Origin of the sequence: Streptomyces sp. NBC_00536, assembly GCF_036346295.1 — a bacterium.
In the GTDB taxonomy this organism is placed as follows: Bacteria; Actinomycetota; Actinomycetes; order Streptomycetales; family Streptomycetaceae; genus Streptomyces.
In genome coordinates this window covers 6,917,784-6,974,851 of the sequence record NZ_CP107819.1, presented here as the reverse complement: position 1 = coordinate 6,974,851, position 57,068 = coordinate 6,917,784, and the positions used below count along the sequence as shown (strand labels likewise).

The window sequence follows — 57,068 nt, the reverse complement described above, 5'->3', positions numbered from 1 at the left end:
CAGGCGTGCACGACGCAGTCGGCGGTCAGCTCGGAGCAGTACGCCGACCCGCGCGTGGGCCCGTAGGAGAGCGCCACGGTCCGCTCCAGGGCCCCGGGGGCCGTGAAGGCGGCGTGGGCGGCGGCCGCGGCCAGGCCCCAGGCGGCGCCCGGGTCCGCGCCGAGCACGTCGCCGGAGAACGCGTCGCCGACCTCCTCCACGGTCCGCCCCTCGGTCACCAGCGGCGGGATCCAGAGCTGCTCACCGGTGACGTGGTTGACCAGTTCCCGCACGGTCCACTCGGTGCAGGGGGTCGGGTCGTCCCACTGGCCGTCGGCGACCCGGCGCACGTACGCGCCGAAGAGTTCCAGGGCCTTCGCGTGCTGGTCCAGCAGCGTGTCCGGCCGATGTTCTCCCACCGGTCCCACCGTCCTCTCGCAAGGCGCTCCGCCTCCTGCGGCCCACTGTCCTCGCGCTTCGTTTCCCCGGCTACCCGACCGCCCAACCCTCTTTCCCCACAAGGGGGATGTCCACATTCCGATACGCATATCTCATATCCCGACATGATCCTCTACCGTGATGACACCGCTTCGACACCCTTCGACGACGAGGAGTCACCGCCATGGAAAGCGCACCCGAGACCGCCCACGAGACCGCCGTCTACACCCACGGGCACCACGAGTCGGTCCTGCGCTCGCACCGCTGGCGCACCGCCGCGAACTCGGCCGCCTACCTGACCGGCGCGCTGCGCCCGGGCATGGACCTGCTGGACGTGGGCTGCGGACCGGGCACGATCACCGCCGACCTGGCCGAGCTGGTCGCCCCGGGGCGGGTCACCGCCGTGGACGCCGCCGCGGACGTCGTCGACCGGGCCCGGCAGTACGCGGAGGAACGCGGCCTGCACGGCATCGAGTTCGCCACCGCCGACGTGCACGCGCTGGACTTCCCGGACGACTCCTTCGACGTCGTCCACGCCCACCAGGTGCTGCAGCACGTGGGCGACCCGGTCCGGGCGCTGCGCGAGATGCGGCGCGTGTGCCGGCCCGGCGGGATCGTCGCCGTGCGCGACGCCGACTACGCGGCGATGACCTGGTTCCCGCAGGTGCCCGGCCTGGACGACTGGCAGGACCTGTACCGGCGGGTGGCCCGCGCCAACGGCGGCGAGCCGGACGCCGGGCGGCGCCTGCTGTCCTGGGCGAAGGCGGCCGGGTTCGGCGAGATCACGGCGACGGCCACCGCGTGGTGTTACGCGACGCCGGACGAGGTGGCCTGGTGGAGCGGGCTGTGGGCGGACCGTACGACGGCGTCCTCGTACGCCCGCGCCGCCACGGAGGGCGGCCACACCACGGCCGCCGGGCTGACGGCGGCCGCCGACGCGTGGCGCGCCTGGGGCCGGGAGCCGGACGCCTGGTTCTCGGTCCTGAACGGCGAGATCCTGTGCCGGGCGTGACCGGCCGCCGCGGTGGCCCCGGTGGCCCCGGTGGCCAATCCGGCCTGCCCCGGGGGCACCTCCCAGCGGTGGCCGGGGGAATGTGAGGGCCGGCCGGAGGCGATGGCTGCGCCGAGGTGTGCCTCCGGCGGCGCCTCAAACGCCGGCGGGGCTGAATGACCCCGCCGGACACGGTGGCCCCGGCCAGACGCGGTGGTCGCTCCGGTCATCCCGGGGGAAATCAGCCCCGTCGGCGTTTGAGGCACCCCCGGAGGGCAAGCCGGGCCGCGCGCGAGGACGGCTGCGTCCGGCGGCCCCGGGGGCGAGCGATCGTCCCCCCCGGGGCGGCCCCGGCGGGCGCGGCGGCGGCCGTCACCGCCGGGGCCGCCGCACCCCTCAGCCCCGCGGCGGCCGCATCCGGAAGTCGTAGCGCCGGGGCAGCGGGCGGTCGGTCAGGGACGACCACACCTCGCCCAGGGCCTCGTCCCCCTCCCGGAGGTCCGCCACCTCGAAGCCCTCCTCGAACACCCGCAGCGCGGCGCCCACATGGCCCTCCGCCGCGAGCATCCGGGCGGCCAGCAGCAGGAACCGGCCCTGTTCGCGCAGCGAGGGCCGCAGCCGCTCCCAGACCGCGCGGGCCGCGCCCGGGCGGCCCGCCGCCAGCAGCGCGGTCATCGCCTCCCGGCCCAGCGCGGACTCGGCGGCCGTCCAGGCCGCGCCGCCCCGGCTCTCCTCGGCCAGGTCAGCGAAGGCCTCCGCGTACCGGTCGGCCGCCCGTTCCGGGTCGCCCGCCAGCCGGTCCGCGACCGCCATGCAGCGCAGCAGCGGCCAGCGCGAGGGGGCCAGCGCCAGGCCGCGCTCCCAGCTGCGCACCGCCTGGGCCACATCGCCCGCGTGCCACTGGGCGACCCCGAGGTGGTATTCGGTGAGCGGGTCCGCCGGGGCCGTCTCCAGCATGTCCCGCCAGTGCGCGGCGACCAGGCTGGGCCCGGGCGGGGCCACCCGGCGCGGGCTCGGGAACACCCCCGTGCGCCACAGTTCCAGCCAGGGCGCCTGGGCCTCGCCCAGGTCCGCTTCGGCGAAGGGGGTGCCGGGCAGTTTGTGCCCGCCGCACAGCACCTCCAGGGCGCCCCAGCCGGACCCGGTGGCCAGCCGCTCCCCCGGTTCGTGGTCGGCGCAGGGCCGCCACGCCTCGTACGCCGCGTCCACCCGTTCCCGGGGCAGCGCCGCCTCCAGCGCCCGCCCGGCCTCGGCGCGGGCCGCCGTCCAGTCGTCGCCGTGCACCGCTCCCGGCTCGGCGGCCAGCGGCCCGTACGCCTCCAGCCAGCTGAACTCGGCCCCGGCCTCCAGGCGTACGTGCTCCAGCTGGGTCCGCGCGAGGCCGGCCTGGATCTCCGCGTACCCCGGGGTGCCGGGCTCGGTCAGCCACTCCTGCCAGCGCCGCCCGCCCCGCCCGGCGCCCCACACGAAGAGCTTGCGCCCGCGCAGCCGGGCGGTGGAGGTCTGCGCCAGCCCGTACCCCGCGTCGTCGAGCGAGGCGATCCAGGGCCGGTCCCCGTCCGCCACCTCGTAGAAGTAGTCGGCGGGGTACTCGCCGCGCAGCGGGTACGTCCGGTCCGCACCCTCCCACCGCGGTACGGGGATCCGGCGCAGCGCGCGCTCGTAGCCGAAGTGCCAGGCCTCGTCGGCGGGGGCGAGCACCCGGGTGCCGGGGCCCTCGGGGACGGCGGTGTTGGACCACCAGTACACGGGCGCGGCCCGCTCGTGCGGATTGCGCACCCGGACGCCGACGTAGAGGAACTCCGAGTCCTCCGGCAGCCACAGGTCCACCTGGAAGGGGAGGTCGCGCAGCCGCTCCCACTCCCACATGCGGAGCATGGTGGTGCCGTCGGGCGCCGGGACGAGCGCGGCGTGCAGCGGGGCGCAGGACAGGGTGGTGTGCCCGGTGGCGCCGATGTTCCATTCGATGCCGCCGGAGAACCAGGCGCCGTTGAGGGCGAAGGCGGCGGGCTGGAACACCGGGTTGCGGTGGAGCAGTTCGCGTCCGGTGGGCAGGTGGACGATCGAGTGCACGCGGCCGCCGAGCCCGGGCAGCACGGTCACCCGCACGTGTGCGTTCTCCAGGACGATGCTGTCGAACTCGGTCTCCGCGCGCTCCCGTTGGTAGCCGTCCAGCACCCGCACCGGAAGCAGCGATCTGAGCGGTTCATAGCCGATCTGCCGGACCATCTCGCGGGGCAGCCCGCCCTGGGAACGCTCGTCGAGGGCGTGCACCTCGGCGGGCCCGCCCAGGGTGGGCAGCGGGTTCTCGGGCCCCAACGGGGCTGCGGGCAGCGTCAGTACGGAACGTCGGACGATCGTGGCCATGAGGGAAATGGAACACGTCACGGCGGCCGAAGCACAGCCATGCGGCGGATCACACCCGGTCAGGATTACGCAAAGGCCCCGGCCACCAGGTCGGCGAGGAGTGCGCCCGCACTGGCGTCCGGGTCGAGGTCCGGGTCGTAGACGGTGACGTTCAGCCCGACGCAGCGCGGGGACTTCACGAGGACGGCGAGCAGCTCGCCCAGTTCGTCGGGGAGCAGTCCGCCCGCGTCGGGGCTGTCCACGGCGGGCATCACCCCCGGGTCCAGGACGTCGGCGTCCAGGTGCACCCAGAACCCGGCGGTGACCGGCGGGCGCAGTCCCTCCAGCGCCACCCGCGCCACCGGCCCGGCCCCCGCCTCCCGGATCTGCCCGACGGTGACGGCCATGATCCCGGCGGCGGCCAGTTCGGGGAGGTCCGCGTCGCCGTCCCGCAGCCCGAAGAGCCGTACGTCCTCGTCCCGCAGGTACGGCGAGCGGCCCTCGATGTCGGACAGGTCGGCCTGGCCGCGGCCGGTGGCGAGCGCCAGCTCCTCGCCCCCGGCCGCCCCGACGGGCCCGTTGACGGCCGTGTTCCCGGGGTGGCGGAAGTCGGCGGAGCCGTCGATGGCGGCCAGCCCGTACCGGCCGAGCCGGCGCATGGCCAGGGAGGCGCCGAGCTGGATCGAGCAGTCCCCGCCGAGGACGACCGGGAACTCCCCGGCCCGCAGGTGCTTTTCGATCCGGTCGGCGAGGGTGACGGTGTACGCGGCGAGGGCCGGGGCGTGGAAGACCCCGTCGCCCTCGCGCCAGTCACCGCGGTCGTAGCGCGGCGGGACGACGACCCCGCCGTCGCGCGCGCCGAGCCGGGCCAGCAGGCCCTGTTCGCGCAGCGCTCCGGCGAGTTTGTAGACCCCGGGCACGGCGCCGGGGGCGGGTGGGCGCAGACCCAGGTTGGACGGAGCGTCGAGGAGCACGATCGTTCGCATCCCCTCATCCTGCGTGATGCGGGACCGCCGGGTCGAGCATCTCCCGGGTGATGGCCCAGCGTTCATGGTCGCGCCAGGCGCCGTCGACGCGCAGGAAGGCGGGTGAGAGGCCCTCCAGGCGGAAGCCGAGGCGGCGGACGAGCGCGATCGAGGCGGCGTTGCCGGGCTGGACATTGACCTCCAGCCGGTGCAGATCGAGCCCGCGGGGGCCGGGTTCGTGCGGGGCGGAGCCGTGCGGGGCGGGTCCGTGCGGGCCGCCGGCCTCGTCCGTCGGCGGCCCGGTCAGCGCGTGCCGGAGCAGCAGGCCCACTCCCTCCGTCATCAGGCCCCGGTCGGCGGCGTGCGCGAAGGCCCCGTAGCCCAGGGCCCCGCACTGGAACGCTCCGCGCACGATGTTGTTCACGTTGACGAATCCGGCGATCGCGCCGCCGTCGCGCTCGCACACCAGGAACCCGGCGCGCGCTTCGTCCGCGCCGTCGGCGCCGGTCAGCCGGGCCGCGTAGGCCGCGTACTCCTCGGGCGTCCCCGGCGGGAACAGCCACGGCCGGTGCAGCTCGCGGCTCTCCCGGGTGCGCCGGATGAACTCGGGCCCGTCGGCGGACCGGATGCGCCGCAGCCCGACCCGGGGGCCTGCGGCGAGGTACAGCGGATCAAGATCAGGCATCCTTCGATGCTAACCGCGGGGCGCGGTCAGGGGCGCAGCTCCAGGCGCGGGATGTCCGGCCGCGCGAAGCCGAAGGTCTGGGCGTACAGCGACAGTTCGGCCTCCAGCGCGCGGACCATGGTGTCCGCGCGGCGGAATCCGTGGCCCTCGCCCTCGAAGGCGAGGTAGGCGTGGGGCACCGAGCGGCCGCGCATGGCGGCCAGGAAGCGTTCGGCCTGGGAGGGCGGGCACACCGCGTCGTCCAGGCCCTGGAGCAGGACGAACGGCGCCGTGATCCGGTCGGCGCGGGCCAGCGGCGAGCGGTCCCGGCAGCGGACGGCCAGGGTGTCGGGCGGTCCGGCGAGCCCGTCGATGTAGCGGGATTCCAGGTCGTGGGTCTCGGCGGCGAAGCCGGTGAGGTCGAGCACCGGATAGATGACCGTCCCGCAGGCGTACAGGTCGGTCGCGGCCAGCGAGGCCGCCGTGGTCCAGCCGCCCGCGCTGCCGCCCCGGATGGCGAGCCGGGCCGGGTCGGCGGTGCCCTCGGCGGCGAGCGCGCGGGCCACCGCGGCGCAGTCCTCCACGTCGACCACGCCCCACTGCTCGCGCAGCCGCTCGCGGTAGGCCCGCCCGTAGCCGGTGGAGCCGCCGTAGTTGACCTCGGCCACCCCGATGCCGCGGGAGGTGAAGTAGGCGATGTGCAGGTCGAGTACGGGCGGCACGTGGTCGGTGGGGCCGCCGTGGGCCCACACCACGTAGGGCGGGAGTTCGTCGGCGGGGGCGCGCAGGGTGGGGTGGTGCGGCGGGTAGACGTGCGCGTGGATCTGCTGGTCGTCGGGGCCGAGGAAGGTGCGGCTCTGCGGTTCGGGGTAGTAGGCGGGGTCCACGGGGCCGGGGCGGCGGGCGCTCCCGGTGTCCACGGGCCGCGCGTGGCCGCTCGCCGTGTCCAGTTCGACCACCTCGTACGGGCTGCGCGGGCTGGCCGCGACGCCGTAGACGCGGGTGCCGTGCGCGGCCAGGGTGGGCTGCCAGGCGGTCCAGGGGCCCGCCGCGTCCACCAGGTCGCCGGTCTCCGGATCGAGGACGGCCAGCACCGAGGAGCCCTGGCCGTGCAGGACGGCCACGGGGCCGTCGGCCAGCGGCGCCATCCAGCCGAGGCCCGGCTTCCAGAGCGGGCCGCCGAACTCCTCCTCGCGCGGGCACAGGCCGACGGGCTCCCCGCCGGTGCGGCTCACCCGGTACGGGTTCCACCAGCCGCCCCGGTCACTGAGCGCCAACAGGCTTCCGTCGGCGGCCCATTCGGCCTGGGCGACGGATTCCCCGGGGCCGCCGAGCACGGAGCGGATCCCGGTGAGCGCGCCGTCGGCGGTGACCTCGGCCAGCAGCAGTTCGGTACCGTCCCAGGGCATCCGCGGGTGGTCCCAGACCAGCCACGCGGCCTGCCGGCCGTCCGGCGAGAGCCGGGCTCCGGTGCTGAACCGGTGCCGGTCGTCGGTCAGTTCGCGCACCGCCGAGCGGTCACCGGCGGCGGATCCGTCCAGCGGTACGGCCGCCAGGACCCGGCGCACATCGGTCGGCGCGGGCCCGGTGAACTCCTCCATGACGCACCACACGGCGTCCTCGCGGAGCACCGGGTCCACCCAGCGCAGCCCGCCGCCGGTGGGGCCGAGGGGGGTCAGCGGGCGGGGGGCGACGCCGGGCGCGTCCGGCTCGTAGGCGTACAGCCGCTGGTCGGCGAAGTGCGTGAAGACCAGCAACGGGCCGCTCCCGTCGGCCCGTTCGGCGCCGGCCCAGGGCTTGCCGCCGTATTCGGTGAACCGGCTGCGCACGTTCCAGGGCGCGGGCAGCACCGGGGCCGCGGGGCCGCCGTCGGCGGGCCGCCGGACCAGGGTGCGGCGGCCGCCCTCGTCGGGGCGCGGCTCGGTCCACCACACCTCGGCGCCGACCGTGCCGAGGTACTCGGGCCGCCCGTCGTGGGAGGCGGCGAGCGCCGCGTCGATGGGCGAGGGCCAGGTGCCGTAGGGCGCGGTCGGCACGGCGGGGACGGCGGGCGCGGCGGGACCCGCGGGTGACGCGGGGACCATCACAGGGTCCGCAGCGCGCGGTCGAGGACCCTGACCCCGAAGTGCAGGGCGTCGACGGGGACCCGCTCGTCCACGCCGTGGAAGAGCGACCAGTAGTCGAAGCCGGGGGGCAGCTTGAGCGGGGAGTAGCCGTAGCCGGTGATGCCGAGGCGGGAGAACTGCTTGGCGTCGGTGCCGCCCGCCATGCAGAAGGGGAGCACGTGGCCTTCGGGGTCGAAGTGCTCGACGGCCTCGCGCAGGATCCCGAAGGTCCGGCCGTGGACCGGGGCTTCGAGGGCCTCCTCGCGGTGGTGGAACTCCCAGTCGACGTCGGGGCCGGTGAGCGCGTCGAGGGTGGCGCGGAACTCCGGCTCGCCGCCGGGCACCATCCGGCCGTCGATGTGGGCGGTGGCCCGGCCGGGCACCACGTTGACCTTGTAACCGGCGCTGAGCATGCTGGGGTTGGCGCTGTTGCGGACGGTTCCCTCGACCAGCATGCGGGCGGGCCCGAGCCGCTCCAGCACCGCGTCGAGGTCGAAACCGGGACTCCTCGGGTCCACGGACAGGCCCTGGTGCGCGGCGAGTTCGGTGAGGCAGGCGGCGACGGTGTCGGTGATCCGCACCGGCCATTCGTGCGCGCCGATCCGGGCGACGGCGGCGGCGAGCCGGGTGACGGCATTGGCCCGGTTGGGTTTCGAACCGTGCCCGGCGGTGCCACGGGCGGTCAACTTCAGCCAGGCGGTGCCGCGTTCACCGGCCGCGATGGGGTAGAGGGCGCGGCCGGGTCCGGTGTGCACGGTGAAGGCACCGGATTCGCTGAGGCCCTCCGTACAGCCCTCGAAGAGGTGCGCGTGCCGGTCGGCGAGGAAGCCCGAGCCGTCGACGGCGCTGTCCTCCTCGTCGGCGGTGAAGGCGATCACGATGTCGCGCCGCGGCCGGACCCCGGCCCGGGCCCAGGACCGTACGACGGCCAGGATCATCGCGTCCATGTTCTTCATGTCGACGGCCCCGCGGCCCCAGACCACCCCGTCGCGGACCTCGCCCGAGAAGGGGTCGACGCTCCAGTCGGCCGCCTCGGCGGGCACCACGTCCAGGTGGCCGTGGACGAGCAGCGCGTCGGCGGTGCGGTCGGTGCCCGCGATCCGGGCGACCACGTTGGTGCGGCCGGGGGTGCGCTCCAGCAGGACGGGCTCCAGCCCTGCGGCGGCGAGGCGTTCGGCGGCGTACTCGGCGGCCGGGCGCTCCCGGCAGTCGCCGCCGCCGCGGTTGGTGGTGTCGATGCGGATCAGACCGGAGGTGAACTCGACGACCTCGTCGAGCGCCCGCGGGTCGACGGCCGACTCCGGCCCGCCGCGCACGTCCATCGCGTCCGCCGCGTCCATGTCGTCCATCGCGTCCGCCGCGTCCAGAACCTGTTCCATGTCACCCATACTGCTCCTCCACCGCTGCCGAGACGATCGTCGTGACCGTCTTGAAGGTCCGGATCCCCTCGTACATCGCCCCGCTGGTGTAGGCGATCCGGCGCTCCCCGGTCCGTTCGACCCCGGGGACGACGGTCGCCGACATCGCCAGGTGCTCGGCGTCGAACTCCACCTCGACCGTGAACGGGCCGCGGGCCGCGGGCTCGTGGCGCACGGCGAGGGCGGTGGCCGCCGCGGCGGCCGCGCGGATGTCGGCGGCGGTCCGGGCGGGGGTGCGGCACACCGCGGCGTAGCGCGAGACGTGGTCCTTCACCGCGACGGTCCGGGCGTGCGGCGCGTACCGGGCCGCGTCCGCGCACGTCAGGTCGTCGCCGGTGACCAGGACCACGGGGACGCCGTATTCGGCGACCACGAGGGAGTTGAGCCGCCCCTCGCTCGCGCGGACGCCGTTCACCCAGACTCCGGTGATGGAATTGGCGAGATAGGTGTGGGCGAGGACGCCCGCCTCGCCCGCGCCCGTGTGGTAGCCGACGAAGGCGATCCCGTCGACGTCCCCGTGCTGGACCCCCTCGACCATGGAGAGGGCCTTGTGGCGGCCGGTGAGCATCTGCACGCGCTCGTCGAGGCGCTCCAGCAGCAGGTTGCGCATGGTCCAGTGGGCTTCGTTGACGAGCACCTCGTCGGCGCCGCCGTCGAAGAATCCGAGGGCCGCCGCGTTCACGTCGGAGGTGAACAGCGCGCGGCAGCGCTCCCACTGGGGGGTGCCGGGCAGGACGTCGGCGGGCCAGGTGACGCCCGTGGCGCCCTCCATGTCGGCGGAGACGAGGATCTTCATCAGGGCCCCCGGGCGGTCGGTCACGACGCAGGGGCCCCAGCCTATCCACGGCCCCCGCCCGCGCCCAGGGTCGGCGCGCCGGTCGCCGCCGGCCGGGAAATCCACTCGAACCGGTGAGCCGCGTGGGGCGCGCCCACCGGTCCGCGGGACGGCTGTCCGTAGACTCCGTAGAGGCGGGGCGGCTAGCCCTTCTCGACCTCGGTGGCCAGGTTCGCCAGCACGCTGTCGTAGATGCGGCCCAGGCCCTTGGGGGCGAAGGTGCGCTCGAAGAAGCCGCCGATGCCGCCCGCGCCGTTCCAGACGGTGGAGACCACGGCCCTGGACTTGCCCTCGCCGGACGGGGTCACGGTCCAGGTGGTGACCATGGAGGAGTTGCGGTCCTTCTCCACGAGCTGCCCGTCCGTGGGCTCGGTGACCTCCAGCAGGCAGTCGCGCACCCGCTTGCTGGTGGCCTGGAGCTTCCAGTGCACCAGGGTGCCCTCGCCGTCGCCGCCCTCGCGCACCTCGTACTCGCTGAAGTGCTCGGGGAGCAGCTTGCCCCGGGTGCCGCTGTAGTCCGCCAGCGCGTCGAACACGGTCTCCGCGTCAGCCGCGATGATCCGTTCCGTGGTGGCCTCGACCTGCGCCATAGCTGTTCCTCCAGCAGTTGTGTTCACTCGTCCCCCGCAAGCCAATCACCTCCGCGTCGACCGCCCAAATCCGCCTCCGGCCGGTGTCCGGTACCCGGCCGCCCCGGCGCCGGTACTCCATCTGCGGCCGGGGCCGCCGGTGAAGCGTCATCAGATCGGGCCAATACGCCGCACAATCCCGGTTTCCGTCCCCCGGTTCCGGGACGATTCCGCCCAGAACCCTCGGCTGGGAGGCCCCATTGATCCGCCCCTTGAAGAAGCGCGCCGCGGTGCTGCTGTCCGTCGCCACCGTCGCCACCGCCCTCGCGAGCCCGGTCACGGCCGCCGCCCCCGCCGCCGCGGCGCTGCGCTGGACCGACTGCAAGACGGCGCGCTACCCGACCCTCCAGTGCGCCTCGCTCTCGGTGCCGCTGGACCACGACCGGCCCGGCGGGCGGCGGATCTCGCTGGCCCTCACCCGCGTCCCGCACACCGGGAAGACCTCCCAGGGCCCCCTGCTGGTCAACCCCGGCGGCCCCGGCGGCAGCGGGCGCGCCCTGGCCGGGTACGTCGCCTCCGCGCTCCCCAAGGCGGTGGCCGCGCAGTACGACGTCATCGGCTTCGACCCGCGCGGCGTCGGCAGGAGCGAACCCGCCCTGGACTGCGGCGGGGACCACTTCAAGCCCGTACGCCCGGACTCCGTGCCCCTCGACCCGGGCGTCGAGCGGGCGAACCTGGACCGGGTGAAGTCCTTCGCCGAATCCTGCCGGGCCAGGCACGCGGACGTGCTCCCGTACATCGGCACCGTGTCGGCCGCCCGCGACATCGAGCTGCTGCGCGTGGCCCTCGGCGCGCCGCGGATCAGTTACTTCGGCTATTCGTACGGGACCTACCTGGGCGCGGTGTACGCGAAGCTGCACCCGGAGCGCGTACACCGGCTGGTGCTGGACTCCATCGTCGACCCGGGCGGCATCTGGTACGCCGACAACCTCGCCCAGGACCGGGCCTTCGACGCCCGCCACAAGGCGTTCCTGGCCTGGGTGGCCCGCCACGACGCCACCTACCGGCTGGGCACCGATCCGGCGGAGGTCGAGGCCCGCTGGTACGAGATGCGGGACGCGGTGCGCACCACCCCGGCGGGCGGCAAGGTCGGGGCGGCCGAGCTGGAGGACACCTTCATGCCGGGCGGCTACTACAACGGCTACTGGCCGAACCTCGCGGAGGCCTTCGCCGCCTATGCGGCGCGCGGCGAGACCAAACCCCTGGTGGCCGCCTACGAGCGGTTCGGCGCGGTGGAACCGTCCGCGGGCAACAGCTACAGCGTCTACACCGCGGTCCAGTGCCGGGACTCGGCCTGGCCGAAGGACTGGAACACCTGGCGCGCCGACATGTGGCGCACGCACGCCGAGGCGCCGTTCATGACCTGGAACAACGCCTGGTACAACGCTCCGTGCGCGTTCTGGCCGACGCAGCCGCTGGCGGCGCCGGACATCACGAACGCCGACCTGCCGCCCGCGCTGCTCTTCCAGGCCACCCTGGACGCGGCGACCCCGTTCGAGGGCGGGAAGGCGATGCACGAGAAGCTCAAGAACTCGGCGCTGGTCGTCGAGGAGGGCGGCGGCAACCACGGCATCGCACTCAGCGGCAACGCCTGCCTGGACGAGAAGCTGGCCGCGTACCTGACGACGGGCAAGGCGTCCGACGCCACCTGCGCGGCCCGCCCCGACCCCCAGCCGACCGCAGCCACCCGCGCGGTCCCCGCGACGGCGGGCGGAGCAGCTCTCCACGGCGTGCTGGGCTTCCGCGGCTAGGCCGTACGTACGGAAGGGCCCTACGCGGGGGCGGCCAGCTCCCGCAGGGCTTTCGTCGCCGCGAGGGCGAGGCGGGGGTGGGACTGGGCGCGGGTCAGGACGTCTCGGGCACGGGGGTCGGCCAGGGCGCCCAGGCCTTCCACGCAGGCGAGGGCCACTCGCCAGTACGGGTCGTTCGGGCCCAGGAGGCGGGCGAGGGTGGCGATCAGGGTGGGGGCGGATTCGGGGGCCCGCAGGGCCGTCAGGAGCCGGACCGGGTGCAGGGCGTAGGCCGTGCGCAGTTCGTTGGTGGCCAGGGCCGCCGCCGCGCGGGCGGTCCGGGGGTCGTTCAGCACCGCCAGGGCCTGCGCGGCGGCCTCGCAGCGCGGCGGGTCCCGGTGGTTGAGCAGCAGCACCAGGGACTCGAAGGCGCGCCGGTCCCCGGCCAGCCCGAGGCGGTACGCCGCCAGTTCGCGGGCCCACAGCGGGCGGCCCGCCGCGGTCAGCGCATCGGCCAGCGCGTCCGGCCGCGCCGTCAACAGCGCCTCGTACTCCGGCGCTTGGTCCGCCTCTGCCCGCAGCCGCTCCAGCACGTTCACGCGACCACCCTAGGGCGGGCGGGAGGCGGGCGAGCGGTGTACGTCACATCTCTTCCGGGCTCCCGTGCTCTGGCCAACCGGTTACCGGCGGGTTACTGTCCTTCTCAACACGTACGAGGGCGGCCTGGTGACGCAGCCGCCCCCGTGTCCGTCGGTCCGGTACTCCGATCTCTTCGGGTACCGATGTTCGTACGGCGTGGCCCCGGGACAGGGTCCGCCGCTCTCCGCCCCGCACGGCACCGCCCTGCTCGTGGCGGCTTTCCGCCCCGCACGGCATCCGGCGCGCCCCTCTTCGCGCGCCCTCCCTCAGTCGTCACTCTTCACTGGAGTCCCGCGATGGACCGTCAGTCCAGTCAGCCCACCCCGCCTTCTTCCGGCCCTTCCTCCCCGCAGACGATCGCCGTCGTCGGCCTCGGCACCATGGGCACCGGTATCGCCGAGGTCCTCGCCCGGGCCGGCCGCGAGGTCATCGGCATCGACATCGACGAGAGCGCCGCCCGGCGCGCCACGGCCTCGCTGGCCGCCGCCACCGCCCGCTCGGTCACCCGTGAGCAGCTCACCGAGCAGGAGCGGGACGCCGTACTCGCCCGCTTCCGCACCTTCGGCGAGCTGTCCGCGGCCGCCGACGCCGACCTCGTCATCGAGGTCGTCCCGGAGTCCTACGAGCTGAAGCAGCAGGTCTTCGCCGCGCTGGACCGGATCGTGCGCCCCGACACCGTCCTCGCCACCGGCACGAACGCGCTGTCGGTGACCCGGCTCGCCGCCGAGTCGCTGCGCCCCGAGCGGGTGCTGGGCCTGCACTTCTTCAACCCGGCCCCGGCCATGAAGCTCGTCGAGATCGTCTCCTGCGTGCTCACCGCGCCGACCGCCGTCGAGGCGGTCACGGCGCTCGCCCGGGAGCTGGGCAAGGAGCCCGTGGCGGTCGGCGACCGCCCCGGTTTCGTCGCGGACGGGCTGCTCTTCGGCTACCTGAACCAGGCCGCCGCCATGTACGAGGCCAAGTACGCCTCCCGCGAGGACATCGACGCGGCCATGAAGCTGGGCTGCGGCCTGCCGATGGGCCCGCTGGCCCTGCTCGACCTGATCGGCGTCGACACCGCCCGGACCGTCCTGGAGGCCATGTACGCCTCCTCCGGCGACCGGCTGCACGCTCCGGCGCCGATCCTCGGCCACCTCGCGGAGGCCGGGCTGACCGGCCGCAAGTCCGGGCGCGGGTTCTACACGTACGAGGCCCAGGGCAGCCCGGTCATCGTGCGCGACCTGCAGACCCCGCTGGACGGTTCGGTGATCGCCTCCAGCCGCCCGGTCTCCGTGGTCGGCGTGGCCGGTTCCGGGACGATGGCGAGCGGTATCGCGCAGGTCTTCGCGCAGGCCGGCTACTCGGTGGTGCTGGCGGGCCGCAGCCAGGACAAGGCGGACGCGGCGAAGGCCGCGATCGGCAAGTCCCTGGCCCGGGCGGTGGACAAGGGCCGCCTCACGGCGGAGGCCGCCGCGCGGACCCTGGAGCGGATCTCCCCGGCCGGTTCCCTGGACGCCTTCGCCGAGGTGGACCTGGCCGTCGAGGCCGTCGCCGAGGACCTGGCGGTCAAGCAGGAGCTGTTCGCGACCCTGGACAAGGTGTGCCGGCCGGGCGCGATCCTGGCGACGACCACCTCTTCCCTGCCGGTGATCGCGATCGCCCGCGCGACCTCGCGCCCGCAGGACGTGATCGGCATGCACTTCTTCAACCCGGCCCCGGCGATGAAGCTCGTCGAGGTGGTCCGTACGGTCCTGACGGCCGACGACGTGCACGCCACGGTCCGCGCGATCTGCGTGAAGGTGCGCAAGCACCCGGTGGACTGCGGGGACCGTGCGGGGTTCATCGTGAACGCGCTGCTGTTCCCGTACCTGAACAACGCGATCAAGATGGTCGAGCAGCACTACGCGAGCCTGGACGAGATCGACGCCGCGATGAAGCTGGGCGGCGGGTACCCGATGGGGCCCTTCGAGCTGCTCGACGTGGTCGGTCTCGACGTCTCCCTGGCCATCGAGAAGGTCCTCCACAAGGAGTTCCGCGACCCGGGGCTGGCCCCGTCGCCGCTGCTGGAGCACCTGGTCGCGGCGGGCTGCCTCGGCCGGAAGACCGGCCGCGGTTTCCGTGAGTACGCCCGCCGGTAAGCCCGTGCGCGCCCCCGCCGGCGAGCCACGGCCCGGCCGGCGGGCATCCGAGCCGGATGCGTGGGGAGGGCTGCTCGGGACTGCCGGACCCTCACGGCGGGACACACCCACCGAGCCCAGTGCGGGCCCTCCCCCGCATCCATCCCACTCCCTGGCCCCGCAGGAGCGCTCTCCTGCGGCAATGAAGTACTTTCGATCCATGTCCCAGCCCGCCAAGACCTCGTCCCGCGCCGCCTCGGCCTCCGACGCCCCGGAGAGCGCCGCGGGTACCCGGGCGGCCGCCCAGCGCCTCAAGATGCGCCGCGAGCTGGCCGCCGCGGCCATGGAGCTGTTCGCGACGAAGGGGTACGAGGCCACCACGGTCGACGAGATCGCCGCGACCGCGGGTGTCGCGCGGCGGACCTTCTTCCGCCATTTCCGGTCCAAGGAAGAGGCGATCTTCCCGGACCACGACGACACCCTGACCCGGGCCGAGGCGGTCCTGGACGTGGCCCCGGCGCACGAGCACCCGCTCGACACGGTGTGCCGCGGGATCAAGGAAGTCATGAAGATGTACGCCGCCTCCCCGGCGGTGTCGGTGGAGCGCTACCGGCTGACCCGCGAGGTGCCCGCGCTGCGGGAGCGGGAGATCGCCTCGGTGGCCCGCTACGAGCGGCTGTTCACGCGCTACCTGCTGGCCCATTTCGACGAGCAGGACCACCACGCCGGCAACGACGATCCGCTGCTCGCCGAGGTGGCGGCCTCCGCGGTGGTCACCGCCCACAACCACGTGCTGCGGCGCTGGCTGCGGGCGGGCGGCCAGGGGGACGTGGAGGGGCAGCTGGACCACGCGTTCTCGATCGTGCGCAAGACCTTCGGCTCCGGGATCGGGGCGGGGCGCTCGCAGGCGGGGGCGCCGGCTCCGGCCGCCGTCCGCACCGAGGGCGAGGTACTGGTCGCGGTGGCCCGTACGGACGCTCCGCTCGACGAGGTCATGAGGACGATCGAAGAGGCGCTGCGCAACAGATAGCGACGCTCGTCACAAGGGCCGCTCCCGTTCCGGGGGCGGCCCTTTCTTTGTGCCCGCCTTGTCCCTACTCGTGGGTAACTCTGATCGATCATCGCTCATACGCGCAGGTCAATCGGCAAATGAGAGAAATTCTTGGCACGCAGTGCCTTGCCGAGTGACACGGGGTGCCATACGTTGAATCTCGTCCGGATGTCCCCGCGATCCACGCCCACCACGGCACGGAGCGCGCCCCGGACGCCTGCGTCACAGGCACCCTCCGCGCCACCCGCGCGTCGCCACGCACCACCCCCGCCGGACCGACGGCACGCCCTCAGCACCGCACCCTCGCCTTGCTCCACCCTCACCGCACCACCCCCTCAGCGTTCCCTCAACGCTCAGCCGGAGGCACCACCGTGAAGGACATCCTGGACGCGATCCAGTCGCAGGCCGCGACGGCCGCCGACTTCGCGGCCCTGCCGCTGCCCGACTCCTACCGCGCGATCACCGTGCACAAGGACGAAGCCGAAATGTTCGCGGGGCTCACCACCCGCGAGAAGGACCCGCGCAAGTCCCTGCACCTCGACCAGGTCCCGGTCCCCGAACTCGGCCCGGGCGAAGCCCTGGTGGCCGTCATGGCCTCCTCGGTCAACTACAACTCGGTGTGGACCTCGATCTTCGAGCCCGTGTCGACCTTCAGCTTCCTGGAGCGTTACGGGCGCCTTTCGGAGCTGACCAAGCGGCACGACCTGCCGTACCACATCATCGGTTCCGACCTGGCGGGCGTGGTCCTGCGCACCGGCCCCGGCGTGAACGCCTGGAAGCCGGGCGACGAGGTCGTCGCGCACTGCCTCTCGGTCGAGCTGGAGTCCTCGGACGGCCACAACGACACGATGCTCGACCCCGAGCAGCGGATCTGGGGCTTCGAGACCAACTTCGGCGGCCTGGCAGAGATCGCACTGGTCAAGTCCAACCAGCTGATGCCCAAGCCGGACCACCTCAGCTGGGAGGAGGCCGCCTCCCCCGGCCTGGTCAACTCCACCGCCTACCGCCAGCTGGTCTCCCGCAACGGCGCCGGCATGAAGCAGGGCGACAACGTCCTGATCTGGGGCGCCAGCGGCGGACTCGGCTCCTACGCCACGCAGTTCGCCCTGGCCGGCGGCGCGAACCCGATCTGCGTCGTCTCCAGCGAGCAGAAGGCGGACATCTGCCGCGCGATGGGCGCGACCGCGATCATCGACCGCAGCGCCGAGGGCTACAAGTTCTGGAAGGACGAGCACACCCAGGACCCCAAGGAGTGGAAGCGCTTCGGCAAGCGCATCCGCGAACTGACCGGCGGCGAGGACGTGGACATCGTCTTCGAGCACCCGGGCCGCGAGACCTTCGGCGCCAGCGTCTACGTCACCCGCAAGGGCGGCACGATCGTCACCTGCGCCTCGACCTCGGGCTACAACCACGAGTACGACAACCGCTACCTGTGGATGTCGCTCAAGAAGATCGTGGGCTCGCACTTCGCGAACTACCGCGAGGCGTGGGAGGCCAACCGCCTCGTGGCCAAGGGCAAGATCCACCCCACCCTCTCCCGGGTCTACTCCCTGGAGGAGACCGGCCAGGCCGCCTACGACGTCCACCGCAACCTGCACCAGGGCAAGGTCGGCGTCCTCGCACTGGCTCCCGCCGAGGGCCTGGGCGTGCGCGACCACGAGATGCGCGCCACGCACCTCGAAGCCATCAACCTGTTCCGCGACGCGTAGCGGAGCGGACCAACAAGCACAGCCGTAACGTCTGACACCGCCTCAAAGGCCAAAGGGACAGCCTGAGATGACAGAGCGCCAGAAAGACCGTCCGTGGCTCATGCGGACGTACGCCGGCCACTCCACGGCCGAGGCGTCCAACGAGCTGTACCGCCGCAACCTCGCCAAGGGCCAGACGGGTCTGTCGGTCGCCTTCGACCTGCCGACGCAGACCGGATACGACCCCGACCACATCCTCGCCCGCGGCGAGGTCGGCCGGGTCGGGGTTCCGGTCTCCCATCTGGGCGACATGCGGCGGCTGTTCCAGGACATCCCCCTGGAGCAGATGAACACCTCGATGACGATCAACGCCACCGCCATGTGGCTGCTGGCGCTCTACCAGGTGGCCGCCGAGGAGCAGGGCGCGGACATCGCCCAGCTCCAGGGCACCACCCAGAACGACATCGTCAAGGAGTACCTCTCGCGCGGGACGCACGTCTTCCCGCCCGGGCCCTCGCTCCGCCTGACGACGGACATGATCGCGTACACGGTCAACCACATCCCGAAGTGGAACCCGATCAACATCTGCAGTTACCACCTGCAGGAGGCGGGAGCCACTCCGGTCCAGGAGATCTCGTACGCGATGTCCACGGCGATCGCCGTGCTCGACTCGGTCCGCGATTCGGGCCAGGTCCCGGCGGAACGTTTCGGCGAGGTGGTCGCCCGTATCTCCTTCTTCGTGAACGCGGGCGTCCGCTTCATCGAGGAGATGTGCAAGATGCGCGCCTTCGGCCGCATCTGGGACCGGATCACCCGCGAGCGCTACGGCATCGAGAACGAGAAGCAGCGGCGCTTCCGCTACGGCGTCCAGGTCAACTCCCTCGGCCTGACCGAGGCGCAGCCGGAGAACAACGTCCAGCGGATCGTGCTGGAGATGCTGGCGGTCACCCTCTCCAAGGACGCCCGCGCCCGCGCCGTCCAGCTGCCGGCCTGGAACGAGGCGCTGGGCCTGCCCCGGCCCTGGGACCAGCAGTGGTCGCTGCGCATCCAGCAGGTGCTGGCGCTGGAGAGCGACCTGCTGGAGTACGAGGACATCTTCGCGGGCTCGCACGTGATCGAGGCCAAGGTGGACTCGCTGGTCACCGAGTGCATGGCGGAGATCGAGCGGATCCAGGAGATGGGCGGGGCCATGGCCGCCGTCGAATCCGGGTACCTGAAGTCCCAGCTGGTCTCCTCGCACGCCGAGCGGCGGGCCCGGATCGAGGACGGCGAGGACAAGATCGTCGGCGTCAACTGCTTCCAGCAGACAGAGCCGAACCCGCTGACCGCCGACCTGGACGGCGCGATCATGACGGTGGACGGAGCCGTGGAGGCGCTGACCGTCGAGCGGATCGGCCGCTGGCGCGCCGAGCGCGAGGAGTCCTCCGAGCGGCAGGGCAACGGCGATCCCTTCGTCTTCCCCACCACCCGCCAGGCCCTGGACCGGCTCAAGGAGGCGGCGGCCGGCACCGAGAACCTGATGGAGGCCACCCTGGAGTGCGCCCGCGCCGGTGTCACCACCGGCGAGTGGTCGAACGCCCTGCGCGAGGTGTTCGGCGAGTTCCGGGCGCCGACCGGGGTCTCCTCGGCGCCGGTCGCGGTCACCGCCGAGCCGGGCACACCGATGGCCGAGGTCCGTGCGAAGGTGACCCGTACGGCCGCGGACCTGGGCGCCGGGCGGCTGCGGCTGCTGGTCGGCAAGCCGGGCCTGGACGGGCACTCCAACGGGGCCGAGCAGATCGCCGTACGGGCCCGCGACGCCGGGTTCGAGGTGGTCTACCAGGGCATCCGGCTGACCCCCGAGGAAATCTCCACGGCCGCCCTGGCCGAGGACGTGCACTGCGTGGGGCTGTCCATCCTGTCCGGCTCGCACTGCGCGCTGGTCCCGGACGTCCTCGAACGCCTCCGGGCGGCGGGGGCGGGTGACATTCCCGTCATCGTCGGAGGCATCATTCCGAACGCCGATGCCGTCACCCTGAAGGCGGCCGGGGTCGCCGCCGTCTTCACCCCGAAGGACTTCGGCATCACGGAGATCATCGGCCGTATCGTCGACGAGATCCGCAAGGCGAACAAGCTCCACCCACTAGAGAACGTCGCAAGCACGGAGGTCCCCGCATGACCACGCCCACTTCCCCGGTCAACCGGCTGCGGCCGCGCCGCTCCTGTCTCGCGGTGCCGGGTTCGAACCCGCGCTTCCTGGAGAAGGCCCAGGGCCTGCCGGCCGACCAGGTCTTCCTCGACCTGGAGGACGCCTGCGCCCCGCTCGCCAAGGAGGGCGCCCGCCACACGATCGTGGAGGCACTGAACCAGGGCGACTGGACCGGCAAGACCCGCGTGGTGCGCGTCAACGACTGGACCACGCACTGGACGTACCGCGATGTGATCACCGTCGTCGAGGGCGCGGGCCAGAACCTCGACTGCATCATGCTGCCGAAGGTCCAGGACGCCCAGCAGGTCGTGGCGCTCGACCTCCTCCTGACGCAGATCGAGAAGACCATGGGCTTCGAGGTCGGCAAGATCGGCATCGAGGCGCAGATCGAGAACGCCAAGGGCCTGGTGAACGTCGACGCGATCGCCGCCGCCTCGCCGCGGCTGGAGACCATCATCTTCGGCCCGGCCGACTTCATGGCCTCGATCAACATGAAGTCGCTGGTCGTGGGCATGCAGCCGCCCGGCTACGGCGCGGACGCCTACCACTACATCCTGATGCGGATCCTGATGGCGGCCCGCATGCACGACCTCCAGGCGATCGACGGCCCCTTCCTCCAGATCAAGAACGTGGACGGCTACCGCGAGGTCGCGGGCCGCGCCGCCGCCCTCGGCTTCGACGGCAAGTGGGTGCTGCACCCCGGCCAGGTCGACGCCGCGAACGAGGTCTTCTCCCCCTCGCAGGAGGACTACGACCACGCCGAGCTGATCCTGGACGCCTACGACTGGTGCACCTCGGAGGCCGGCGGCAAGAAGGGCTCCGCGATGCTCGGCGACGAGATGATCGACGAGGCCAGCCGCAAGATGGCCCTGGTCATTTCCGGCAAGGGGCGCGCGGCGGGCATGCGGCGCACCACCAAGTTCGAGATCCCGGAGGGCTAGGCACCATGCAGTTCGGACGCACCTACGAAGAGTTCGAGATCGGCGCGGTCTACAAGCACTGGCCCGGAAAGACGGTCACCGAGTACGACGACCACCTCTTCTGCCTGCTGACCATGAACCACCACCCGCTCCACATGGACAGCAACTACGCCGAGAACACCACCGACTTCGGCAAGAACGTCGTCGTGGGCAACTACATCTACTCGCTGCTGCTGGGCATGTCCGTGCCGGACGTCTCCGGCAAGGCGATCGCCAACCTGGAGATCGAGTCGCTGCGCCACGTGGCGCCGACCTTCCACGGGGACACGATCTACGGCGAGACCACGGTCCTGGACAAGACGCCGTCGAAGTCGAAGAACGACCGCGGCATCGTCTACGTGGAGACCAAGGGCTACAAGCAGGACGGCACCCTCGTCTGCGTCTTCCGGCGCAAGGTGATGGTCCCGACCGAGACGTACATCAAGGAGCGCGGCGGCGAACAGCCCGGCCGCCCCACGCTGAAGGAACAGGGGAAGTAGCACCATGACCCGACTTGCCCAGACCGCCGGCCTCAACGACGTCCAGCGGGAGATCCTCAAGACCGTCCGGGAGTTCGTCGACAAGGAGATCATCCCGGTCGCGACCCAGCTGGAGCACCGCGACGAGTACCCGCAGCAGATCGTCGACGGCCTCAAGGAACTCGGCCTCTTCGGCCTGATGATCCCGGAGGAGTACGGCGGCCTGGGTGAGTCCCTGCTCACCTACGCGCTGTGCGTGGAGGAGATCGCGCGGGGCTGGATGTCCGTCTCGGGCATCATCAACACCCACTTCATCGTGGCGTACATGATCAAGCAGCACGGCACCCAGGAGCAGAAGGACCACTTCCTGCCCCGGATGGCGGCGGGCGAGGTCCGCGGCGCGTTCTCGATGTCCGAGCCGGGTCTGGGCTCCGACGTGTCGGCGATCACGTCCAAGGCGGTGCGGGACGGCGACGAGTACGTCCTGAACGGCCAGAAGATGTGGCTGACGAACGGCGGCACCTCGACGCTGGTCGCCGTCCTCGTCCGCAGTGACGAAGGCCACCCGGAGGGCACGGCGCCCCACAAGTCGATGACGACCTTCCTGATCGAGAAGGAGGCCGGCTTCGGTGAGGTGCGTCCCGGCCTGACCATCCCGGGCAAGATCGACAAGATGGGCTACAAGGGTGTCGACACCACTGAGCTGATCATGGACGGACTGCGCATTCCGGCCAATCGGGTCCTTGGCGGGACAACCGGCCGAGGGTTTTACCAAATGATGGACGGGGTCGAGGTCGGCCGTGTCAACGTGGCGGCTCGTGGCTGTGGCGTCGCTCAGCGTGCGTTCGAGTTGGGTGTCTCATATGCCCAGCAACGTCACACTTTCGGCAAGGCCATCGCCGAGCACCAGGCCATCCAGTTCAAGCTGGCCGAGATGGCTACCAAGGTCGAGGCCGCCCATGCGATGATGGTCAATGCAGCACGCAAAAAGGACTCCGGGGAACGAAACGACCTCGAAGCAGGGATGGCGAAGTACCTCGCCTCCGAGTACTGCAAGGAGGTGGTCGAGGACGCGTTCCGCATCCACGGCGGCTACGGCTTCTCGAAGGAGTATGAGATCGAGCGCCTCTACCGGGAGGCACCGATGCTGCTGATCGGTGAAGGTACCGCCGAGATCCAAAAAATGATCATTGGGCGACGCCTGCTCGAGGAGTACCGACTGCAGGGCTGAAAGCACCCTTTCAGGCCGAAATGTCCGAATCATTTCGGCGAAAAGGTCACATCCAGTCACTGGCCGACGGACATCGACTCGGCTTCTGGCTTGCCCAGTTGTTGCGTGCAACCGATAGCATTCCAGTAAAGCCGCCGTCCCGTCCCCCAGTTTGCGGCGCGGCAATCACCCGCTACGAAGGTCATCCATGCCCCACAGCCAAACCTCTGCACCTCGCGTCGGCCTCCTCGGTGGACGCCTCGCGCGCGGAGCATCGCCGTGGCTTCTGCCGACCGTCGCCACCGCTGCGCTCAGCCTCACCCGGGCCCGCAAGTCCGGCCGCTGGGCCGCGGTGGCCGTGCCCACCACTGCGCTGGCGGCGGGCATGCTGTGGTTCTTCCGCGACCCCGAGCGAGAGATCGCCCAGGGCCGCGTCATCTCGCCCGCCGACGGAGTGGTGCAGAGCATCATGCCGTGGAAGGACGGGCGTACCCGGGTCGCGATCTTCATGAGCCCGTTGAACGTCCACGTCAACCGCGCGCCCCTCGCGGGCACGGTGACGTCCGTGGAGCACATCCCCGGCGGATTCGTTCCGGCGTTCAACAAGGAGAGCGAGAACAACGAGCGCGTTGTCTGGCACTTCGACACCGAGCTCGGCGACATCGAGATGGTGCAGATCGCGGGAGCGGTCGCCCGTCGCATCGTTCCCTACCTGCCGGCCGGAACCAAGGTCGAGCAGGGCGAGCGCATCGGTCTGATCCGCTTCGGATCGCGCGTCGACATCTACCTTCCCGAGGGTGTCGAGGTCGCGGTCGAGGTCGGACAGGCCACCACCGCGGGGGTGACTCGAATTGACCGTGACTGATCCCGAATCACCGGCGAGCCGGGCGGACCAGAAGACCGGCCCCGGCCGGTCCGACTGGGTGCCCGTCGCCGAGGAGGAGACCGACGGCGAGGAGATGCCCCTCTCGCTGCGGCTGTCGATAGCGGACACCCTCACCCTCGGCAACGCGACCTGCGGATTCATGGCGGTGTACTTCACCACCACCGGAATCCTCATCCCGCACCTCACCGGCAGTGACGAATCGGGCATGGCGCGTCACAGCGCCGCGACCGCCGTGATACTGATGCTGCTCGCCGCGGTCTTCGACCTGTGCGACGGCCTGGTGGCACGCAAGCTGCGCAGCTCGCCCATGGGCGCGGAGCTGGACAACCTGTCCGACCTGATCAGCTTCGGGCTGGCCCCCGCGTACTTCGTGCTCGTCTACGGCATGGTCGCCGACGACGCGCACCAGCGGGTGTCGGCACTGGCGGCGATCGTCGTCCTGCTCGCCGTCGTGCTCAGACTGGCGAGATTCAGCTGCGTGACGATGAAGGACGGCATGTTCCAGGGCATGCCGAGCCCCTTCGGCGCGCTCACGGTCGTCTCGATCGTGCTGCTGGAGCTGCCGTTCATCCCGACCACGATGGCGATCATCGGCGTGGCCTGGCTGATGGTGAGCCGGGTCGAGTACCCCAAGCCGCGGGGTGTCCTCGCGGTGGCGATGCTCAGCTGGATCGTCGGCGCGATGGGGCTGCTGGCGGCTTGGGCGTTCGACGCCCCGGGCGGTCAGCTGCTGCTCCAGACCGGCTGCGCGCTCCAGATCGCCCTCGCGGCGACCATCCCGCTGTTCGCGACCACGCGGCGGGCCAACACCTTCCGCCACAACCGGCGCGAGGCACGGGCAGGCCAGCTGCCGTAAGCGGTGACACCTGTACGAAGGGCCCCGGACGCCGACACGGCGACCGGGGCCCTTCGCATGGGCCCGGTGCCGCAGGACGGCTAGGGGGTGTCTGGTGGATCTCCGCGGGGAAGGAGCGGCGTCCGGTGCGTGCTCTCGGCGTGCCGGCCGGAAGCCCGCGTACTGGACGTACTCGGGCTTTCGGCCGGTGCGGCGAGAGCGCGTGCCGGGCGTCGCGACGCCGCGGAGATCCACCGGACACCCCCTGGGCCCCTGAAGGTCCATGTCGCAAAACCGCCAGCCGGGCCCCCGCCGATGTCCGATCCTTGAGTCATGCACACCGACACCGAGCGCTGCGTGCGGGCCGTCCGGTCGAAGGACGCCCGCTTCGACGGATGGTTCTTCACGGCCGTCAGGACGACCGGGATCTACTGCCGCCCGAGCTGCCCGGCGGTACCGCCCAAGGTGGCGAACATGACCTTCCTGCCCAGTGCCGCCGCCTGCCAGCAGGCGGGCTACCGGGCCTGCAAGCGCTGCCGCCCCGACACCAGCCCCGGCTCCCCCGAGTGGAACGCGCGCGCCGACGCCGTCGCCCGGGCCATGCGGCTGATCCAGGACGGGGTGGTCGACCGCGAGGGCGTCCCCGGGCTCGCCGCCCGCCTCGGCTACTCGACGCGCCAGGTGGAGCGCCAGCTGAACGCCGAGCTGGGAGCCGGTCCGCTGGCCCTGGCCCGGGCTCAGCGCGCGCAGACCGCGCGGCTGCTGGTGGAGACCTCCGAGCTGCCGATGGGCGATGTCGCCTTCGCCGCCGGGTTCTCCTCCATCCGGACCTTCAACGACACCGTGCGCGAGGTCTTCGCCCTCGCCCCCAGCGACCTGCGCGAGCGGGCGCGCAAGGCCCACCGGGGCGCCCCGCAGCCCCGCGTCCCCGGCTCGCTCTCCCTGCGGCTCCCCTTCCGCGCGCCGCTCACCCCCGACAACCTCTTCGGGCACCTGGCGGCCACCGCCGTGCCCGGCGTCGAGGAATGGCGCGACGGGGCCTTCCGGCGGACCCTGCGGCTGCCCTACGGCACGGGGGTGGTGGCCCTGAGCCCCCGGCCCGACCACATCGCCTGCCAGCTGGCCCTGACCGATCTGCGGGACCTGACGATCGCGATCAGCCGGTGCCGCCGGCTGCTCGATCTCGACGCCGATCCGGAGGCCGTGGACGAGCAGCTGCGCCGCGACCCGCTGCTCGCGCCGCTGGTCGACAAGTCCCCCGGGCGCCGGGTGCCCCGTAGCGTCGACGCGGCGGAGTTCGCCGTACGGGCGGTGCTCGGCCAGCAGGTGTCCACGGCGGCCGCGCGCACCCACGCGGCCCGGCTGGTGACGGCGTACGGGGAGCCGGTGAGCGACCCCGATCCGGCGGGCGGGCTGACCCACCTCTTCCCCTCCGCCGAGGCGCTGGCCGCGCTGGACCCCGAGACCCTCGCCCTGCCGCGCAGCAGGCGTACGACGCTGACCACGCTGGTCGGCGCCCTGGCCGACGGTTCGCTGCCGCTCGGCATCGACAGCGACTGGGAGGCGGCGCGGGCCCGGCTCGGCGCCCTGCCCGGTTTCGGGCCCTGGACCACCGAGGTGATCGCGATGCGGGCGCTGGGCGACCCGGACGCGTTCCTGCCCTCGGACCTGGGGGTGCGGCGGGCCGCCCAGGGGCTCGGGCTGCCGTCCACCCCGGCAGCGCTGACCGCCCGGGCGGCGGCCTGGCGGCCCTGGCGGGCGTACGCCGTCCAGTACCTGTGGGCGACGGACGACCACCCGATCAACCATCTGCCCGGCTGACCGGGCCACAACACAAGTCACCTTCCGCACGCACGAGGAGAGACCGGCTCATGGACCGCAACAGCACCGCCAAGCAGCACGCCGTCGTCGACAGCCCGTACGGGCCGCTCACCCTGGTCGCCACCGGCGGCACGCTCAGCGGCCTCTACATGACCGGACAGCGCCACCGGCCACCGGAGGAGTCCTTCGGGGAGCGGGTGGCGGCCACGGAGGAGCCCTTCCCGGCCGTCGTGGCCCAGCTGACCGCCTACTTCGCCGGGGAGCGCCGCGATTTCGACCTCCCGCTGCGGCTGGAGGGCACCGAGTTCCAGCGCGGCGTCTGGGACCAGCTGACGCGCATCCCCTACGGCGAGACCTGGTCGTACGGGGAGCTGGCGGCCAAGCTGGGCAAGCCGAACGCCTCGCGCGCGGTGGGCCTGGCCAACGGCAAGAACCCGATCAGCATCATCGTCCCGTGCCACCGGGTGATCGGGGCCTCGGGGAGCATGACGGGGTACGGCGGCGGGGTCGAGCGCAAGGTGCGGCTGCTGGAGTTCGAGTCCGGCCGTCCGGGCGTGGCAGCCCCGGCGGACGGCCTGTTCTAGGCCGGGACCGGTTCTCAGACCACCAGCAGGGGGACCAGCAGGGCGAAGGCGGCCCCGGCCTCGACCGCGTACCCGTACAGCGAGGGGTGCGGCACCGGGGCGGCGAGCAGGACCAGGTTCTGCTGGGCGGCCGCGGCGTCCACCCACTCGGCGGGGGCGCCGAGGTTGCCCTGGTACCAGCCCTCGCAGGCGCCGGGGCCGCTGACGAAGAGGACGTCGTCGGCCCGGCGGTAGGCGGCGGTCCAGCCAGGTGCGGGGGCCGCCCAGCCGTCGTAGTCGGAGAAGTGGGCCCAGCCGCCATCGCGTATCGCGGTGTCGAACAGCCAGACGGGCACCCCGTCGGGCGTGACGTCGGCGCCGGCCTGCTCTTCGGTGGTGAAGTGGACCATGGGCAGGGCGTCGGGCCCATCAGCGGTGCTGGGCCAGGCGTACATCGTGATCATGCGGCAATTGTGACCCGTCCGATGTAGGCATCGTGTTACGGGTCACCCTCCAGGTCGTCCGGACACGGTGTGCCACCGCGCTACTGCGGACGGCGGCCGTTCTCCAGCTCCGCCGTGCCTTCGCCGGACCGCAGGACCCGGTAGGCCTCCGCGGTGCGCAGGCCCAGCGCCCCGGGCAGGTGGTCGATGAGTTCGGCGGGACCGACCAGCCGCCAGGAGAGCAGTTCCTCCTCCTGGAGCCTGACGGACGCCAGCTGCTCCGCGTCCAGCACTCCACCGTCGTAGACGTACGCGACGAGCGGCGGGCGGCCCGTGCCGAGCACCCAGTCCACCGCGAGCAGCCGGCCGAGCGGGAGGTCGAGACCGATCTCCTCGGCGCTCTCGCGGCGGGCCGCGGAGCGCGGGGACTCGCCCCGGTCGGACTCGACGGTCCCGCCGGGCAGGGCCCAGCCCTCGCGGTAGTTGGGCTCGACGAGCAGCACCCGGCCCTCGGTGTCCCGGTACAGCGCGGCCGCGCCCGCCAGCACCTTGGGCAGGCTCGCGATGTAGGCGGCGTAGTCATCAGTGGTGGTCACGCCGACACCCTAACGGGCTGTCGCTCACGGCTGGCCGCCGTCGTCCTCGCGGTCGCGGGAGCGGGACTCGGCCACTCGCCGCAGGCGGGGGTGGCGGGCCGGGCCCTGCTCGGTGAGGGCGTCGCCGACCATGGCCCGTACGGCGTCGCGCACCCCGTGCAGGGCGTGGTGGCGGGCGGGTCCGGCGCCCGGGTCCGCGCGCAGTTCCTTCACCAGCGCCCAGCACACCAGGAGCATCACGAGAACGAAGGGCAGCGCGACGAGGATCGTGGCCGTCTGGAGGGACTTCAGGCCGCCCGCGACGAGCAGCACCGCGGCGACGGCGGCCATCAGCACGCCCCAGGTCACCACCAGCCAGGTGGGCGGGTGCAGCGAGCCGCGGCTGGTGAGGGAGCCCATGACGAGCGAGGCGGAGTCGGCGCTGGTGACGAAGTAGGTCATGACCAGGGCCATGGCGACGTACGAGGTCACCGTGCCCAGCGGCAGCGCCTGGAGCATCGCGAAGAGCGAGGCCTCGGTGCCGTCCTTGATCTTGGCGGCGAAGTCGACGGCGCCGGTGGAGTCGAGGCGGATCGCGGTGCCGCCCATCACGCAGAACCAGATGACGGTCGCGCCGCTGGGCACCAGCAGCACGCCGATGAGGAACTCGCGGATGGTGCGGCCGCGGGAGATCCGGGCGATGAAGGTGCCGACGAAGGGCGCCCAGGAGAGCCACCAGGCCCAGTAGAAGATCGTCCACGCGCCGAGCCAGGCGCTGTCGGTGAAGGCGCCGGTGCGGCTGGCCATCGGGAGCAGCTGGTGCAGGTAGCTGCCGACGCTGGCGGGGATCACGTCGAGGATGTAGACGGTGGGGCCGAGCAGGAACACGAAGAGCATCAGGACGGCGGCCAGCACGATGTTGACGGTGCTGAGCCACTTCACCCCCTTGTGCAGGCCGGAGAAGGCCGAGAGGACGAAGGCGGCGGAGAGCGAGCCGATGATGATCAGTTCGAGGGTGGTCGAGTCCTCGACGCCCGTGGTGATGTTGAGGCCCTTGGCGACCTGGAGCGCGCCGAGCCCGAGGCTGGTCGCGGTGCCGAAGACGGTCGCGAAGACGGCGAGCAGGTCGATGGCGCGGCCCGGCCAGCCGTCGGCCCGGCGCTGTCCCATGAGCGGCACGAAGGCGGAGCTGAGGCGGTTGCCGCGGCCCTTGCGGAAGGTCGCGTAGGCGAGGGCGAGGCCGGCGATGCCGTAGATCGCCCAGGGGGTCAGGGTCCAGTGGAAGAAGGAGTACTCCAGGGCCGCGCGCGCGGCGTCACCGGTGCCGGGCGCGGCGCCGCTGGCCGGGGGCGGGCTCAGGTAGTGGGTGAGCGGTTCGCCGACGCCGAAGAACATCAGGCCGATGCCCATGCCCGCGCTGAACATCATCGCGATCCACGCGAGGTTGGTGAACTCGGGTTCGGAGTCGTCGGCCCCGAGCCGGATCCGGCCGAAGCGGCTGATCGCGAGGACGACGCACATGACCAGGAAGACGTCGGCGGCGATCACGAACAGCCAGGCGAAGTTGTTCAGCACCCAGGCCAGCGCGGTGCCCGACGCCGTGTCGAAGGAGCCCTTGCCGAGCGCCGCCCAGGCGACCACGGCCAGTACGGTGATCACTCCGATGCCGACGACCATGTGGTCGGGCGCATCGTCCCGGGGGGCGCCGGGGGCTCCGGGGGCACCAGCCGGGGTGTCCGGGCGTGGCTGTTCCAGTGAATCCGTACTCATGTGGCCCCACTATGCGGGGGAATGTCTGGATAAATGACCATGGCGCGCCGGGTGTGTCCCAGGCCACCCATGGGCATTGGAGAATCCTCCGGATAGGCTCAGGGCGGCGCGACTGCACTGTTCGATAGCAAGGGATTAGCAAGGTGACGGACGGAGCAGTAACTGAGACCGCGCGCGTGCTCATCGCCGCGGACAAATTCAAGGGCTCGCTCACGGCCGTGCAGGTCGCTGAGCGGGTGACGGCGGGCCTCCGCGAGGCCGTACCGGGCGTGGAGATCGAGACCCTCCCCGTCGCGGACGGCGGCGACGGCACGGTCGCGGCCGCGGTGGCGGCCGGGTTCGAACGCCGGGAGGTACGGGTCACCGGACCGCTCGGTGACCAGGTCACGGCCGCTTTCGCGCTGCGCGACGGCACCGCCGTGGTCGAGATGGCGGAGGCCTCCGGCCTCCAGCTGCTGCCGGCGGGCGTCTTCGCCCCGCTGACGTCGACCACGTACGGCTCGGGCGAGGTGCTCAAGGCGGCCCTGGACGCGGGCGCGCGCTCGATCGTCTTCGGTGTGGGCGGCAGCGCCACCACCGACGGCGGCGCGGGCATGCTCGCCGCGCTGGGTGCGGTGTTCCTGGATGCGAACGGTGAACCGGTCGGTCCGGGCGGCGGCGCACTGGCCTCCCTGGCCTCCGCAGACCTGTCCGGGATCGACCCGCGCTTCGCCGAGGTGGAGTTCGTCCTCGCCAGCGACGTGGACAACCCGCTGACCGGTCCGAAGGGCGCTCCGGCGGTCTACGGCCCGCAGAAGGGCGCGAGCCCCGAGGACGTGGCGACGCTGGACGCAGCGCTGGCGCACTTCGCGCTCGTGCTGGAGAAGGCGATCGGCCCGAAGGCGGCCGAGTGCGCGCTGGCTCCGGGCGCGGGCGGTGCGGGCGGCATCGGCTACGGCGCGCTGCTGCTGGGCGCGACCTTCCGGCCCGGCATCGAGCTGATGCTGGAGGTGCTGGGCTTCGCCCCGGCCCTGGAGCGGGCCACGCTGGTGATCACGGGTGAGGGTTCGCTCGACGAGCAGACCCTGCACGGCAAGGCTCCGGCGGGCGTGGCGGCCGCGGCGCGCGCGGCGGGCAAGGACGTCGTCGCGGTGTGCGGGCGGCTCGCGCTGACCCAGGAGGCCCTCCAGGCCGCCGGGATCCGCCGCGCGTACCCGCTGACGGAGATCGAGCCGGACACGGCGAAGTGCATCGCCAACGCGGGTCCGCTGCTGGAGCGTGTCGCGGCGAACATCGCCGCCGACGTGCTCTGACCCCGCCCCCGAGGCCGGTACGGGCCCCCGCTCCCCCACCGGGGGGGGCGGGGGCCCACACCTATTCCCGCCCACTCTGCCTCCGGCGGGCCCTCAAACGCCGGGCGGGCTGGATTTGCCCCGTCGGCCTCGCCGCGGGCGAACACGGTGCCGCACCCTCCTCGCCGCAGGCGAACACAGCGCCGCCCCCTCAGCCCCGCCGCAGGCGAACACGGCGCCGCCCCCTCAGCCCCGCCGCGGGCGAACACGGCGCGCGCCCTCAGCCTCGCCGGCGTTTGAGGCGCCGCCGGAGGCAGAGCGGGCGCAGCCGACGCCTCCGGCGGGCCCTCAAACGCCGGGCGGGCTGGATTTACCCCCTCAGCCCCGCCGCAGGCGAACACGGCGCCGCACCATCAGCCCCGGGCGGGCTGGATTGGCCGCGGGCCAGCATCACGCCGCACCATCAAGCCCCGCCGGCGATTGAGGCGCCGCCGGAGGCACAGCAGGGGCGGGCAGCGCCACCGGCTCGCGGCTCGGTCAGGCCACCGACGCCGCTTCGAAGGCGGCGTACGCCTTCGCGTCGAAGAGGACGAAGCGGACCTCCTCCACCGGCGCCACCGCGGCCGAGCGCACGGTCGCGAAGGCGATCCGCGCCCCGTCGTCCATCGGCCACCCGTAGACCCCGGTGGAGATCGCAGGGAACGCCACCGTACGGGCGCCCAGCTCGGCCGCGACCCGCAGGGACTCCCGGTAGCAGGAGGCCAGCAGCTCCGAGCGGTCCTCCTCCCGGGAGTACACCGGCCCCACCGTGTGGATCACGTGCGCGGCGGGCAGCAGGCCCGCCGTGGTGGCGACCGCCCGGCCCGTCGCGAGGCCCTTGCCGTAGTGGGAGGCGCGCAGGGCCCGGCAGGCCGCCAGGATCTCCGGCCCGCCGCGCCGGTGGATGGCGCCGTCCACCCCGCCGCCGCCGAGCAGCGAGGAGTTCGCGGCGTTGACCACGGCGTCCACGTGCTCGGCCGTGATGTCGCCCTGGACCAAGGTGATGCGGACCATCAGGAGGAGCCCTTTCGCAGGTGGCGCCAGACCGCCTTCGCCGCGTTGTGCCCGGACATGCCGTGTACGCCGGGGCCGGGCGGGGTCGCGGAGGAGCACAGGAAGACGGCCGGGTGGGCCGTGGTGTACGGGGACAGGGTGAGCTTCGGCCGCAGCAGCAGCTGGAGTCCGGAGGCGGCGCCGCAGGCGATGTCACCGCCGACGTAGTTCGGGTTGCGGGCGGCGAGCTGGGGCGGTCCCGCGGTGGCGCGGGCGAGCACCAGGTCCCGGAAACCCGGGGCGAAGCGCTCCAGTTGGCGTTCGACGGCGTCGGTGAGGTCGCCGTCCCAGCCCGCGGGGACGTGCCCGTAGGCCCAGAAGACGTGCTTGCCCTCGGGCGCGCGGCCCGGGTCGACCAGGCTGGGCTGCGCGGTGATGAGGAACGGCGTACGGGGTGCCCGGCCGCTCGTGGTGAGCTGCAGGGCGGCGTCGATGTCCCGGGTGCGCGGGCCGACCTGGACGGTGCCCGCGCGGCGCGCCGCCTCGGCGGTCCACGGGACGGGGCCGTCCAGCGCGTAGTCGAGCTTGAACACGCCGGCGCCGTAGCGGTAGCCGTCGTACGCCCGGCCCAGGCGGGCGATCCGGGCCAGCGCGGTCGGCGAGGTGTCGAAGACGTAGGCCCGGGCCGGGGGGAGGTCGTCCAGCCGCTTGACCTCGAAGCCGGTGTGGACGGCGCCGCCGAGGTCGCGCAGGTAGCCGGTGAGCGCGTCCGAGATCGACTGGGAGCCGCCGCGCGGCATCGGCCAGCCGCCCGCGTGCGCGGCGAGGGCGAAGACCAGCCCGACCGCTCCGGTCGCGATCCCGCCCAGCGGTGCGATGACGTGCGCGACGAGGCCGGCGAACAGGGCGCGTGCCCGGTCGTCCCGGAAGCGCCGCATCAGCCAGGTGGACGGCGGCAGTCCGGTGAGCCCGAAGCGGGCCAGGGTGAGCGGATCGACGGGCAGCGCGGTGGACGGCAGGGACATGAAGTCCCGGGCCAGGGTGTCCCATTTGCCGAGGTACGGCGCGACGAGACGGCGGTAGGCCCCCGCGTCCCGGGGGCCGAAGGACGCGGCGGTCTCGGCCACCGAACGCGAGAGCACGGCGGCGGTGCCGTCGTCGAAGGGGTGCGCCATCGGCAGCGGGGCGTGCAGCCACTCCAGCCCGTACCGCGCGAGCGGCATGGTCGCGAACACCGGCGAGCCCGCGCCCAGCGGGTGGACGGCCGAGCAGGGGTCGTGCCGGAAGCCGGGGAGGGTCAGCTCCTCGGTCCTGGCCCCGCCGCCGACCGTGTCGGCGGCTTCGAACATGGCCACGGAGAAGCCGCGCCGGGCCAGCTCGACGGCGGCCGTCAGCCCGTTGGGGCCCGCCCCCACGACGACCGCATCGAGAATCGACGGCACCATGCGACTCCTTCGTCCGGCGGCGTAACGGCCCCAGGCAGGCCTGGGTGCCCCAGGATATTCCGCCCGCTCATCCCCCGGGTCCCCCCTGTCCGCCCCCGCCCCGCCTAAGCGCCCGGCTACGCTCCGCGCAGCAGGTCGCGGATCCGCAGCGCCGTCGCCTCGTCGCGGCCGACCGCGAAGGGCAGCGCGTTGTCCCGGTCCACCCGGTACGGCTCGCCCGCGACGGTGCTCTGCGCACCGCCCGCCTCGGCGACGAGCAGCAGTCCGGCCGCGTGGTCCCAGGCCGAGGGCCAGGTGAAGGCCAGGGCGTCCATCTCGCCGCGGGCCACCTTCAGGTACTCCAGCCCCGCCGAGCCGCAGGGACGGGCCGCCACTCCCGGCACGTCGAGGCGGGTCAGGGTCCGCTTGTCCTCCTCGCTCGTGTACAGCGGGTGGGCCATGGCGACCCGCAGCTCGGCCCCCGGCTCGGGCGAACCGCTGCGTATCGCCTCACCGTTGACGAACGAACCGCCACCGCGCACCGCGGTCGCGATCTCCTCCAGGGCGGGGGCGAAGGTCCAGGACGCGAGGATCTCGCCGCGCACGGCCAGCGCGACCAGGGTGCAGAAGCCGGGGTCCCCGGCCACGAACTGGCGGGTCCCGTCGACCGGGTCCACGATCCACACGGGGGCTTCGCCGCGCAGCGCCCCGTAAACGGTGGGGTCCGCGTGGACGGCTTCCTCGCCGACCACCACGGAGCCCGGGAGCAGCCGGGTGAGGGCATCGGTCAGGTGCTCCTCGGCACGCCGGTCGGCGATGGTCACCAGGTCGTGCGGGCCGCTCTTCTGGTCGACCTCGTGGTCGGCGAGCTGCCGGAACCTCGGCATGATCTCGACCGCGGCGGCCTTGCGAACGGCTTCCTCGACATCGGACAGGTCACGGGCCAGAAACTCTTCGATCATGTGTCCATCAGACCATGCCGGACCGACAATCCCCACTGACAAAAGCAGGCCCGCGGATGGACCCCGGGTAAACGGGGTCCGGTGGCCGGGCCCTTCGGCGGCGCGGTCATGTTGTTGACCGTTCGTTCCAGAACTGCTTATGATCTTGGGCATGGCCAGGACCAAGGAATTCGATCCGGACGCCGCGCTCCAGTCAGCACTCGAACTGTTCTGGCGCCGCGGTTACGAAGCCACGTCGGTGGCCGACCTGGTCGAACACCTCGGGATCGGCCGCGCCAGCCTCTACGCGACCTTCGGCACCAAGCACGAGCTGTACCTCAAGGCCCTGGAGCGCTATTCCGAGGCCACCCTGCCCGGGCTCCTCACCGAACTCTCCCGTCCGGGCCCCGCCCTGCCGGCGGTACGGGCGGTCGTGCGCCGCTTCGCCGCCGAGGCGGGCTCCCCGGGGCTCCGGCTGACCGGCTGCTTCCTCACCAACACCGCCGCCGAACTCGCCCCGCACGACCCGAAGGCCGCCCGCCGGGTCGAGAGCGACTGGGACCGGCTGGAGACCCTGCTCCACTCGGCCCTCGCCCGGGCCCGGGAGCAGGGCGAACTGCCGCCGGACGCCGACCCCCGAGGCCTGGCCAGACTGCTGCTGGTCCTGATGCAGGGGATCCGGGTCGTCGGCAAGGCGTCCGCTGACCCGGCACGGGTCCGGGACGCGGCCGAACAGGCCCTGCGCCTGCTGGACCCGCGCGACTGAACCACCGGGCGCCGGCCGGCCCGCGCGGCTTCCTTTTTGCTGCCCTCATATTGAACCGATCGATCCATTATGAATCCCCTGAGGAGAACCTTCATGACCCGCTTCACCGACAAGAGCGTCCTGGTCACCGGTGCGGGCACCGGCCTCGGCCGCGCCATCGCCCTCGCCTTCGCCGCCGAAGGCGCCCGCGTGGTCGCCGCCGGACGCACCGCCGCCACCCTGGAGGAGACCGTCGCCCTCGTCCGCGCCGCGGGCGGCACGGCGGAGGCCGTCACCGCCGACGTGACCGACTCCGACCAGGTCCGCGCCCTCGTCGAGCGCAGCGTCGCCCTCTTCGGCGGCCTCGACATCGCCGTCAACAACGCGGGGATACTCCGCGGGACCGTCCCGACCGCCGACATCACCGAGGAGGACTGGGCGGCCGTGCTGCACACCAACGTCACCGGTGTCTGGCTGGCGATGAAGCACCAGATCGCCCACATGCGGCGCGCCGGCGGCGGTGCGATCGTCAACATCTCCTCCAACCTCGGCGCCCACCGGCGCATCCCGAACGCCGCCGCCTACCTCACCTCCAAGGCGGCCGTCACCACCCTCACCCGCGCCGCGGCCCTCGACCACATCGGCGAGGGGATCCGCATCAACGCCGTCAGCCCGGGCGCCTCGGCCGGCCCGATGTCCCTGCTCCCCGGCGAGAGCGACGCCGACCGCGCCGAGCGGGTCACGACGCAGAACCCGCTCGGCCGGGTCGCCGAGGCCGAGGAGATCGCCGCCGCGGTGCTCTACCTGGCCTCGCCCGCGGCCGGCGCCGTCGTCGGGAGCGACCTGGTCGTGGACAGCGGCTCGTCCGCCTGAGTACGCGCCGGGTCGCGGCGGGGCGGGGCGGGGCGGGCCCTGCGGCTCAGCCGCGCCGCCGCCCGGCCGTCAGGGCCACGTAGACGAGCAGCGACGTACCCAGTCCGACGCCCCAGCCGTAGTCCGCGAGCGGTTTGAGGAACGGGACGATCCCGTCCGCGGGGAACGGACCCGCCCTGGTGCCCTTCGCATCGAGGGTCGAGTACGAGCCGCCCACGGCGAGCACGCCACCCACCGCGAAGGCCACGACCGCCCGCCAGTTCCACCCGGCGGCGTACCAGTAGCGGCCGCCGGCGGCGTACAGGTCGGGGAGGTGCAGCACCGTGCGCCGGATGATCCAGTAGTCGGCGATCAGGATCCCGGCGATCGTGCCGAGGAGCCCGCCGACCGTGCCGAGCCAGGTGAAGATGTAGAGCTCGGGCGTGGAGGTCAGCTTCCACGGCATGACGAGGACGCCGACGACCCCGGTGACGAGCGCGCCCGTACGGAAGTTGATCACCCTCGGCGCGAGGTTCGCGAGGTCGTAGGCGGGGGAAACGACGTTCGCGGCGATGTTCACGGAGATCGTCGCGACGAAGACGGTGACGAGGGCGAAGAGCAGCCCGAAGACGTTGTCGGTCTTGGCGGCCAGCTCGACCGGGTCCCAGACCGGCGCGCCGTAGACCTTCTGCGAACCGGACGTCACCAGCACGGAGATGAGCGCGAAGGCCGTCATCGTGGTGGGCAGGCCGAGGGTCTGGCCCCAGACCTGGGCGCGCTGGCCCTTCCCGAAGCGGGTGAAGTCAGGGATGTTGAGCGACAGGGTGGACCAGAAGCCGATCATGCCCATCAGGCCCGGGAAGAAGACCTTCCAGAAGTCCGCGCCCCAGCCGACCTTGGACGGCTCGTGCAGCAGCGGGCCGAAGCCACCCGCCTTGTGCGCGATCCAGACCAACAGGACGACGGCGCCGACGAGGACGAAGGGCGCGGCCCAGTTCTCGAAGCGGCGCAGGGTCTCCATGCCCCGGTAAATGATGGCGAGTTCGAGCGCCCAGAAGATGCCGAAGCAGAGCCAGAGGGTCCACGGGTAGCCGCCGATCCGGGACGCGTCGGCCCACCCCCCGAATATCTTCCCGAGGAGCACGAAGATGCCCTGGCCGCCGATCCAGGTCTGGATGCCGAACCAGCAACAGGCCACCAGGGCACGCACCATGGCCGGCAGGTTCGCCCCGCGCATCCCGAAGGAGGCGCGGGCCAGGACCGGGAAGGGGATGCCGTACTTGGGTCCGGCGTGCCCGGTCAGCAGCATCGGCAGCAGCACGATGACGTTGGCGAGTGCGATCGTGAGGACGGCCTGTTTCCAGTCCATGCCGAGCGCGACCAGGCCGGAGGCCAGGGTCCAGGACGGGATGCAGTGGGCCATGCCGATCCACAGGGCCACGAAGTTGTAGGTGGTCCATTGCCGGCGGGCCACCGGCACGGGAAGCAGGTCCTCGTTGACGAAGCGGTGGTCGACGGGGCGGGCGTCCGGCGGCAGTTCGACGCGTCCCGCCGGGTCGCTCATCGGGCCTTCGGGCGGGACGGTCACGGTCACGCTGCCTGTCCTTTCAGCTGCCGGCGCGGACGGCCGCGACGGTCGTGCACGTCACGGCCGGCGCGGCGGCGGTCATCTGGTGAGCGACGGGATGATCTGCGTGCCGTACGCGTCGATCACGGCCTCCCGGGCGTCGTGCATGGCGTACAGCGCGAACTGGTCGACGCCGAGGGCGCGCAGGGTGCGGAGCTTGTCGATGTGCGCCTCGGCCGGGCCCAGGAGGCAGAAGCGGTCGACGATCCCGTCCGGGACGAAGTCGGTGGAGGGGTTTCCGGCGCGGCCGTGGTGGCTGTAGTCGTACCCCTGGCGGGACTTGATGTACTCGGTCAGGTCCTCGGGGACCAGGCCGGAGTGTTCGCCGTAGCGGGAGACCAGGTCGGCGACGTGGTTGCCGACCATGCCGCCGAACCAGCGGCACTGGTCGCGGGCGTGCGCGAGGTCGTCGCCCACGTACGCGGGGGCGGCCACGCAGATGGTGATCTCCGCCGGGTCGCGGCCGGCCGCGGCGGCGGCCTCGCGGACCGATTTGATCATCCACTCGGTGAGGAAGGGGTCGGCGAGCTGGAGGATGAACCCGTCCGCCTTCTGCCCGGCCAGGGCCAGGGCCTTGGGCCCGTACGCCGCCATCCAGACGGGCAGCTTCCCGTCCTTGATCCACGGGATGCGGATCCGGTTGCCGTCGACCTCCGCCTCGCGGCCCTCCGCGAGGTCCCGGATGACGCCCATGGCATCGCCGAGGCGGGCCAGGGTGTTGGGGGCCCGGCCCGCGACCCGCATCGCCGAGTCCCCGCGCCCGATGCCGCACACCGTGCGGTTGCCGTACATGTCGTTCAGGGTGGCGAAGGTGGAGGCGGTCACCTCCCAGGTGCGGGTGCCCGGGTTGGTGACCATGGGACCGACGTGCATCCGCTGGGTGTTGGCCAGGATCTGGCTGTAGATGACGAACGGCTCCTGCCAGAGGACCGCCGAGTCGAACGTCCAGCCGTAGCGGAAGCCGTTGCGTTCGGCGCGCTTCATGAGGCTGATGACCTGGGAGGCGGGCGGGTCGGTCTGGAGGACGAGGCCGAAGTCCATGCGGGGACTCTCCTTACAGGTACTGGCAGGTGGAACGCGGTACGAAGGCCCCGTGGCCGGCCCGGCCGGTGAACTCGCGCCGGTCGATGACGAGTTCGCCGCGCGAGAGGACCGTGTCGACGCGTCCGGTGATCCGCCTGCCCTCGTACGCCGAGTAGTCCACGTTCATGTGGTGCGTCTCGGCGGAGATGACCTGCTCGGCGTGCGGATCGTAGAGGACGATGTCGGCGTCGGCGCCCGGCGCGATGGTGCCCTTCTGGGGGTAGAGGCCGAACATCCGGGCCGGGGTCGCGCAGGCGATCTCGATCCAGCGGCGGCGGCTGATGTGCCCGTCCAGGACGGCCTGGTGGAGCAGGTCCATGCGGTTCTCCACCCCGGGCAGCCCGTTGGGGATCTTGGAGAAGTCGCCGAGGCCCAGCTCCTTCTGGCCGCGGAAGCAGAAGGGGCAGTGGTCGGTGGAGACCACCTGGAGGTCATTGGTCCGCAGTCCCCGCCACAGCGCCGCCTGGTGCTCGCGGGGGCGCAGCGGGGTGGAGCAGACGTACTTGGCGCCCTGGAAATCGGGCTCTTCCAGGTTGTCGGTGGACAGGAAGAGGTACTGCGGACAGGTCTCGCCGAAGACGGGGAGCCCCTTGTCCCGGGCCGCGGCCAGCTCCGCCACGGCTTCCTCCGCGGACACGTGGACGACGTACAGCGGGGCGCCCGCGACCCGGGCCAGGGCGATCGCGCGGTGGGTGGCCTCGGCTTCGAGGAGCACCTTGCGGACCTCGCCGTGGTGGCGGGGGTCGGTCTCGCCGCGCGCCAGGGCCTGTTCGACGAGGACGTCGATGGCGATGCCGTTCTCGGCGTGCATCATGATCAGCCCGCCGTTGTCGGCGGAGCGTTGCATGGCGCGCAGGATCCGGCCGTCGTCGCTGTAGAAGACCCCGGGGTAGGCCATGAACAGTTTGAAGGAGGTGATGCCCTCCTCGACGAGCTTGTCCATCTCCTTGAGGGTGCCCTCGTTCACGTCGGAGAGGATCATGTGGAAGCCGTAGTCGATGGCGCAGTTGCCGTCGGCCTTGGCGTACCAGGTGTCCAGTCCCTCGCGCAGGGCGCGGCCCACGCTCTGGACGGCGAAGTCCACGATGGTCGTGGTGCCGCCCCAGGCGGCGGCCCGGGTGCCGGTCTCGAAGGTGTCGGAGGCGGCGGTGCCGCCGAAGGGCAGCTCCATGTGGGTGTGCACGTCGACGCCGCCGGGGATGACGTACTTCCCGCCGGCGTCGATCGTACGGTCGGCCGTCCACGCGGCGGCGGCCGCCGAGCCGTGCGTGGCGAGCGCGGCGATCCGGCCGTCCTCGATCAGGACGTCGGCGTGCAGTTCGTCGGCGGCGGTGACGACGAGGCCGCCGGTGATCAGGGTGCGGTTGGGCATGTCCCTCTCCCCCGTGGATGGTTCGGCGCTGATGCGGCTCTGGGGTCCGGCTCTAGTTCAGCGTGCGCAAGGCCCCGGCGAGGATCTCGGCGCCCTCTTCCGCCTCGGAGACGGTGAGGGTCAGCGGGGGCGCGATGCGCAGCACGCTGGTGTTGTGCCCGCCGCCCTTGCCCAGCAGGAGGCCGCCTTCGCGGGCGGCTTCCAGGACGGCGGCGGCCGCCTGCGGATCGGCCTGGTCGGTGCCGGGCCGGGTGAGTTCGATGCCCGCCATCAGGCCCCGGCCGCGCACCTCCCGTACGGCGGGCACGCCGGCCGTGACGGCGCGCAGCCGCTCCAGCAGCAGGCCGCCGACCCGGCGGGCGTTGCCCTGGAGGTCGTGTTCGAGGAGGTAGCCGAGGTTGGCGACGCCCGCGGCCATGGTGACCGGGGAACCGCCGAAGGTGGAGATGGAGTTGGCGTCCAGGCAGTTCATGATCTCGCCGCGGGCGACGACGCCGCCGATGGACATGCCGTTGCCGATGCCCTTGGCGAAGGTGAGGATGTCCGGCGGGCCGTTCTGGGCGTGTGCCTGCCAGCCCCAGAAGTGGTCGCCGGTACGGCCCCAGCCGGTCTGCACCTCGTCGCTGATCCAGAGGATCCCGTGCCGGTCGAGGACCTCGCGGAAGGCGCCGTAGAGGCCGTCGGGCGGGGAGGTGAACCCGCCGACGCCCTGGATCGGTTCGGCGATCAGGGCGGCCACTCCGCTGCGCGCCTGGCCGAGCACGTCCTCCAGGTCCGCGACGGCGGCGGCGGTGAACTCGGCGTCGGACAGCGCCGCGAAGGGGCCGCGGCCGCGGACCGCGCCGTGCACGTAGTAGGTCTGGAGCGGCGAGAGACTGGTCGGGGACCAGCCGCGGTTGCCGGTGAGGGAGACCGTGGCGAAGGACCGGCCGTGGTAGCTGTTGCGCATCGCCAGGATCTGGTTCGAACGGCGGTACGTCGTCGCCAGCAGCAGGGCGGTGTCGTTGGCCTCGGTGCCGGAGGTGGTGAAGAAGACCCGGGCGTCGGGGATGCCGGACAGGGCGGCGACCCGTTCGGCGAGTTCGACCATCGGCCGGTTCAGGTAGAGGGTGGAGGAGTGGATGATCCGCCCGGCCTGCTCGGCGACCGCTTTGGTGACCTCGGGGAGGGCGTGGGCGGTCATGGTGGTGAGGATGCCGCCGAAGAAGTCCAGGTAGCGGTTGCCGTCGGCGTCCCAGACGTGGCGGCCCTCGCCGTGGGTGAGTTCGATGGGGCGGTCGTAGTACAGGGCCAGCCAGTTCGGCATGACGGCCTGGTGGCGGCTGTGGAGCGGGATCGGGTCGGTCACGGCTGTACGAGCCCTCCGTAGGCGTCGGGGCGGCGGTCGCGGTAGAAGGCCCACTGGTCGCGGACCTCCTTGATGAGGTCGAAGTCGAGGTCGCGGACCAGGAGTTCCTCCTCCTTGTCGCTGGCGACCTCGCCGACGAACTGACCGCGCGGGTCGACGAAGTAGCTGGTGCCGTAGAAGTCGTTGTCGCCGTACTCCTCCTGGCCGACGCGGTTGATGGCGGCGACGAAGTACTCGTTGGCGACGGCGGACGCGGGCTGTTCCAGCTGCCAGAGGTGGCCGGAGAGGCCCCGGGAGGTGGCGGAGGGGTTGTAGACGAGCTGGGCACCGGCGAGGCCGAGGGCGCGCCAGCCCTCCGGGAAGTGGCGGTCGTAGCAGATGTAGACGCCGACCTTGCCGACGGCCGTGTCGAACACGGGCCAGCCCAGGTTGCCCGGGCGGAAGTAGTACTTCTCCCAGAAGCCCTTGACCTGCGGGATGTGGTGCTTGCGGTACTTGCCGAGGTAGCTGCCGTCGGCGTCGATCACGGCCGCCGTGTTGTAGTAGAAGCCCTCGCTCTCCAGCTCGAAGACCGGTACGACGATCACCATGCCGGTCTCGCGGGCGAGTTCCTGCATCCGGCGGACGGTCGGCCCGTCGGGGACGGCTTCGGCCCAGCGGTAGTGCTCGGGCTCCTGCACCTGGCAGAAGTAGGGGGCGTTGAACACCTCCTGGAACCCGATGATCCGCGCGCCCTGGGCGGCGGCCCTGCGGGCGTGCTCCTCGTGTTTGGCGATCATCGACTCGGTGTCGCCGGTCCAGGTGGCCTGAACCAGCGCGGCGCGGACGAGGTGGGCCATGAGCTGCTCCTTGCGACGGGACGCCGGCCTCTACGCACGTAGACGGTGTGCGTAGGGAGTCGAAAGTAGGCCTCGTCACACTCCGGGGCAAGACCACCGCGCACGGATGGCCGAGACGATCAACATACGTCGCCCCGTGGTCGATTGTGTTCAACCGGGGTCAGGAGTCGGACAACGGGGCGGAGGGGGCCGGAGGGAGCCCGGTGGTGGCTCAGGCGGTTGTGGCGATTCCGGCCACGCGGAAGGCGTGGACGAGGTCCCGGTGGGCGGATCCGGACACTCCGCGGGCCGCGCGCAGCAGGCGCGGCGCGAACCACCCGGGGTCCCGGCGGGCGAGCCGGGCCGCCTCCTCCGCGGTGCGCACCCGTACGAAGGCCTCCAGCAGGGAGTCGGCCTCGCGGGCCCGGCCGGCCGCGCCGAGGGCGAGGGCCGCGTCCGCGATCTCCGGCGCGGGGCGGGCGGCGCCCTGGCGCAGCAGCCGGTCGCAGTCGCCGGGGCGCCCGGAATCCTCCAGGGCCGCGGCGAGGGCGGCCAGCCGGTCGGGGGGCAGCGAGGCCGCCTCCCAGAGCAGCGCCGCCCAGTCCGCCGCGAGCCCGGCCCGCTCCAGCTCCCGGCCCAGCCCGGGCAGCAGCGCCGCGTCCCACCAGGCGGCCTCGCAGAGCAGCGCGTGCGCCTCGCCGGTCCGCCCCTGACCCCGCAGCCCGATCAACTCCCCCACGAGCACGGGCGCTCCCTCCCCCGGCCCGGACCTCCCGTCCCCGGGCGCGGGCCCTACGGCGCCGGGCGCGGGCTCGGTTCCCACGGCTCCCGTCCCGGTGGCGGGCGTACCCGCCCCGGGCTCGGCCGGGTGGTCCGCCCAGCTGGGCCCGGGGGCGGCCGGGCGGCCGAAGCGGGCTCCGCGCGGGACCGCGGGATCCGGCGTGCCCGTCATCCCGGGCGGGGCCGCGAAGGCCGCCGTGCCGCCGTCCTCCGGCGCCGCCCCGGCGAACCGGGCTCCACCGCTCCGCCGCACCTTGCGCGCACCGGCGACCAGCCGGGGCCCGGGGTCCGGCACCGCGCCCTCCTGCGCGGCATCCCCCGGCAGCCACGGGACCCCCGGACCGGCCGGGGGTTCCGGATCCGCCCCGGAGGGGGCCCACGCCGGGGGTTCCGGATCGGAGACGGCGAAGTCGGCGGAGTCGGCCGGGGGCCACAGGGGGTCCGGGGGGCCCGTGGGCGGGCGTTGGCGGGGGAGGGCCGGGAGCTGGGGTGCGAGGGCGTCCAGGCGGGCGGCGAGGTCCGCGCAGCGGGAGGTGGCGCGGGTCAGGTCGTCCTGGGTCCAGGACAGTTCCCGGGCGAGGGCCGCGGCGTCCGCCGGTCCGGCCGCCGACAGCCGCGCGGTCAGGGCGTATACGGCGGCCTCGGAGGCCTCCCGTTGCGCTCCGGCGGCCGCGAGCAGCGCGTGCAGCTCCTCCTCACCGCCCGGCATCCGGTCGTAGGCGAGGACGGCGGCCTGCCGCAGCCGGGCCGCGTGCCCGGACCGTTCGGCCGCGAACTCCGCGCCCCGCAGCCCCGCCAGGTCCTGGAGCAGCGATTCCACGACGTCCCACGGCGGTATCGCGATCCCGTCGAGGCAGGCCCGCATCCCCTCGGGGTCGCGGCGCAGGAACTCGCCGTACCAGCCCGCTCCGGGGTCCAGGGATTCGGTCAACACCCTGAGGTGCGAGGCCAGTTGAGTAATCGCCGTGGAACTCACCGTATCCATCCCCGCATTGGACCCCACCTGTGTTACGGGCGGGCTACGGGAATCTCAAAGCTTGACGGCGATCGCGGTGTGCGGACGCTTCCCGCGCCGGGCGAGGGTCGCGGGCACGTCCACCATCCAGTACTGCCAGGTGTACTTCCGGGCCATCAGCTTGCGCACCCGGTTCAGGCCCGCCTCGTCCAGCAGCCGGGCCTCCCCCTCCAGCGCGGTCGCGCCCTCCTCGGCGCGCCCGCGCACGTCACAGGCCACGACGGAGACCCGCCCGTTGTTGCGGATCCGCTTGACCTTCCAGGTGTCGCTCTTCGTCCAGATGTACAGCTCGCCGCCGTCGGCCACGGCCCACACCGGTGTCGCCACCGGCGTCCCGTCCTTGCGGTAGGTGGTGAGACTGACGTACCGGGACCGGCCCAGCTCCTCAAGAGTCATGGCCCGAGCCTAGGCGGTGGCCTCTGGAGCCCCGCTCGCCGGATCGTCCACCGGTCAGTCCTCCGCGCCCGCCGCCGCTCCCGCGTCCACCACGGCCGCCCCGGACGTACGCGGCGCCTCGCCGTGCGTCAGGGTCTCCCAGGCCACGAACAGGTCGTCGGTGCCGGCGGGCCGCACCGACTCGGCGAGCCGGCGGGTGTACGGGAGTTTCGCGCCGGTCCGCGTCTCGTAGTGGTGCAGGGCCACCTCCAGGTCCGGCCCCATGGTGCGCTCCACCGTCCCGCCGCACAGCCACTGCGGGGGCTCCTCCCCCAGCTGGTACTTCGCGTGGAACTCCAGCGCGGCCGTGATCCGGTCGGCTTCCTCGCCGTACAGGTCGACGCCCTGGTGCCAGGCGGTCTCGGCGATGTGCGCGGACGCGGCGAGCGCGTACCCGATGTGCATGAGGTTGCGGCAGGTCTCCTGCGCGATGCCGTCGACGTAGGTGCCCTGGTTGAACCAGTACGCCTTGACCTTGTCCGGGGTGTCGATGGCGGTGTGCGCGGGACCGATCGGGTGCGGGCCGTCCTTGCGGAGGTAGAAGTAGGCCGGGACCCGGGTGCGGAATCGTTCCAGCGACTCCTTGAAGACGGCCTGGTCCTCCAGGAACACCGCGATGGCCACGGAGGCGTCGGTCATCGCCAGTTCCCAGTTGCCGTTGTAGGCCGGGACCTGGGCTCGTACGGCGGGCAGGTAGGCCGTGCGCAGCATCTCCTTGAACCGGTCGACCTGCGACTTCTCCCAGTTCGGGTAGTCCGCGTGGACGATCTCGGCGGCCCGCGCCCAGGTGGAGCCGGACCAGGCGGCCTGCAGGGGGCCGTTGTCCTTCTCGTGCCGCTTCATCGTCGCGGACCAGCCGTCCATGATCTCGACGGCCTTGCGGACGTGCGCGGTCTCGCCGGTCACCGACCAGAGCAGGGCGTGGGTGTAGGCGGCGATGGCGTCCTGGCGCTCGTCCAGGCAGGACTGCGGCCCGGCGTTGAAGGGGCAGGGCACCACGTCGGCCGGGTGGGCGGTGTAGGCGAGCGAGGCGTACCGGCTCTTGCGCAGGTCCCGGTACGCCGTGCGCCACGGCTCCTTCCCGTCCGCGACCATCTTCTTCGCGTACTGGAGCTGGGTGTGGCTGACGACGACGCCCGGGTGACGGAAAACCACGTCGCCCGGCTTCTTGGCATGGGCCTGCCCGTCGGGTGCGGCACAGGCGGCGAGCAGCAGTCCGCTCGCCAGCAGGGCTCCGACGAGACCGAGACCGAGTCGCTTGGATGCGTTCATGGCTGACACGCCTTCACGCTTGCCCCGCGCCCGGCTTTCCCCACCGCCGATGGGGCCGTTCGGCGGACGAAGACGTCCCGTCAGACGTCCGTCAGGCGGGCACGAAGGCGCACCGCCGCAGCAGGTCGTCCATCGAGAGGTCGAGGGCGCCGGCGAGGGCGGCGATGGTGAAGAAGGCGGGCGTGGGCGCCCGGCCGGTCTCGATCTTGCGCAGGGTCTCGGCGGAGAGCCCGGCGGCGGCGGCGACCTCGACCATGCTGCGGTCGCCGCGCGATGCGCGCAACAGGGCGCCGAGGCGCTCGCCGCGCTCGCGCTCTTCAGGGGTGAGAGGGGTGCGGACCATGCCCCCATGCTACCCCGCCCGCCAATTTCTATACCGTTACATCTATCCCGGTATAGAAATACCGGTATAGTAATGGGCATGGTGGAACTCAAGACGGAACGATCGATCGAAGCGATGCGCGAGTCCGGCCGGGTGGTCGCCCGCGCCCTGGACGCCGTGCGCGGGGCCGCGGACGTGGGGGTGTCCCTGCGGGAACTGGACGGGGTGGCCCGGGAGGTGCTGCGCGACGCGGGCGCGGGCTCGCCCTTCCTCGGGTACCGGCCGCGGTTCGCGCCCGTACCCTTCCCCGCGGTCGTGTGCGCCTCGGTCAATGACGCGATCGTGCACGGCATCCCGGACGACTACCGGCTGCTCGACGGCGACCTCGTCAGCATCGACTGCGGGGCGACCCTGGACGGCTGGGCCGGGGACGCGGCGGTCAGCTTCACCGTCGGCCGGGCCCGCCCGGCCGACCTGGCGCTGATCGGGGCGGCGGAGCGCGCCCTGGCCGCGGGCATCGCCGCGGCCGTGCCCGGGAACCGCATCGGCGACATCGCCCATGCGATCGGTACGGTCGGCCGCGCCGCGGGGTACGGCATACCCGACGGCTTCGGCGGCCACGGCATCGGCCGCGCCATGCACGAGGACCCGGGCGTGCCCAACGAGGGCCCGCCGGGGCGCGGCATGAAGCTGCGCCCCGGCATGGTCCTCGCGATCGAGCCGATGCTGGTCGCGGGCGGTACGGACGACTATCTGACCGACGCGGACGGCTGGACCCTGCGGACCGTCGACGGCAGCCGGGCGGCGCACGCCGAGCACACCGTCGCGATCACCGCCGACGGCCCGCGGATCCTCACCGCCCTCTAGAGCCGGCTCCTGGAGCGCTACGGGCGCCCGTGCGGGCTGACCACCATCGCGGCGCCGCCGCCGCGCCGGGTGGTCTCGGCGGCCGCGAGCCAGCGGCCGTCCGGGAGCCGCTGGACGCCGGTGGCCGCGCCGATCTCCGGGTTCTGCCGGAACCCCTGGCCCAGGGCCTCCAGCTGGGCGCGGACCGGGCTGTTCCACAGGCCCGGTTCCAGTTCGGTGGTGCTCTGGTTGCGCTGGCTGGCGCGCGGCGCGGCGATCGCGTCGACCAGCGGGAGTCCGCGGTCCAGGGTTCCGACGAGGGTCTGGAGCACGGTGGTGATGATGGTGGCGCCGCCCGGGGAGCCCACGGCCAGGACCGGACGCCCGTCCCGCAGCACGATGGTCGGGGACATGGAGGAGCGCGGCCGCTTGCCGGGGCCGGGCAGGTTCGGGTCCGGGACGCCGGGGGCGGCCGGGGCGAAGGAGAAGTCGGTCAGCTCGTTGTTGAGCAGGAAGCCCCGGCCGGGGACGGTGATGCCGCTGCCTCCGGTGGATTCGATGGTGAGGGTGTAGGAGACCACGTTGCCCCAGCGGTCGGCGACCGTCAGGTGGGTGGTGTTCTCCCCCTCGTAGGTGGTCGGGGCGGCCTGCCCGGTGGTGGCGCAGGGGGCGGGGTGGCGCGGGTCGCCGGGGGCCAGCGGGCTGGTCAGCGCCCGGTCGGGCGAGATCAGGCAGGCCCGCGAGTCGGCGAACCTCTGGGAGAGCAGCTCGCGGGTCGGGACGTCCTCGGCGGCGGGGTCGCCCACCCAGCGCCCCCGGTCGGCGAAGGAGATCCGGGAGGCCTCGATGAACCGGTGCAGGTACTGCGCCTCCGAGAGCTTCCCGAGATCGCTGCGCTCCAGGATGTTCAGGGCCTCGCCGACGGTGGTGCCGCCGGAGGAGGAGGGCGCCATGCTGTAGACGTCCAGGCCCCGGTAGCCGACCCGGGTCGGGTCCTGCCGCTTGGTGTCGTAGGCGCGCAGGTCCTGGGCGGTCAGGTCGCCGGAGCGGACATTGCGGGTGGCGGCCGGGTCGACCGGGGGCTTGCGGACGGCGGCGACGATGTCGTCGGCGATCGGGCCCCGGTAGAGGGCCCCGGTGCCCTTGCGGCCGATCTCGGCGTAGGTGGCGGCCAGGTCGGGGTTCTTGAAGGTGGAGCCGACCACGGGGAGCGCTCCCCCGGGCAGGAAGAGCTTCTTCGTGTCCGGGAAGTCCTTGAAGCGGTCCTGGTTCAGCTCGGTCTGGGCGCGGAAGGTGGCGTCCACGGTGAAGCCGTCGCGGGCCAGCTTCTCGGCCGGGCGCAGGAGCTGGCCCAGCGGGCGGCTGCCCCAGGCCTTCAGGGCGGTGTCCCAGGTGTCGGGGGTGCCGGGGACGCCGACGCTGCGGCCGCTGGTCTGGCCCTGCTCGAAGGGGATCGGTACGCCGTTCTCCTGGAAGAGGGTGGCGGTGGCCGAGGCGGGGGCGGTCTCGCGGCCGTCGATGGTGTGCACCCGGCGGGACTTCGCGTCGTAGTAGACGAAGTAGCCGCCGCCGCCGACGCCGGCGGAGTACGGCTCGGTGACACCGAGGGCGGCGGCGGTGGCGACGGCGGCGTCCACCGCGTTGCCGCCGGCCCGCAGGACGGCGATTCCGGCGGCCGAGGCGTCGGCGTCCACGCTGGCCACGGCCCCGCCGTAGCCCACGGCGACCGGGGACTTGGGCGGGGTGGCGCTGTCGGCGGCGGCCGCGGGCGGGGCGGCGGCGGTCGCCGCGAGGGCCGCGGTGAGGGCGAACAGGGGTAACGCGCGGGCGGTGGGACGGCGCATCGAACCTCCACGGAAGGCAATGTGCCCGCGAGCCTAACGGCCCTCCGGCGCCGCGTCAGGAAGGCCCACGTCAGGAAGTCCGGGGGCCCCGTCCCGCCGCCCGTGCCTGGCACGGCGGCGAGGTCACCCCCTACGATCCGCCGCATGAACGACGACGTACGCAACATCGTGCTCGGGGTGGTGGCGACCGCCGTCAGCGGCGGTTTCGGCTGGTTCTCCCGTACCTACCTGTGGCGCCGCGCGCTGCGCCGCAAGCAGGCTTTCTTCGGGCTGCCCACCGGTTCGGACTGCCTGTTCGTGGTGAACCGTCAGATGGGCGGCACCGAGGGCTCGGTGCACCGCAACGACGCCTTCGCGCTGCTGGAGATATCGGCGCTGATCAAGGACTGCGGGGCGAACGTGCAGATCGTCTCGCACGACGGGGTGCGCCAGGGCTTCGGCGAGCGGGCCGAGTTCTGCGTCGGCGGGCCCATCTCCAACGCGCGCACCACGGCTCACCTCGCCTCGATGCTGCCCGGGATCCGGGTGGACCTCACCTCCGAGCCCGGACCGGACCGGGGCGCCATCCACGTCGGCGGCGAGGTCTACCGCTGGCAGAAGGGCGCGGTGGAACACGTCCTGCTGGCCCGGCTGACCAACGGGGCGGGTGCGCGCCCGGTGTTCCTGATCTCCGGGCAGACCGCGATGAGCAACCAGGCGGGGGCCCGCTATCTGGCCCGCCACCACCAGCGCCTCGCCCGCACCTACGGCTCGGACTCCTTCTGCGTCGTGGTGAAAGTGATCAACTCCGATGCCTACGGGCCGGACGTGGCCGAACTGCTGGCGGACGTCACCCGGAGCGCCCGGACACCCGAAGCGGCAGCCGTGTGATCCCGTTGATGAAGTTGGACACCAACCTCCGTGGCTCGCCGGTGAGTTCGGGTGGCGGGAGCGCCGTACGCCATTCCTCATGAAGGACCCGGAGCTGAAGCCGGGCGAAGTGCGCGCCGAGGCAGACGTGCGGTCCGTCACCGAAGGAGACGTGCGGGTTGGGGGCGCGGGCGAGGTCGGTGCGGCCGGGGTCGGCGAAGACCCGCTCGTCGTGGTTGGCGGCGGCGTGGAAGACGACCACCTTGTCCCCGGCCCGGATCCGCCGTCCGGCCAGCACCGTGTCCCGGGCGGCGGTGCGCCGGAAGCTGAGCACCGGCGGGTGCACGCGCAGGAGTTCGTCCACGGCCCGGTCCACCGGCACGCGTCCCGAGGCGAGTTGGCTCCGGGCCTGCGGTGAGCGGGCCAGGGCGAGCAGTCCGCCGGGGGCGGCCGAGCGTACGGTGTCGTTGCCCGCGACGGTGAGCAGGAAGAAGAACATCTCCAGTTCCCCTTCGGCGAGTTCCGCGTGGGCCAGGACGCTCATCAGGTCCTCGGCGGGGCGCGCCCGCTTGGCCGCGGCCAGCTCGCGCGCGTAGCCGAACATCTCGCCGAGCAGCGCGGGCGAGCGCGGGTTCAGGGGTACGCCGTCGGGCCCGAGCCGCGGCGGGGGCGCGTCCTCGGGATCCTGGTAGCCGATGATCCGTACGGTCCACTCCAGCAGCAGCGCCCGGTCGGCGGCCGGGACCCCCATCAGGTCGGCGAGGTTCAGCAGCGCGTACTCGTCGGTGACCGCCCGCACCACCTCGGCCGAGCCGTCCACGGCGCCGTCCCGGGCGGCGGCCAGCAGACTCCGGGCGCGCTCGCGGACCCGCCCCTCGAAGGCGTCGACCCGGGCGGGGGTGAAGGCGCGGGCGAGCATCCGGCGCAGCCGCCCGTGCTCCGGGGGGTCCTGGTTGAGCATGGTGCGCCGCAGGAACGGCAGGTCCGCCGGGTCGGGGTCGCGGATCTGGGTGGCGCCGAGGCGGGAGGAGTACGCGGCGTGGTCGCGCAGCACGCGCACCACGTCGGCGTGCCGGGTGACGGCCCAGAACCCGGGCCCTGCGGGCCAGCCCATGACCTCCGGCTCGGCCTGCCAGGCGACGGGGTGGTGGTCGCGCAGGATCCGGTAGCGCGCGTGCGGAATGCCTTCGGCGTACGTCCGGGGGTCGAAGACGTCGGGAACGGCCGGGCCGTCGGGCGCGTGCGCGTGGTCCATGGGGCCACGGTGACGCCCGGGCGCCGCACACCGCAAGGGGACGGGGCCGCACGCCCGCATCCTGCCCCGCCAGCGACGGGCCGCGCGCCCGCTTCCAGCCTCGCCACCTCCAGCCCCGCCGGCGTTTGAGGCGCCGCCGGAGGCACACCAGCGGGCACCGACCGCTCAGCTGGAGGCCGAGAGCCGTCCGCCGCCGGCGGGACCCTCCGGGGGCGCCTCAAACGCCGGCGAGGCTGGAGGTGGCCGCGCCAAGCCAGCCCGGCGGGGCTAGAGATGGCTTCGCCAAGCCAGCCCGGCGAGGCTGGAGGTGGCTGCGCCAAGCCAGCCCGGCAGGGCTAGGGATGGCCGCGCCAAGCCAGTTCGCAGCGGAGCGGGGCCGTGGATCCGTCGGCGGTGACCAGCACCACCTCGGTCTTGGCCGAGCGGTCCGCCGAGAGGGCTGCCGTGCAGACCAGCTGGTTCCTGCCGGTGTCGGACAGCTCGGCGTTGCGGAAGAAGGGCAGCCGGACCAGCAGCTGCTTCTGGTCGCCCCGGTCGACGCGCACCGGGACCACCACGGCCGCGGCCCCCTTGTCGGTCCGCGCGGGCAGCGGCGGCAGGGCGGTGGTCAGCCCGGCGTCCCGGTCCCGGACACCGGGCCCCGCCAGGAGCCGGGCGAGCAGCGCACCGGTGGGCACGCGCGGGTCGGAGAGCGCGGTCGGCGCGAGCCGCCCGTCGGGGGCGACGAAGTAGAGGAGGTCCGCACCGGGCGGCGCCGCCACCCCGACGCTCGCGGCCCGCCCGCTCTCGACGACTCCGGTCGGCTTGATCCCGCACCCGGCCAGCGGCAGCAGGACCAGCAGGCCCAGCAGCGGGGCGGGCAGCGTCGTCCGTACGAGGGTGTTCCAGCGGCTCATGCCTGCTCCTCCAGGGCCTGCGCCTCCAGAGGCATCTCCACGGTGAACACGGCCCCGCCGGACGCCCCGTTGGCGGCGCGGACCGACCCGCCGTGCAGCCGGACGTTCTCCAGGGTGATCGCGAGACCGAGCCCGCTGCCCACCGAGCGGGTACGGGCCGCGTCCGCCTTGTAGAACCGGTCGAAGATGTGCGGCAGCACCTCGGGGGCGATGCCGGGGCCGCTGTCGGCGACCTCCACGGTCAGCCGCTCGCCCTCGGGGTGCGGGTGGGTGCGGACGGTGATCCGTACCGGGGCGCCGCCGTGCCGCAGGGCGTTGCCGACCAGGTTGGCGAGGACCACGTCGAAGCGGCGCGGGTCGAGCCGGGCCCGGATGCCCGCCGGGAGGTCGGTGACCACCTGGTCCGGGTCCCAGTGGCGGCGTTCCAGGGTCTTTCCGACGGCCTCGGTGAGGTCCACGTCATCGAGGTTGAGCCCGGCGGCGCGGGCGTCGAAACGGGATATCTCCATCAGGTCCTCGACCAGGACGGCGAGCTTGCCGGTCTCGGCGCTGATCAGCCGCAGTGCCTTCGCGGTGTCGGGGTCGAGGCGCTCGGCGTCCTCGTCGAGGACCTCGGTGACGGCGAGCATCCCGGCGAGCGGGGTGCGCAGCTCGTGCGAGACGTCGGCGGCGAACCGGCGGGCGCGCGCCTCGGCCTGCTGGAGGTCCTCGACGGAACGCTCCAGGGCGCGGGCGGTCTCGTTGAAGGTCTCGGCGAGCCCGGCCAGCTCGTCGGCCCCCCTGACCTCGATCCGGGTGTCGAGGCGGCCGCGGCCCATGCGCTGGGCGGCGGTGCGCAGGTCGCGGACCGGCCGCAGCACGCTGCGGGCGGCGAGCAGGGCGGGGACGAGGGCGATGGCGAGACCGGGCAGGGCGCCGGTGCGGGCGGCGTCGACCATCAGGGCGACGGTCTCCTCCTCGGTGACGAGCGGCATCACGGCGTAGAAGACGGCGCCGGTGGGCTGGGCGAAGCCCTGCCGGTCGAAGACGGCGGGCACCCCGACGACCAGGTAGGCGCGCCCGGCGCTGGACTCGACGCGCTGGAAGGCGGCGTGCGGGTTGACCTTGATCTGCTCGCGCAGTTTCTCGCTGATGAGGGGTGAGGTGACGGAGCCGCCGGTGTTGGAGGTGACGCGCAGGGATCCGTATTCGCCGTAGACCGTCCAGGCGTGCGGCTTGCCGCGCTTGCCCAGCTCGGTGACCTGCGCCTGGAGGAAGTTCCGGTCGACCGGCAGGGTCATCCCGCCGCCTTCCAGCTGGTCGCGAAGGGTGGCGACGGCGGTGTCCTGGCTCTGGGTGAGGATCGCGGTGCGCGCCTGCCGGTAGGTGAGGGCGGCGGTGGACACGGCGCTGATCGCGGCGACGAGGAGGAAGGCGGCGATGAGGCGGGTGCGCAGGCCGAGTGGGGCGATGCGGCGCACGGCGGGCGCCTACAGGGGGCCGAAGCGGTAGCCGAAGCCGCGCACGGTCTGGATGTAGCGGGGGCTGCCGGGCACGTCCTCGATCTTGTTGCGCAGGCGGCGGACGCAGGCGTCCACGAGCCGCGCGTCGGCGTGGTAGCTGTGCTCCCACACGTATTCGAGGAGCTGCTGGCGGCTGAAGACCTGCTCCGGTGATGCGGACAGGTGCAGCAGCAGCTTGATCTCGCTGGGGGCGAGGGCGACGGGCGCGCCGCTCTTCGCGACGGTCAGCCCGGCCCGGTCGACGGCGAGTTCGCCGTGGTGCTCGACGCCCTGGCGGCCGACGGGTGCGGTGAGGCGGCGCAGTACGGCCTTGATCCGCGCCTCGATGACCTCGGTGCGGGCGGGTTTGACGATGTAGTCGTCGGCGCCCGCCTCCAGTCCGACGACGATGTCGAAGTCGTCGCCGCGTGCGGTCAGCATGATCACGGGGACCTGGCTGGTCTCGCGGATGCGGGTGCAGACCTGGACGCCGTTGATGCCCGGCAGCATCAGGTCGAGGAGGACCAGATCGGGCCGGAACCCGGCGAGCTGGGCGAGGCCCGCCTCGCCGGTCTCGGCGGCGGTGACCTCGTGGCCGCGTCTGCGCAGGCCGAGCGCGACCCCTTCGCGGATGGAGGGGTCGTCCTCTATGAGCAGTACGCGTGGCATGCGGTCAGTGTCCCAGCTGTTCTGATCGTTCTCTTCACCCTAACGGCCCAGAGGGACCCGTCGGCCCGCTCTGCGCCGCAGGGAATCCAGCACGTCCGTGATCTCGGTCAGCCGCAGCGGCCTGGCGAGGAGTACGACGGTCAGGGCGAGCGCCACGGTTCCCGCGGCGAGCGCGGCGAAGGCGCCGAGGCCGTCGGCGGCCCGGGCGGCGGCGTATCCGGCGGCCCCGGCGGGCAGGCAGGCGACCAGCAGCCGCAGGTGGGTGCGCAGCGCGCCGGCGCGCCGCCGCGCGCGGCCGCCCGCCCGCGGGCCCAGGCGCCGGGAGAGGGCGTACGCCGTCACGGCCGCGCCCGCGAAGAGCGCGAGGGAGTAGGCGGCGGCCATGCCGGTGACGGCCCAGCGCGGGGGCAGCAGGAAGTAGGCGGCGGCCGAGAGGGCGCCGTTGAGCACCGCGATCACCAGGTTCAGGAAGAACGGGGTGCGGGTGTCGGACAGGGCGTAGAAGCCGCGCGAGAGGACGTACTGCCCGGAGAAGGCGATCAGGCCGGGGGCGAACGCGATGAGCATGCCCGCCATGACCTCGATGTCGGCGGGGCCCGTGCGCCCGTACTCGAAGACGCTGCCCATGACCCAGGGGGCGAGGGCGGCGAAGAGCGCGGCGGCCGGGACGACGACGGCGGCGCTGGTGCGCAGCGCGTACGAGACGTCGCGGCGCACCCGCCCGAGGTCCCCGTCGGCCGCCGCGGCGCTCATCCGCGGCATGAGTGCGGTGACCAGGGAGACGGTGATGATGCCCTGGGGGACGATCCACAGCTGGTAGGCGTTGCTGTAGGCGGTGTAGCCCGCGCCGCCCGCCAGGCCTTCCAGGGCGGCCTCGCGGCCCGTGGTGGTGGAGAGCCGGGTGACCACCCAGTAGGCGATCTGGTTGGTGAGGACGAGCATGACCAGCCAGCCCGCGTTGCGCAGGGGCCGGGCGAGGCCACTGCCGCGCCAGTCGAAGCGCGGGCGCCAGCGGAAGCGGGCCGCGCGCAGCGAGGGGATCAGGGCGAGGGCCTGGACGACGATCCCGGCGGTGGTGCCCCAGCCGAGGAGGCGGGCGTCGGCGGGCGTCAGGCCGTCCACACCTCCTCGACTGCCGTGGGAGAGGTGGAGGAACAGCCCGAAGACACCGATGATCACGACGTTGTTGAGGACCGGGGTCCACATCATCGCGCCGAACCGGCCCCGGGCGTTCAGCACCTGGCCGAGCAGGGTGAACAGGCCGTAGAAGAGGATCTGCGGGAGGCAGTAGCGGGCGAGGGCGACGGTCGTGCTCGCCCGGGCCCCGTCGGCGCCGGTGTACGCCGAGACGATCAGCGGGGCGCAGAACACGGCGGCGGCGGTGAGGACGACGAGCGCCACCGTGCAGGCGGTCAGCAGCCGGTCCGTGTACGCGGCGCCGCCGTCCCGGTGCTCCTTGGCCGCGCGGACCAGTTCGGGGACGAAGACCGCGTTGAGCGCGCCGCCGATGAGCAGCATGTACAGGATGTTGGGGACGGTGTTGGCGACGGCGTAGCTGTCGCCGAGCAGGCCGGTGCCGAGGGCCGCGACCACGACGGCGGAGCGGACGAAGCCGGTGGCGCGCGAGACGATCGAGCCCGCGGCCATGAGGGCGCCGCTGCGCAGCACGGAGGACTTCCCCGGTGCCGCGTCCGGTCCGGCCGCGGCGCGCTCGGCGCTCTCCGGTCCGGGTCTGGTGTCGGTGGCCGTCACCGGCGGGCCAGGTACGCCTGGAATCCCTTGTAGAGCGCCGTGTTGGTACAGCCGTCCATCGGGGTCTCCCACTCGCCTAGCGTTTCGACGACCTGTCCGCCGGTGCCGAGCTTCCAGCGCAGCAGACCGAAGGCACGTCGGGGTCGAGGGTGGAGGGTACCGTTCCTAGCCAGTGTGCAGGAGTGGGTCTTGGACCCACCGGTGCGTGCTGGGCGCATCCCGAACGGTTTTGGATGCACTGGGTCTCCGCTTTCTCTTCCCGCTCGGCGGCACGTCTCTGGGAACGTGGTCCGTTGCGGGTGGGCGGTTTCCGTCACGCCTGCGGGTGCCTGGTCCGGCCTGGGCGGTCCGATGCCCCGCACGATCGCTCTGGTCGTGTGGGGGCGGTGCCGTCCCTCCCCAAGCCCTTCGAGCAGGGGATACCCCATGCCGGATCGGGTGTCCGAGGGCGCGTCGTCCGATCGCGATGCCGGCGGCATCGTGACGGGACATCTTCCGGCGCGGGGTGGCCAGCGGTTTCTGCCAGTGCCGGGCACCCCACTGGGAGGTATAGGCCGGGTCGACCGCGACGACGGCGAGGCCGTGTTCAGCGGCCATCGAGGTGAGTCGCGCTTTCAGCTTGCCGGTCGGGATACCCGAGATCAGCTGCCGGAACCGTTTCCTCCTCCCGTGCTTCTCACGGGTCTTCTCGGCGCTGAAGTCAAGGCCTTCGATCGCGATGGCCCTGACCCCGACGCTTTTCACCCAGTGCAGCAGCCGGGTGAGGGCGTGCCGGATCTGGGCGTCACGGTGGTCAGCCGATCCGGACAGGTCGTAGGGGAAGCGCTGCGGATCACCGATCGGGTTGCCGTGCGGGTCGAGCCGGTAGGCGGCGAAGTGGTCGGCGTTGGTGTCGACACCGGCCATCCCGTTCGCGCGGGCCGTGGCGAGCGGGATCGTCTGCACGAGGGGGCGTTGCCAGGAGGCGGTCAGGTACCAGCGGCCGCGTGTGACGTCCAGGTGGATGCGGTAGGCCACGGCCCGGTTCGCTCTGATGCGCTCAGCCCATTCCACGCCCCGATGCGCGAACGCGATCCGGCAGGCCAGGACGTACCGGCCGTGGTTGCTGTTGGCGAGGTGTGCGAGCGGGGCGGGCAGTTTGAGCGACACCTCGCCGTCGGGGGTGACGCGGATCGTCTCGTTCGCGAACCGTTTCCCGGACTCGCCATCGGCGGCCAGGAACCAGCGTTCGGCTTCCCAGCGGGCACGCCACTGCTCCTCGGTGAGCTGGGCTTCGGGCAGGTGGTGGCGGGTGTTCGCCAGCCGCTTCCCGCCCCGCACCACCCGGACCCGGCCCGCCCGCCAGTCGGCGAGAGCGGCTTCATGGCGGGCCTCCAGGGCGGTCAGACGCCGTGACTTGTTGAACCACTCGCTCTTGGACCGGTATCCGCCCGCAGCCCGCTTGTTGCCCTTCGCCCCGATCGGGAGGGCGAGACGGTGGCGCAGCGTCTTGATGCCGGCAGCCAGGCTCTGGATGCATGCGGCTTGGCAGCGGCGGGCGAGCGCCCACTGATCGTGACTGGCCCTGGTGATCGCCCCGGCGATCCGCGACGACGACTCTGCGGTCAGCCCCCGCTTACGGACCGCCCACGTATCAGCGGAATGATCAGGACCGTCCCCACAACGCTGCTTGAGGTCACGGGAAGCCAGAGCCCCCTGATGTGCGCCGACCAGCCACAGAACCCTCTCGTCCTCCACACTCAGGCCCTTGAGACGGCCGCGTATCGCCACACCGGACGGACCGAGCGCCACGAACGAGGGAGCGATGGCACGCAACTTTCTGACCGGCTCAGCCAT

General features: G+C 72.8%; 49 protein-coding genes (1 of these 49 only partly in view). 18 read left to right on the top strand and 31 right to left on the bottom strand.

Annotated elements, in window-relative coordinates; all coding sequences use genetic code 11:
* Window positions 1-398: the 5' portion of a TIGR03086 family metal-binding protein gene (locus OHS33_RS29810; protein WP_330333504.1), read on the bottom strand. 187 nt of this gene lie to the left of the window's left edge; only the first 398 of its 585 coding nucleotides appear in the window; it begins with the start codon at window positions 396-398; its stop codon lies off the left edge, out of view.
* Window positions 399-601: 203 nt separating this feature from the next.
* On the opposite strand from OHS33_RS29810, the gene OHS33_RS29805 reads away from it, so the two are divergent.
* Window positions 602-1,429, top strand: a complete 828-nt coding sequence (locus OHS33_RS29805) for a class I SAM-dependent methyltransferase (RefSeq protein WP_330333503.1) — start codon at window positions 602-604, stop codon at window positions 1,427-1,429.
* A gap of 375 nt (window positions 1,430-1,804) precedes the next feature.
* Here the strand turns inward: OHS33_RS29805 and OHS33_RS29800 are convergent, their stop codons facing one another.
* The 7 genes from OHS33_RS29800 to OHS33_RS29770 form a co-directional block, all read right to left on the bottom strand.
* Window positions 1,805-3,775, bottom strand: coding sequence for a DUF5107 domain-containing protein (locus tag OHS33_RS29800; RefSeq protein ID WP_330333502.1), 1,971 nt, complete (start codon window positions 3,773-3,775; stop codon window positions 1,805-1,807).
* Between the two features lie 65 nt (window positions 3,776-3,840).
* On the bottom strand, window positions 3,841-4,740 hold the full coding sequence (locus OHS33_RS29795) for an arginase family protein (protein WP_330333501.1): 900 nt from the start codon (window positions 4,738-4,740) through the stop codon (window positions 3,841-3,843).
* A 4-nt stretch (window positions 4,741-4,744) separates the two neighbouring features.
* The gene (locus tag OHS33_RS29790; protein ID WP_330333500.1) at window positions 4,745-5,404 is read right to left on the bottom strand and encodes a GNAT family N-acetyltransferase; all 660 of its coding nucleotides are present in this window, start codon (window positions 5,402-5,404) and stop codon (window positions 4,745-4,747) included.
* Window positions 5,405-5,430: 26 nt separating this feature from the next.
* Complete coding sequence (locus OHS33_RS29785) at window positions 5,431-7,467, bottom strand: prolyl oligopeptidase family serine peptidase (protein WP_330333499.1); 2,037 nt, start codon at window positions 7,465-7,467, stop codon at window positions 5,431-5,433.
* Window positions 7,467-8,810: a M20/M25/M40 family metallo-hydrolase gene (locus OHS33_RS29780; RefSeq protein ID WP_330335259.1), complete on the bottom strand. Its 1,344-nt coding sequence runs from the start codon at window positions 8,808-8,810 to the stop codon at window positions 7,467-7,469. The genes OHS33_RS29785 and OHS33_RS29780 overlap by 1 nt, the downstream gene beginning before the upstream one ends.
* A 58-nt stretch (window positions 8,811-8,868) precedes the next feature.
* Window positions 8,869-9,702, bottom strand: coding sequence for a M55 family metallopeptidase (locus tag OHS33_RS29775; RefSeq protein ID WP_330335258.1), 834 nt, complete (start codon window positions 9,700-9,702; stop codon window positions 8,869-8,871).
* A gap of 182 nt (window positions 9,703-9,884) precedes the next feature.
* Window positions 9,885-10,331 (bottom strand): SRPBCC family protein, encoded by a 447-nt coding sequence (locus tag OHS33_RS29770; protein WP_330333498.1) that lies wholly within the window; start codon window positions 10,329-10,331, stop codon window positions 9,885-9,887.
* Between the two features lie 251 nt (window positions 10,332-10,582).
* Between OHS33_RS29770 and OHS33_RS29765 the strand changes: the two genes are divergently transcribed.
* Window positions 10,583-12,121: an alpha/beta hydrolase gene (locus OHS33_RS29765; RefSeq protein ID WP_330335257.1), complete on the top strand. Its 1,539-nt coding sequence runs from the start codon at window positions 10,583-10,585 to the stop codon at window positions 12,119-12,121.
* Between the two features lie 20 nt (window positions 12,122-12,141).
* Here the strand turns inward: OHS33_RS29765 and OHS33_RS29760 are convergent, their stop codons facing one another.
* Window positions 12,142-12,699, bottom strand: a complete 558-nt coding sequence (locus OHS33_RS29760) for a HEAT repeat domain-containing protein (RefSeq protein ID WP_330333497.1) — start codon at window positions 12,697-12,699, stop codon at window positions 12,142-12,144.
* Between the two features lie 336 nt (window positions 12,700-13,035).
* Here OHS33_RS29760 and OHS33_RS29755 point away from each other — a divergent pair, with 336 nt between their 5' ends.
* The 11 genes from OHS33_RS29755 to OHS33_RS29705 all read left to right on the top strand — a co-directional run bounded on the left by OHS33_RS29755 (window position 13,036) and on the right by OHS33_RS29705 (window position 26,536).
* On the top strand, window positions 13,036-14,856 hold the full coding sequence (locus OHS33_RS29755) for a 3-hydroxyacyl-CoA dehydrogenase family protein (RefSeq protein ID WP_330333496.1): 1,821 nt from the start codon (window positions 13,036-13,038) through the stop codon (window positions 14,854-14,856).
* Between the two features lie 199 nt (window positions 14,857-15,055).
* Window positions 15,056-15,865 (top strand): TetR family transcriptional regulator, encoded by an 810-nt coding sequence (locus OHS33_RS29750; RefSeq protein ID WP_330333495.1) that lies wholly within the window; start codon window positions 15,056-15,058, stop codon window positions 15,863-15,865.
* A 392-nt stretch (window positions 15,866-16,257) separates the two neighbouring features.
* Window positions 16,258-17,595, top strand: coding sequence for a crotonyl-CoA carboxylase/reductase (gene ccrA, locus OHS33_RS29745; protein WP_330333494.1), 1,338 nt, complete (start codon window positions 16,258-16,260; stop codon window positions 17,593-17,595).
* Between the two features lie 67 nt (window positions 17,596-17,662).
* Entirely contained in the window at window positions 17,663-19,732 is a 2,070-nt protein-coding gene (locus OHS33_RS29740) for a protein meaA (protein ID WP_330333493.1), read from the top strand.
* Complete coding sequence (locus OHS33_RS29735; RefSeq protein ID WP_330333492.1) at window positions 19,729-20,703, top strand: HpcH/HpaI aldolase/citrate lyase family protein; 975 nt, start codon at window positions 19,729-19,731, stop codon at window positions 20,701-20,703. The genes OHS33_RS29740 and OHS33_RS29735 overlap by 4 nt, the downstream gene beginning before the upstream one ends.
* A gap of 5 nt (window positions 20,704-20,708) precedes the next feature.
* Window positions 20,709-21,221, top strand: a complete 513-nt coding sequence (locus OHS33_RS29730; protein ID WP_053681718.1) for a MaoC family dehydratase — start codon at window positions 20,709-20,711, stop codon at window positions 21,219-21,221.
* A 4-nt stretch (window positions 21,222-21,225) separates the two neighbouring features.
* Window positions 21,226-22,431 (top strand): acyl-CoA dehydrogenase family protein, encoded by a 1,206-nt coding sequence (locus tag OHS33_RS29725; protein ID WP_330333491.1) that lies wholly within the window; start codon window positions 21,226-21,228, stop codon window positions 22,429-22,431.
* A 187-nt stretch (window positions 22,432-22,618) separates the two neighbouring features.
* A complete protein-coding gene (locus OHS33_RS29720) occupies window positions 22,619-23,275 on the top strand; it encodes a phosphatidylserine decarboxylase (RefSeq protein WP_330333490.1) in 657 nt (218 codons plus the stop codon).
* Window positions 23,262-24,152, top strand: coding sequence for a CDP-diacylglycerol--serine O-phosphatidyltransferase (pssA, locus tag OHS33_RS29715; protein ID WP_443065369.1), 891 nt, complete (start codon window positions 23,262-23,264; stop codon window positions 24,150-24,152). Before OHS33_RS29720 ends, pssA begins: the two co-directional genes overlap by 14 nt.
* A 312-nt stretch (window positions 24,153-24,464) precedes the next feature.
* Complete coding sequence (locus OHS33_RS29710; protein WP_330333489.1) at window positions 24,465-25,952, top strand: AlkA N-terminal domain-containing protein; 1,488 nt, start codon at window positions 24,465-24,467, stop codon at window positions 25,950-25,952.
* Between the two features lie 50 nt (window positions 25,953-26,002).
* Window positions 26,003-26,536 (top strand): methylated-DNA--[protein]-cysteine S-methyltransferase, encoded by a 534-nt coding sequence (locus OHS33_RS29705; RefSeq protein ID WP_330333488.1) that lies wholly within the window; start codon window positions 26,003-26,005, stop codon window positions 26,534-26,536.
* 14 nt (window positions 26,537-26,550) lie between these two features.
* Here OHS33_RS29705 and OHS33_RS29700 read toward each other — a convergent pair whose 3' ends face one another.
* From OHS33_RS29700 to OHS33_RS29690, 3 genes are all read right to left on the bottom strand, one after another.
* Window positions 26,551-26,979, bottom strand: a complete 429-nt coding sequence (locus OHS33_RS29700) for a hypothetical protein (protein ID WP_330333487.1) — start codon at window positions 26,977-26,979, stop codon at window positions 26,551-26,553.
* Window positions 26,980-27,059: 80 nt separating this feature from the next.
* The gene (locus OHS33_RS29695) at window positions 27,060-27,554 is read right to left on the bottom strand and encodes an NUDIX hydrolase (protein WP_330333486.1); all 495 of its coding nucleotides are present in this window, start codon (window positions 27,552-27,554) and stop codon (window positions 27,060-27,062) included.
* Between the two features lie 24 nt (window positions 27,555-27,578).
* Window positions 27,579-29,303, bottom strand: a complete 1,725-nt coding sequence (locus tag OHS33_RS29690; protein WP_330333485.1) for a BCCT family transporter — start codon at window positions 29,301-29,303, stop codon at window positions 27,579-27,581.
* Between the two features lie 143 nt (window positions 29,304-29,446).
* On the opposite strand from OHS33_RS29690, the gene OHS33_RS29685 reads away from it, so the two are divergent.
* The gene (locus OHS33_RS29685; RefSeq protein WP_330333484.1) at window positions 29,447-30,595 is read left to right on the top strand and encodes a glycerate kinase; all 1,149 of its coding nucleotides are present in this window, start codon (window positions 29,447-29,449) and stop codon (window positions 30,593-30,595) included.
* 516 nt (window positions 30,596-31,111) lie between these two features.
* Here the strand turns inward: OHS33_RS29685 and OHS33_RS29680 are convergent.
* The 3 genes from OHS33_RS29680 to OHS33_RS29670 all read right to left on the bottom strand — a co-directional run bounded on the left by OHS33_RS29680 (window position 31,112) and on the right by OHS33_RS29670 (window position 33,992).
* On the bottom strand, window positions 31,112-31,627 hold the full coding sequence (locus tag OHS33_RS29680) for an O-acetyl-ADP-ribose deacetylase (RefSeq protein WP_330333483.1): 516 nt from the start codon (window positions 31,625-31,627) through the stop codon (window positions 31,112-31,114).
* Window positions 31,627-33,048 carry a phytoene desaturase family protein gene (locus OHS33_RS29675; protein ID WP_330335256.1) on the bottom strand — a complete coding sequence of 474 codons (1,422 nt, stop codon included), beginning with the start codon at window positions 33,046-33,048 and terminating at the stop codon, window positions 31,627-31,629. The genes OHS33_RS29680 and OHS33_RS29675 overlap by 1 nt, the downstream gene beginning before the upstream one ends.
* 119 nt (window positions 33,049-33,167) lie before the next feature.
* On the bottom strand, window positions 33,168-33,992 hold the full coding sequence (locus OHS33_RS29670; RefSeq protein WP_330333482.1) for an inositol monophosphatase family protein: 825 nt from the start codon (window positions 33,990-33,992) through the stop codon (window positions 33,168-33,170).
* A 151-nt stretch (window positions 33,993-34,143) separates the two neighbouring features.
* Between OHS33_RS29670 and OHS33_RS29665 the strand changes: the two genes are divergently transcribed.
* Together OHS33_RS29665 and OHS33_RS29660 are read left to right on the top strand one after the other, a co-directional pair.
* Complete coding sequence (locus OHS33_RS29665; protein ID WP_330333481.1) at window positions 34,144-34,737, top strand: TetR/AcrR family transcriptional regulator; 594 nt, start codon at window positions 34,144-34,146, stop codon at window positions 34,735-34,737.
* Between the two features lie 93 nt (window positions 34,738-34,830).
* Window positions 34,831-35,589, top strand: a complete 759-nt coding sequence (locus OHS33_RS29660) for an SDR family NAD(P)-dependent oxidoreductase (RefSeq protein ID WP_330333480.1) — start codon at window positions 34,831-34,833, stop codon at window positions 35,587-35,589.
* A gap of 46 nt (window positions 35,590-35,635) precedes the next feature.
* On the opposite strand, the gene OHS33_RS29655 is transcribed toward OHS33_RS29660, so the two are convergent.
* The 9 genes from OHS33_RS29655 to OHS33_RS29615 all read right to left on the bottom strand — a co-directional run bounded on the left by OHS33_RS29655 (window position 35,636) and on the right by OHS33_RS29615 (window position 45,661).
* Window positions 35,636-37,162, bottom strand: coding sequence for an NCS1 family nucleobase:cation symporter-1 (locus OHS33_RS29655; RefSeq protein WP_330333479.1), 1,527 nt, complete (start codon window positions 37,160-37,162; stop codon window positions 35,636-35,638).
* A 72-nt stretch (window positions 37,163-37,234) separates the two neighbouring features.
* Window positions 37,235-38,236, bottom strand: coding sequence for a TIGR03842 family LLM class F420-dependent oxidoreductase (locus OHS33_RS29650; protein ID WP_330333478.1), 1,002 nt, complete (start codon window positions 38,234-38,236; stop codon window positions 37,235-37,237).
* 13 nt (window positions 38,237-38,249) lie between these two features.
* Complete coding sequence (hydA, locus tag OHS33_RS29645) at window positions 38,250-39,650, bottom strand: dihydropyrimidinase (protein WP_330333477.1); 1,401 nt, start codon at window positions 39,648-39,650, stop codon at window positions 38,250-38,252.
* 52 nt (window positions 39,651-39,702) lie between these two features.
* Window positions 39,703-40,956 carry an aspartate aminotransferase family protein gene (locus OHS33_RS29640; RefSeq protein ID WP_330335255.1) on the bottom strand — a complete coding sequence of 418 codons (1,254 nt, stop codon included), beginning with the start codon at window positions 40,954-40,956 and terminating at the stop codon, window positions 39,703-39,705.
* A 38-nt stretch (window positions 40,957-40,994) separates the two neighbouring features.
* A complete protein-coding gene (locus OHS33_RS29635) occupies window positions 40,995-41,837 on the bottom strand; it encodes a nitrilase-related carbon-nitrogen hydrolase (RefSeq protein ID WP_330333476.1) in 843 nt (280 codons plus the stop codon).
* Between the two features lie 211 nt (window positions 41,838-42,048).
* Complete coding sequence (locus tag OHS33_RS29630) at window positions 42,049-43,581, bottom strand: hypothetical protein (RefSeq protein ID WP_330333475.1); 1,533 nt, start codon at window positions 43,579-43,581, stop codon at window positions 42,049-42,051.
* A 45-nt stretch (window positions 43,582-43,626) separates the two neighbouring features.
* Entirely contained in the window at window positions 43,627-44,007 is a 381-nt protein-coding gene (locus tag OHS33_RS29625; protein WP_330333474.1) for a PPOX class F420-dependent oxidoreductase, read from the bottom strand.
* Window positions 44,008-44,061: 54 nt separating this feature from the next.
* Complete coding sequence (locus OHS33_RS29620; protein ID WP_330333473.1) at window positions 44,062-45,318, bottom strand: alginate lyase family protein; 1,257 nt, start codon at window positions 45,316-45,318, stop codon at window positions 44,062-44,064.
* Between the two features lie 91 nt (window positions 45,319-45,409).
* Window positions 45,410-45,661, bottom strand: coding sequence for a helix-turn-helix domain-containing protein (locus OHS33_RS29615; protein WP_330333472.1), 252 nt, complete (start codon window positions 45,659-45,661; stop codon window positions 45,410-45,412).
* A 78-nt stretch (window positions 45,662-45,739) separates the two neighbouring features.
* Between OHS33_RS29615 and map the strand changes: the two genes are divergently transcribed.
* Entirely contained in the window at window positions 45,740-46,507 is a 768-nt protein-coding gene (map, locus tag OHS33_RS29610) for a type I methionyl aminopeptidase (protein WP_330333471.1), read from the top strand.
* 17 nt (window positions 46,508-46,524) lie between these two features.
* Here map and ggt read toward each other — a convergent pair whose 3' ends face one another.
* The gene (gene ggt / locus OHS33_RS29605) at window positions 46,525-48,330 is read right to left on the bottom strand and encodes a gamma-glutamyltransferase (RefSeq protein WP_330333470.1); all 1,806 of its coding nucleotides are present in this window, start codon (window positions 48,328-48,330) and stop codon (window positions 46,525-46,527) included.
* A 144-nt stretch (window positions 48,331-48,474) separates the two neighbouring features.
* Between ggt and OHS33_RS29600 the strand changes: the two genes are divergently transcribed.
* Window positions 48,475-49,200: a hypothetical protein gene (locus tag OHS33_RS29600; RefSeq protein WP_330333469.1), complete on the top strand. Its 726-nt coding sequence runs from the start codon at window positions 48,475-48,477 to the stop codon at window positions 49,198-49,200.
* On the opposite strand, the gene OHS33_RS29595 is transcribed toward OHS33_RS29600, so the two are convergent.
* From OHS33_RS29595 to OHS33_RS29565, 6 genes are all read right to left on the bottom strand, one after another.
* On the bottom strand, window positions 49,160-50,434 hold the full coding sequence (locus OHS33_RS29595; RefSeq protein ID WP_330333468.1) for a cytochrome P450: 1,275 nt from the start codon (window positions 50,432-50,434) through the stop codon (window positions 49,160-49,162). The two genes, OHS33_RS29600 and OHS33_RS29595, sit on opposite strands and share 41 nt — an antisense overlap.
* Before the next feature lie 335 nt (window positions 50,435-50,769).
* Window positions 50,770-51,330, bottom strand: coding sequence for a hypothetical protein (locus tag OHS33_RS29590; RefSeq protein ID WP_330333467.1), 561 nt, complete (start codon window positions 51,328-51,330; stop codon window positions 50,770-50,772).
* The gene (locus OHS33_RS29585; protein ID WP_330333466.1) at window positions 51,327-52,790 is read right to left on the bottom strand and encodes an ATP-binding protein; all 1,464 of its coding nucleotides are present in this window, start codon (window positions 52,788-52,790) and stop codon (window positions 51,327-51,329) included. The genes OHS33_RS29590 and OHS33_RS29585 overlap by 4 nt, the downstream gene beginning before the upstream one ends.
* A 9-nt stretch (window positions 52,791-52,799) precedes the next feature.
* Entirely contained in the window at window positions 52,800-53,480 is a 681-nt protein-coding gene (locus OHS33_RS29580) for a response regulator transcription factor (protein ID WP_330333465.1), read from the bottom strand.
* A gap of 39 nt (window positions 53,481-53,519) precedes the next feature.
* Window positions 53,520-55,232: a murein biosynthesis integral membrane protein MurJ gene (gene murJ / locus OHS33_RS29575; RefSeq protein WP_330333464.1), complete on the bottom strand. Its 1,713-nt coding sequence runs from the start codon at window positions 55,230-55,232 to the stop codon at window positions 53,520-53,522.
* 165 nt (window positions 55,233-55,397) lie between these two features.
* Window positions 55,398-57,068: a transposase gene (locus OHS33_RS29565; protein WP_330333463.1), complete on the bottom strand. Its 1,671-nt coding sequence runs from the start codon at window positions 57,066-57,068 to the stop codon at window positions 55,398-55,400.

Coding starts and splice junctions, on each gene's coding strand:
- OHS33_RS29805 (WP_330333503.1), top strand. CDS start 602: ATGGAAAGCGCACCCGAGACCGCCCACGAGACCGCCGTCTACACCCAC.
- OHS33_RS29800 (WP_330333502.1), bottom strand. CDS start 3,775: ATGGCCACGATCGTCCGACGTTCCGTACTGACGCTGCCCGCAGCCCCG.
- OHS33_RS29795 (WP_330333501.1), bottom strand. CDS start 4,740: ATGCGAACGATCGTGCTCCTCGACGCTCCGTCCAACCTGGGTCTGCGC.
- OHS33_RS29790 (WP_330333500.1), bottom strand. CDS start 5,404: ATGCCTGATCTTGATCCGCTGTACCTCGCCGCAGGCCCCCGGGTCGGG.
- OHS33_RS29785 (WP_330333499.1), bottom strand. CDS start 7,467: ATGGTCCCCGCGTCACCCGCGGGTCCCGCCGCGCCCGCCGTCCCCGCC.
- OHS33_RS29780 (WP_330335259.1), bottom strand. CDS start 8,810: ATGGACGTGCGCGGCGGGCCGGAGTCGGCCGTCGACCCGCGGGCGCTC.
- OHS33_RS29775 (WP_330335258.1), bottom strand. CDS start 9,702: ATGAAGATCCTCGTCTCCGCCGACATGGAGGGCGCCACGGGCGTCACC.
- OHS33_RS29770 (WP_330333498.1), bottom strand. CDS start 10,331: ATGGCGCAGGTCGAGGCCACCACGGAACGGATCATCGCGGCTGACGCG.
- OHS33_RS29755 (WP_330333496.1), top strand. CDS start 13,036: ATGGACCGTCAGTCCAGTCAGCCCACCCCGCCTTCTTCCGGCCCTTCC.
- OHS33_RS29750 (WP_330333495.1), top strand. CDS start 15,056: ATGTCCCAGCCCGCCAAGACCTCGTCCCGCGCCGCCTCGGCCTCCGAC.
- OHS33_RS29740 (WP_330333493.1), top strand. CDS start 17,663: ATGACAGAGCGCCAGAAAGACCGTCCGTGGCTCATGCGGACGTACGCC.
- OHS33_RS29735 (WP_330333492.1), top strand. CDS start 19,729: ATGACCACGCCCACTTCCCCGGTCAACCGGCTGCGGCCGCGCCGCTCC.
- OHS33_RS29730 (WP_053681718.1), top strand. CDS start 20,709: ATGCAGTTCGGACGCACCTACGAAGAGTTCGAGATCGGCGCGGTCTAC.
- OHS33_RS29725 (WP_330333491.1), top strand. CDS start 21,226: ATGACCCGACTTGCCCAGACCGCCGGCCTCAACGACGTCCAGCGGGAG.
- OHS33_RS29720 (WP_330333490.1), top strand. CDS start 22,619: ATGCCCCACAGCCAAACCTCTGCACCTCGCGTCGGCCTCCTCGGTGGA.
- OHS33_RS29710 (WP_330333489.1), top strand. CDS start 24,465: ATGCACACCGACACCGAGCGCTGCGTGCGGGCCGTCCGGTCGAAGGAC.
- OHS33_RS29705 (WP_330333488.1), top strand. CDS start 26,003: ATGGACCGCAACAGCACCGCCAAGCAGCACGCCGTCGTCGACAGCCCG.
- OHS33_RS29700 (WP_330333487.1), bottom strand. CDS start 26,979: ATGATCACGATGTACGCCTGGCCCAGCACCGCTGATGGGCCCGACGCC.
- OHS33_RS29690 (WP_330333485.1), bottom strand. CDS start 29,303: ATGAGTACGGATTCACTGGAACAGCCACGCCCGGACACCCCGGCTGGT.
- OHS33_RS29680 (WP_330333483.1), bottom strand. CDS start 31,627: ATGGTCCGCATCACCTTGGTCCAGGGCGACATCACGGCCGAGCACGTG.
- OHS33_RS29670 (WP_330333482.1), bottom strand. CDS start 33,992: ATGATCGAAGAGTTTCTGGCCCGTGACCTGTCCGATGTCGAGGAAGCC.
- OHS33_RS29665 (WP_330333481.1), top strand. CDS start 34,144: ATGGCCAGGACCAAGGAATTCGATCCGGACGCCGCGCTCCAGTCAGCA.
- OHS33_RS29660 (WP_330333480.1), top strand. CDS start 34,831: ATGACCCGCTTCACCGACAAGAGCGTCCTGGTCACCGGTGCGGGCACC.
- OHS33_RS29650 (WP_330333478.1), bottom strand. CDS start 38,236: ATGGACTTCGGCCTCGTCCTCCAGACCGACCCGCCCGCCTCCCAGGTC.
- hydA (WP_330333477.1), bottom strand. CDS start 39,650: ATGCCCAACCGCACCCTGATCACCGGCGGCCTCGTCGTCACCGCCGCC.
- OHS33_RS29640 (WP_330335255.1), bottom strand. CDS start 40,956: ATGCCGAACTGGCTGGCCCTGTACTACGACCGCCCCATCGAACTCACC.
- OHS33_RS29635 (WP_330333476.1), bottom strand. CDS start 41,837: ATGGCCCACCTCGTCCGCGCCGCGCTGGTTCAGGCCACCTGGACCGGC.
- OHS33_RS29630 (WP_330333475.1), bottom strand. CDS start 43,581: ATGGATACGGTGAGTTCCACGGCGATTACTCAACTGGCCTCGCACCTC.
- OHS33_RS29625 (WP_330333474.1), bottom strand. CDS start 44,007: ATGACTCTTGAGGAGCTGGGCCGGTCCCGGTACGTCAGTCTCACCACC.
- OHS33_RS29620 (WP_330333473.1), bottom strand. CDS start 45,318: ATGAACGCATCCAAGCGACTCGGTCTCGGTCTCGTCGGAGCCCTGCTG.
- OHS33_RS29615 (WP_330333472.1), bottom strand. CDS start 45,661: ATGGTCCGCACCCCTCTCACCCCTGAAGAGCGCGAGCGCGGCGAGCGC.
- map (WP_330333471.1), top strand. CDS start 45,740: ATGGTGGAACTCAAGACGGAACGATCGATCGAAGCGATGCGCGAGTCC.
- ggt (WP_330333470.1), bottom strand. CDS start 48,330: ATGCGCCGTCCCACCGCCCGCGCGTTACCCCTGTTCGCCCTCACCGCG.
- OHS33_RS29600 (WP_330333469.1), top strand. CDS start 48,475: ATGAACGACGACGTACGCAACATCGTGCTCGGGGTGGTGGCGACCGCC.
- OHS33_RS29595 (WP_330333468.1), bottom strand. CDS start 50,434: ATGGACCACGCGCACGCGCCCGACGGCCCGGCCGTTCCCGACGTCTTC.
- OHS33_RS29590 (WP_330333467.1), bottom strand. CDS start 51,330: ATGAGCCGCTGGAACACCCTCGTACGGACGACGCTGCCCGCCCCGCTG.
- OHS33_RS29580 (WP_330333465.1), bottom strand. CDS start 53,480: ATGCCACGCGTACTGCTCATAGAGGACGACCCCTCCATCCGCGAAGGG.
- OHS33_RS29565 (WP_330333463.1), bottom strand. CDS start 57,068: ATGGCTGAGCCGGTCAGAAAGTTGCGTGCCATCGCTCCCTCGTTCGTG.